A 57,671-nucleotide genomic window follows, 5' to 3' on the forward strand; every position below is an offset into this window, starting at 1 on the left:
GATGGCCCAGGTAGTCAAACCCTGCCCGGCGACGACTTCGGCGGCGGTGCCTTGCACCAGCAGCTGGCCGTAAGCCAGGTACGCCAGTTTGTGGCAGCGCTCGGCTTCGTCCATGTAATGGGTGCTGACCAAGACGCTGATGCCCTCGGCCGCCAGCCTGTGCAGCTCTTCCCAGAAATCGCGGCGCGCGGCCGGATCGACGCCGGCGGTGGGCTCATCCAGCAACAGCAGTTCCGGCTGGTGCAGCATGCTGGCAGCCAGCGCCAGCCTTTGTTTCCAGCCGCCTGACAAGGAGCCGGCCAATTGCTTGGCGCGGCTGGTCAGCCCAAGTTTTTCCAGGCTCTGGTCGACCACTTCCTTGCGGTTCTTCATTTCATAGATGCGGGCGACGAAATCCAGGTTCTCGCGAATGCTGAGATCGTCCCAGTAGGAAAACTTCTGCGTCATGTAACCGACCCGGCGCTTGATCTCGCCGCTTTGCTTGATGATGTCGAAACCCATGCAAGTGCCATGGCCCGAGTCGGGAGTCAGCAAGCCGCACATCATGCGGATCGAGGTGGTCTTGCCGCTGCCGTTCGGTCCCAGGAAACCGAAGATCTCGCCGCGCCGCACCTGCAGCGAGAGATCCTTCACCACGTGCTTGCTGCCGAAGTGCTTGTTGATGCGGTCGACATCGACCACCAGGTCGCCATTGGTTTTATCGGTTTTGTCCGCACTGCTGCCGGTCGCCGCCGTCATGGCAGCCTCACTTCCAGCGGCTGGCCAGGATGCAGCTTGGGGGCGTCGGCCGGGGCCGGGCGCGCTTCTATCATGTAGACCAGCTTGGCGCGCGACTGGTTGCTGTAGATGATGGGCGGGTTATATTCGGATTCGGTCGAGATATAGGAAATGTGCGCCGCAACGTTCGCCTGGCAGCCGTCGCAGCCGAGCGTCACGGCCTGGTTCACCTTGAGCCGCCCCAGCACGGTTTCCGGCACGAAAAAGCGGATCTTCACATTCTCGGGCGGCAGCATGCGCAGCACCGGATTGCCGGCCGCGACCCATTCGCCTTCGCGGTACATGGTGTCGAACACCAGCCCGCCGCGGGTCGCCGTGACGTTTTTTTGCGCCAGTTTCCAGTCGGCCTGCTCCAACACTGCTTGCGCCGCTTCGACCTGGGCCTGCTGCGCCCGGACCTGCGCCTCACGGTTCGGCAAGCGATCTACCGCCAATTGGCTTTGCCATTGCCTGACTTGCGCAGCGGCAGTCTCCGCCGCCGCGCGCGAATCGTCGAGTTGCTGCTTGGCGATGCCGCCGGCCTGGAACTGGGCCTGGTCGCGGCTGAGCTGGAGCGCAGCCTTGGCAGCTGTCGCTTGAGCCTGGGCCAGTTGCGCGCGCGTTACTTCCTGCTCCTGCGGCCGCTTGCCGCTTTTGATATCGACCAGCTGCGCCTCGGCTGCATTCAGCTGGCGCCGGGCCTGGCGCTGGGCGGCGATCTCATCGCCCGACTCCAGCATGAACAGCGGCGCGCCTGACGCCACCTGCTGCCCGCGCAAGACCGACAGGCGATCGAGGCGGCCGGCTTGCGACGAAGCGATATAGACATACTCGCCTTCCACATATCCCTGCCAGTCGTTGTCGTTGCTCGGCGTGCATGCTGTCAGCGCCAGGCAGCTCGAAGCCGCAAGCACAAGAGTCGAAGACCGCAGGAAACGTTTGGCAAGGCTGGGCGACATGGGATTTTCCTCTGCTATTCGTCGGTAAGCGGATCGTGGCTCGGAACAGTCGGCAGCGCCAGCCCGTGCAGCAGCAGCGCCGTGACATGCCGCTTCAGGCCATCCTTGTCGAGCAGCGCTACCTTATTCAAGGGCGGCGGCAAGACCGGCCCGTTCTTCAAGGTGCGCGCCATCGCCAGCGGCAGCATGGTCAGGCCCAGCACCGAGATAAAGATCAGGGCAGGCTCCAGCCCCGGGTTGATGGTTCCGGCTTGCTGGCTGCGGCCGACGTTCCCGGCGAACGCGGCCAGCTTGGCCAGCGGCACCCGCTGCACCATGCGCTCCCGCAGCTCGCCGCCGTCGCTCAGGACTTCGCGCACCCACAAGGCCGGTATCCACGGCATGATTTCAGTCGTCGCGATCATGCGCTCGACGATGCCCATGATCATCTGTTCCGGCGGCTCGTTGCCGGTGACCGGATCCCAGATGCTGTTGACGAACAGGCATAGCCGCTCATCGACCACGGCCTCGATCAGCTGGTCGCGGTTCTTGAAGTAGTAATGCACCATGGCTGGAGTTACCCCAGCCTGGCGCGCAATCGCCGCCACCGTAGTCGCCGCGACTCCCTGCGATGAAAACAGCAAGGTGGCGGTATCGAGCAGTTTTTCGCGCGAATCCTGGTCCGACGCCAAAGGACGGCCACGCGCTGGCGATGTTCTGGTCATGCACCAATATTAATCAATGCATTAATTAATTACAAGGGCAGATACCCAGATCGAGATTCAATAAAAATCGGATAAATTACATTAATAATGTAATTTATCCGTTTGATTTAATACTATATTTTTAAATTTCTCTGGCGATTACCGCGACCGCTCATGAAATCATGCGCGCGGTGCCTCATTGTGCCTCATTGTGCTTCAGCGACTGCGCCAGCTCGCCAGCCTTCAGCGATCCCATCAGCGACAGCAACGTATTGAACGCATTGGTGTCACCGCCGCCGCCCATCTGGATCTGCGGCACCAAAGGCACTTTTGACGTTTCAAACGCTTCAGCCAGGCGCAGCATCACGGTCTGCATCAGCTGCTTGTCGGCGCCCTCTCCTTGCAACGCTTCGGACTTGGCCTTGATCGCCGAGGCTTCCGCCTCACCCACCGATTTGATCGCCGAGGCGCGGCCGGAGCCTTCCATTTCCTGCTTGAATTTTTCCGCGTGCGCCAGCGCCTCGATCTCCTGGCGCTTCTTTTCCGCAGCTTTCACATTGGCCGAACCCTGGTTTTCCTTGATCGAGATATCCACCAGCGATCCGGTCAGCTCCTTCTGCTTGGCGGCGCGCTGTTCTGCCTCGTTGAGCTCGCGCTCCTTGTCGGCGGCAATCTGCTTTTGCGCAAAAGTCTCTACCTGTTCCCGCGCAATCTGGCGGTCGCGCAGCTGCGCCATGATGTTTTCGATCTTGGTATCGCCGGGTTGCGGTTTGGGCGTGCCGATCAGCACTTCCTGGAATTCCAGCGAATAAGCCTGGAAGCGCTCCTTCATATCGGCCGAAGCATTGGTCTGCAGCTCGCTGCGCGACTGGATCAGCTCAATGAAGGTCTTGGTCTGCGAGACATTCTTGAAGTACGAAGACACCATCGGATCCAGCGTTTGCTCCACCAGCTGCGCCACGTTGCCGAAACGCTGCACCACCATCGGCGCCTTGCGGTAATCGATGTGCACCACAACCGACAACGGCAATTGCGGCTCGAAGGCATCCTTGGTGATCAGGGTGATTTCGCGCAGGTTGTTGTCGAAGTTGGAACCGCTCTCGCCAGATTTCCACATCAGGACGAAGTTGGTGGTCGGAACCAGTTCGATCTTGCCTGCGTAGGTATTGAAGGCATACTTGCCTGGCATGAGCGGATCACGCCAGACGCCGCGGCAGCCGCTTTCGACCAGTTCGCCATGGCTATATTCCTTGCCGGACAAATCGGAGCCTTTGCGGCCGGTGTAGGAAACCACCACCCCCACATAACCGACCGGAATGATGGTCTTCTTGATCAACTCGACTGTCGCAAACAGGCGGTTGATGTAATAAGTACCCTCCACCAGCACCCGCTCCTGGCGGCCGCGCAAGCCGCTCGCAGCCAGGAATTTTTCCGGCTCCTGGAACGAGTTGTGGCTGTCGCCTACATCCGGCGCCAGCAATTCGTCTTTCGGCAGCCCTGGACCGTCCTGCACCGTCACGATGGCCAGCTGGTCCGAATCGTGGGTGCCGGCGACTTCCTTGAGCACTACCGGGGTAAAGCCGTTGCGCTCGTCCAGCACGCCGCGCATCTGCTCGTAGTAAGCCTTTTCCTTGGCGTCCAGCGACAGCGAATAGGTCGCCTCTTCCGTCATGACGACAAACAGGGCCGGATTGATGATGTGCGTGCCTTCACGCAGGATCTTGCGTTGCGGTCCCTTCTGGCCGCCGCCTTCAAGGAAGGAGCGGACGTCGCGGAAATCCTGGACCTTGGCGTTATCAGCCAGCGTCTGCCCGGCAGGCAGGTCGATGCCGTCGCGCGCAAAAACATAGCCGATCTTGCCCTGCGTGACAGAAACCATGGGATGGATATGTACCCGGAACTGGAACGGCGCAAAAAAATGAAAACCGCCGCGCCTCAGCTCAGGCTGAAGGCCGGCCTCGCCATGCAAGGCCAGCAAACCGGCTTTGACCGATCCGCTGGAACTCCACAGTTTCTCGACCACGCCGATCCGGTCGTTTGGAATGTATCGGATGATGCCCGATACCGAAAAAAACACCGCAAGCACAATAGCCACTGCAACCAGAATGATAAGCGCCATGGGCAACCAGCCCAGGCTTGAGAATAGATTAGACATACCGTTTCTTTCTTTATTTTTATACGACTGTTTTCCCTGCCGGCGCAATATCCGCCAGCCATCCTGCCACGGGGATCCATGGCAAAATCATTTTCATTACTCTCTGGGATTGGAGAAGTCAGGAATTTCCGCTGTTGCCCGCTACGATTGCAGCTGCCGAATAATTCTGTAACGCCGGGCAGGAAATTTCACTCCCGGATAAATTTTTTATTTTAGCCATACGCCTTCCTTTTTATCGTCAATAAATGTCCAGCGAATCACCCTGAACATCCAGGCAAATGAAGCGAGGACGAATTGATTCTGGACCTTAAAATGGAAGACTGCTACTGATTTCGAGCAACGGCGATTCGAATGTTTCTTCAGTCACGGTGGGGTGAATTACTGGTATTCAGACACGATATCTCTGTTTTTCGAGGCAAATGCCGAGAGAAGCTATTCAATCGAACGGATTTGGGCCGACATGCGTCCAGATGGCACATGATGACGCCTGCAAGACCGCATTTTAGATATGATGGCGAATGCCGATACGGCAATCCTGCAACACAGCCGACGCCGGCCGCGCAAAAACAGCAAACCACCTATCGGAGCGGCAAAACGTGACCAACCTTAAACTCCCTGCCCACGGACAAGCCCGTACCGCGGCCATGCCTTTCATCATGCTGACCGTCCTGATCGACATGATCTCGATTGGCCTGATCATCCCGGTGCTGCCGGTGCTGGTCGGCAAATTCACCGGCTCGCAAGCCGACCAGGCATTCTGGTATGGCGCGGTGGCTTTCGCTTTCGGCATCGCCAATTTTTTCGGTTCGCCTATCCTCGGCGCCCTGTCCGACCAGTACGGCCGGCGGCCGGTGCTGCTGCTGGGATTTTGCGGGCTGGCGCTGAATTTTTTTGCCACCGCGTTTTCGACTGCGCTGTGGATGCTGATCGTGGTGCGACTGGTCGGCGGCGCCATGCAGTCCAACGCGGCGGTATGCAATGCCTACGTGGCCGACATCACCCCGCCGGAGCAACGCGCCAAGCGCTTCGGCATGATAGGTGCGATGTTCGGCGTGGGTTTTATAGTCGGCCCGGTGATGGGCGGTTTGCTGGGCGCGGTCAATTTGCGCTTGCCGTTCATCGTCGCCGGCAGCCTGGCCTTGCTGAACCTGATGTACGGTTATTTCGTGCTGCCGGAATCGCTGCCGCGGGAGCGGCGCCGCAGCTTCGGCTGGCGGGCCGCCAATCCGCTGGCCTCGCTGCAAGCCTTGTCGCGCCTGAAAGCGGTAGGACCGCTAGTTGCCGTGATTGCCTGCAACGGCCTGGCGCAATTCATGTTGTTTACCACCTGGGTGCTGTACACCACCTTCAAGTTCGGCTGGGGGCCGCTGGAGAACGGCCAGTCGCTGGCGGCGGTCGGCATCATGTCGGTGATCGTGCAAGGCGTCTTGCTGGGGCCATTGCTGAAACGCTTCAGCCCGCAGCGGCTGGCGGTGATCGGGCTGGTCTCCTCCACCGCTGCCTATATCTTGTGGGGCGCCGCCAGCCAGTCGTGGATGATGTATGCGGTGATTTTCGCCAATATATTCGGCGCCACGGTGAACGCCTCGATCCAGAGCATCATTTCCGGCGCGGTGGATTCGCACAGCCAGGGCCAGACCCTGGGCGCCGTAAGCTCGCTCAACAGCCTGATGGCGGTGATCGCGCCGGTTATCGGTGCGCCGTTGCTGGGTGCAGTGTCGCACCTGCCCAAGGGAGACTGGCGGATTGGCGCGCCGTTCTACTTTTGCGCAGTGCTGCAGCTGGCCGCGCTGGTGCTGGCTTTCCTGCATTTCCGGCGCCAGCGCCGCCAACGCGCAGAGGCCGAGCCTGCGGGTGCTGCGCTGAAGACCGAGGATGTACTGTAATTTTCAGGCGGCGGCGGGAACCCGCAATGACGAACCATGCTCCGGCGCACGTGCGGAAAGACGGCTGAGCGGGATCTCCACCCAGCGATAGAAAATCGCGCCGGCGGCAAGGCTGGCGGCCCAGGCCAGCACCATGCCGCCCGCCTGCAGCAGCGGCCGCGCCGGCACGAACTTGGCGAACGCCGCATTCACGACCAGGCAGACCGGGAAATGCACCAGGAAGATCGAGTAGGAAATCCGGCCGAATGACCGTATCCAGGCAAAACGCTGGCGTGACAGCAGTACGCCGCGCCGGCTCACCAGCACCAGCGCACAGGCCACCAGCAAGGCGACGGCGATGCGGCTGCGGAAATCGATCGCCAATGCATACAAGGTCGGCAACAAAATCGCCGCCAGCAGCAGCGCCACCACAGCTGGCCGCCGGCCCAGGTCGCGCGCCCACCAGGCAATCACGCCCAGGCCATAGCTGCCGAAGAAATACGGCGCCCAGGCGTCCCAGGCGGCATCGCGGTTGAAATAGAACAGCGAGGCGCTGACGCCGGCCACCACCAGCAACGGCGCCAGCCATGGCATGGCGCGCCGTCTGGCCAGGCCTCCGGTCAGCCATAGCAGCATGGTCAGCAACGCATACAGCTGGAAATCGATGGCGACGTACCAGGCGCCGGCCGAGATCGATTCGTAACCTAATATGGAGTGCAGCAACAAGGCGTGGGCGGCCAGTTGCATGGCCGTCGGCATGGCGGAAATGGAGTAATGTGTCATCCACAGCGCGGCCCAGGCAGAGGCGCCTATCGCCAGCACGGTCGCCACCAGGAACGGCGGCACCAGCTTCATGTAGCGCCGCCACAAGACACGCAGCGGATCGGAAACGGTGGAAACGCCCTGCGGCGACAAGGACTTGGCAGCCAGGAAGCCGCCGACCACCAGGAATACCTGCACCGCGATGCGGGCGTAAGCATCCAGCCAGTCGATCAGAACCGGCGCCACGGGACGCACATGGTCAGCCATCGGCCCGTAGAACGCCAGATGGTGCAAGACAATCAGTTGTGCCGCAATGACCTTGAGCAGGTCGATAAAGCCGAATTGGAAACTGGAACTACGGTCTGGTGCTTTGGATGAGCTTGATAGCAGCGGTGAAACGCTCATTGTTACATCCATGTTAAAAAAGATGCCAATGATAAAGATTCAAACGCGCTTGTCCAGCAGAATAATGTTTTGTAACATTTCCCACATTCAACAAAATAATTTGTCGAAACGATATTATTCGGTGCGCTCTTGCGCCTTGCCCACGGCCAGCTGGTATTTCTTGATCTTGTCGTACAAGGTTTTTTTGGGCAGGCCCAGGCGGTCCGCGGCGATGGCGACGTTGCCGCTGCTGGCATTGAGCATCTCGGTGATCAGCATGCGCTCGTAGGTATCCAGCTGCTGCGGCAGCGGCACGCCGTTGGCGACGGCGCCGCTGTCCTGGGCCGCAAGATCGGCCACCCCTTCCGCCACTCCCAGCACCAGCCGGTCGGCAAAATTGCGCAGCTCGCGCACGTTGCCGGGCCAGTCGCGGGTTTGCCATTGGGCCATCTGCGCCAGCGTCCATTGCGGCAGCGGCCGCTGGTAACGCAGCGCGGCGCCCTGGATGAAGTGCGCCAGCAGCAGCGGAATATCCTCGCGCCGCTCATTGAGGCGCGGCAGGTCGATGCTGACCACGCCTATGCGGTAATACAGGTCTTCGCGAAAACTGCCTTGCGCGCTCATCTGCAGCAGGTTGGCCTTGCTGGCGGCGATGATGCGGCAATCGATGGCGATCGGCTCGTTGCCGCCAAGCCGCTCCAGTTTCCGCTCCTGCAGCACGCGCAGCAGTTTCACCTGCAAGGCCAGCGGCATGCTTTCGATTTCATCGAGGAACACGGTGCCGCCCTTGGCGTATTCCAGCTTGCCGATGCGCCGTTTCTGGGCGCTGGTGAAAGCTCCCGCTTCATGGCCGAAAATTTCGCTTTCGAATACGGCTTCCGGCAGCGCGCCGCAATTGATGGCGACAAACGGTCCTTTGCGGCCGCTGGCGACGTGCAGCTGGCGCGCCACCACTTCCTTGCCGCTGCCGGTCTGGCCGTTGACCAGGATATCGACCATGGTCGGCCCGACGCTGCGGATCATGGTGCGCACCTTTTCGATCGCTGCCGACTGTCCGATCAGGCTGGGCATGTCGGGATGCGCCACCCAGGCCGCCTTGAGGCGCCGGTTCTCCAGGATCAGGCTGCGTTTTTCCTGCGCCCGGTGGGCGGTTTCCATCAGCCTTTCGGCGGCGAACGGCTTTTCGATGAAGTCGTAGGCGCCGGCGCGCATGGCGTCGACCGCCATGCTGACATCGCCGTGGCCGGTCACCACAATCACTGGCAGGTCGGGATCCAGCGTCACGACCTGGGTCAGCAGCTCCAGCCCGGAACGGCCCGGCAATCGCACGTCGGTGACAATCACGCCGGCAAAACCAGGGCTCAGCCAGGCTTGCGCCTGTTCCACGCTATCGCAGGGATGGACGGTAAACCCGCCCAACTCCAGCGTCTGGGCAATCGCTTCCCGCACTGCCTGTTCGTCCTCGATCAATACTGCTTCCAGCGTTGCCACCCCTACCTCCATCAAGACTCTACGGTTTCCAGCAAAGGAATGCGCAATACGAATTCGGCGCCGCCATCGTTATGGTTATTCGCCGTCAGGCGGCCGTTCATCGCCTGTACGATGGAAGATGAAATGGCCAGGCCCAGGCCCAATCCCTTGCCGGACGGCTTGGTGGTGAAGAACGGCTCGAACAGGTGCAAAGCCACCTGGGCCGGAATGCCGGGCCCGGAGTCCCTGATCCGGATCACTGCCTCGCCTCTCTCGCATTCCAGTACCAGGGAGACGGTTTTTTGCTCGGCATTATCCACTGCGTCCAGCGCGTTGCGCAACAGGTTGATCAGCACTTGCTCGGTACGCACCGAGTCGCCGACTACCCAGGCGGCCTGGCGGATCTCGATCTGCAGGCTGGTTCCGTGGGTCTGGAATTCGTTGTGCAGCAACAAGGCTGCTGCTTCTATCGATTTCGACAAGTCGATGGCGGCCACCGCTTCATGGCTCTTCCTGGAAAAACCGTTGAGCTGCCCGACGATCTTGCCCATGCGGCCGCTGGCGTTGCTGATATGGCCGAGGTTTTCCGTGGCCTTGTCGGCCTGCCCGCGCACCAGGAAAGTCATGGCGTTGTCGGCAAACGCCCGGATCGCCGCCAGCGGCTGGTTCAGTTCATGGGCGATGCCGGCCGCCATTTGTCCCAGCATGGCCAGCTTGCCGGCCTGGATCAGCTTGTTCTGGGTGGAACGCAGCAGATGTTCGGTTTCTTGCAGCTTGGCGTATTTCGCTTCCAGCGTGTGGTTAGCCACCATCAGTTCCTGCGTTCGTTGGGCGATGGTCCGGTCCAGGTATTCGGCCGACACCAGCCGTTCTTCCAGGCGGCGCCGGCGCTGATACAGGGCCCACAGGAAAATCCCGGCTATCGCCAGCAGCAGCGCCGCCGCCAGGGTCCACAAGATGGCGATGCGGGTGATGCGCGCCTGCGACGGAAACAGCATCAGCTGCCAGCCCAGCGGACCGATACCGCGCGTGACGTGCTGGCCGAACCCTGAACTCTGCGGCTGCGGCAAAGAACTGACCGGGCTGATCGTCCGGTCGGCATATTGATGGGTACCGGTAAGGTCTTGCTGCACCGCGCCGTTCAGCGGATACAGGCTGTGATACTTCCATTCCGGCCGGTTGCTCAGAAAAACCACGCCGCTGCTGTCGACCAGCGTAATCGGATCTTCGCTGCTGCGCCAGGTATGCTCGAATTCGGTCAGGTCTATCTTGACCGCCATCACGCCCAGCACTGCGTTTTCGCCATGGGCGGCGGCGCTGGCGTAAATAGGCTGGGCGATGAAGTAACCTGGCACGTTGGTGGTGTTGCCTATGCCGTAGAAGCGTCCAGGATTGCCTTTGATCGCCTCCTTGAAGTAAGGACGGAAACCAAAATCCCTGCCGATAAAACTGGTATCCGAATCCCAATTGCTGGAAGCCAGCGTCAGGCCATTCCGGTCCAGCATGAAGATCGCCACCACCTTGGACTGGCGTTGGATCAACTGCAGCGTCTGGTTCAGGCGCTGGATGTTGAGCTTGTCGTCCGGTCGCGCCAGCGCTTGCGACACATCCGTCTGGAAGCCGAGGGCAAACGGCAAGGTCTCGAACTTCTGCAGCACCGATTCCAGATCGAGCGCGATGATTTGCAGCTGCCGTTCGCTGGCCTCGCCGATGTCGCTGCTGGCTTTCCTGGACGCCACGACATAAGTCGTCAGCACTACGCCGACGGCGCAGACAGACGCCAGCACGATTAAAACAAGCGGCTTTCTCGCTCTCAACATCACTAGCAGACTTGTCATGGCAGCCGCCCGAATAAAAAAACCGGCGGCAGGCGGTACTGCTGCCTGCCTGTATTCAACGTGATCCTGCTGGTGCGCCAGCGGGCGCATGCGGTTCAAGCGGAACGTCTTTGAGATAACCTTCCTTGCTCGGATCGCGCATCTTGTAGGCCACGATGAAAGCCAATGCGCACATGCCCGATACGTACCAGTAGAAAGTCGATTCGCTGCCAGCCTTTTTCAGCTCCAGGGCGACCAGCTCGGCCGAACCGCCGAAAATCGCATTGCCCACCGCATAAGACAAGCCGACACCCAATGCGCGTACTTCCGGCGGAAACATTTCGGCCTTGATCAGGCCGCTGATCGAAGTATAAAAACTGACGATCGCCAGCGCCAGGATGACAAAGCCGAACGCCGCATAAGGATTGGTCACATCTTTGAGCGCATGCAGGATCGGCACGGTAGCCACGGTAGCCAGCGCGCCGAACCAGAGCATCGAAGTGCGGCGGCCGATCTTGTCGGACAAGGCGCCGAACAGCGGCTGCATCAGCATGTAGACAAACAGCGCCCCGGTCATCACGGTGCTGGCGGTCTTGGCATGCATGCCGGCGGTATTCACCAGGTATTTCTGCATGTAGGTGGTAAAGGTATAGAAAATCAACGAACCGCCGGCGGTGAAACCAACCACTGTCAGGAATGCCCTCTTGTGTTTCATCAGGCCTGCCAAAGTACCGGCATCCTTGTTTTTACGGGTTTCCGCGGTCGAGGTTTCGCTCAGCGATTTACGCAGGTAAAGAGCCACCAGCGCGGCGGCGGCTCCCAGCACGAAAGGAATGCGCCAGCCCCAGGCGTGCAGTTGCTCGGTGGTCAGGACCTGCTGCAAGATCACCAGCGCCAATACTGCCAGCAGCTGGCCGCCGATCAAGGTCACATACTGGAACGAAGCAAAAAAACCGCGCCGCCCTTCCAGCGCGACTTCGCTCATGTAGGTGGCGCTGGTGCCGTATTCCCCGCCTACCGACAAGCCCTGGAACAGGCGCGCCAGCAACAGCAGCAGCGGCGCCGCGATGCCGATGGTCTCGAAAGTCGGCAGGCAGGCAATCATCAGCGAACCGCCGCACATCATCAGCACCGAGATCATCATCGCGGTGCGCCGGCCATGCTTGTCGGCGATGCGGCCAAACAGCCAGCCGCCGATAGGCCGCATCAGGAAACCCACCGCAAAGATCGCTGCGGTATTGGCTAGCTGCGAGGTGGCATTGCCGCTGGGGAAAAATTTCGGCGCAAAATAGATCGCGCAAAACGAATAGATATAAAAATCAAACCACTCGACCAGGTTGCCGGACGAGGCGCCGACAATGGCGAAGATGCGTTTGCGAGTGTCCGCAGCGGCGGCATGGTCGGACGGATGAAGCGTGGACATGGTTGTCTCCTGGTTTTAATGTTTTTGTGCAATCCAAGTACACATGCAGCTTGCGTGCAAGCTACATCATGCCACCTGGAAGGCACAACAGGCAAAGGGGATTAGCGAATAGAGTTAAGGCGAGCTTGGACCGAAGATGGCGAAACTATTGCAACAAGGCAAGATTATCTCATTAGGCATTTATGTCTCCTGTGATTTGTATTTTTATACAAGGTATCGCAGGCTTCGTGCCAGCTAGAATGAAAAAGCTAAGTGTTTGATTTTCCGGAAAAATTTTTGAAGAAAAACAGATCGCCGGCAATTTTTGTGCGGAAATCCGGAATTCAGGCCCCATGCAGTCCGGATATCCGCCCAGCCAGTTTCGCTCGGGTAAACATGGCAAGCGACGCCAGGCAGCATTATTGCGCTACCATCTGCGCTGCCATAAAAAAGGAAACCGCAACATGAACCAGGAAGACCGCATGGTCGATATCGAAATCAGGCTCGCCCGCCAGGACGACATGCTGGACGAGCTGAACAAGCTGGTATATCGGCAGCAACTGAAAATAGACCAGTTGGAAGCGCTATGCACGGCGCTGGCGCGCCGGATCAAGGATGCTGCCGACAACAGCAATGCGGGCCAGGTTGCCAACGAACGGCCGCCGCACTACTGACTAATGACCTGACCGCGAACCTTACAACGGCTGGGTCCGGCTCTCCAGCCATTGCTTGGCGTCGCCTCTCACGTGCGGCGACAGGCGCGCCCTCACTTCGGCGTGATAAGCATTGAGCCAGTCGATTTCGTCGCTGCGCAGCAAGCTGGCGTCGAGGCAGCGGGTATCGATCGGACACAGGGTCAGCGTCTCGAAACGCAGGTATTCGCCAAATTCGCTGGCCGCCGCCGGCTGGTTCAGCACCAGGTTTTCAATCCGCACGCCCCAGTTGCCGGGCCGGTAAATGCCCGGCTCAATCGATGTGATCATGCCTGGCTCCATCGCGGTATGCGCATCGGGCGCGGCGCTGCCGGAAATGACTTGCGGGCCTTCATGCACATTCAGGAAATAACCGACGCCGTGGCCGGTGCCATGGCCATAGTCGATGCCGGCGGCCCAGATCGGCGCCCGTGCGATCGCATCCAGCAGCGGTGATTTGATGGAGCGCGGAAACTGCGCCGACGACAGCGCAATCACGCCCTTCAGCACCAGCGTGCAGTCGCGCTTTTGCGCCGCCGACGGCTGGCCGATCGGCACCATGCGGGTGATGTCGGTGGTGCCGCCCACATACTGGCCGCCGGAGTCGATCAGCAGCAAACCGTCGCCGCTGATGGTGGCGTGCGATTCGGCGCTGGCCTTGTAGTGCGGCATGGCGCCGTTGGCGTTGAAGCCGGCGATGGTGGCAAAGCTGGGGCTGACAAAACCCGACCGGCGCGCGCGGGCGGCAGTGATGTGGGTATCGACCATCAGTTCGGTGACGGTCTCCGTGCCCAAGGCTTGCTCCAGCCAGGCGAAGAATTCGCACAGCGCGGCGCCGTCCTGCTCCATGGCGACGCGCACATGCGCTACTTCGTCGGCGCTTTTGCGCGATTTGGCAAAGGTTGTCGGATTGATCGTTTCCACTACCTTGACGGCGGACGGCACCGCTTGCCGCAATCCCAGCGTGACGCGGCGCGGATCAAGCAACAGGGTCGGCAGCAGCGTGGCATCGGCGGACAAGGCCCCCAGCGCTTCAGCCGCTTCGGCATAAGGCGCCAGTGCGACGCCATCCTGGCTGAGCAGCTCGCGCAAGGCCGGCGGAACTTTGCCGTCGGCGACGAACAGCGTGGCGCGTTTTGGACCGATCAGGGCGTGCGCCAGGAATACCGGGTTGTAATTGACGTCGGCGCCGCGCAGATTGAACAGATAAGCGATATCGTCCAAGGTAGAAATGAAGTGCCATTGCGCGCCGTGCTGCTGCATGGCCTGGCGCAGCTGTTCCAGCTTGGCCGCGCGCGACAGCGGCGCATGCGATGCCTGGTGCTGGTACACCTCGGCCATCGGCAGGCCCGGCCGCTCGCTCCAGATCTCGCCCAGTATGTCGAGATCGGTGCGCAGGCTGCTGCCGCCTTTGGCCAGGGCCTGTTCCAGCGCACGTGCAGTGGCCAGTCCCAGCACCGCGCCGTCGACTGCCAGCGTTTTACCGGCCGGCAGGTTGGCGGACAGCCAGTCGAGGTGCAGCAGGCTGTTGCCCGACGGTGTTTTCATCAGCACGATTTCGGTGCCCGCCAATTCCGCTTCCGCCTGCGACCAGTAGCGGCTGTCGGCCCACAGGCCGGCGAAGTCGGCGGTGATGATCAGGTTGGCGACCGAGCCGGTGAAACCCGACAGCCATTCCCTTCCCTTCCAGCGCCCCGGCAAGTACTCGGACAAATGCGGATCGGCCGATGGAATCAGGCAGGCGTCGACATTGTGGCGCTGCATGGCGGCGCGCAGCTGCTCGATGCGCGGTGCGGAAGTATTCTGGGAAAAGGTTCGGGAGTTCATAGAGGGCGGGATGAAATAAGCGTTTTAGGTGGATGGATTCACTTGCCGTTAAGCCGCCAAGCATACCACCGGGAGGGGAAAAACGGGGTCTTACGACGGGGTCTTGCGACGGCGCCTTCCATCGGCGCGCAACTGACAATCGAAAAAACGAGTAAGCTCACACGTCACAGTAGCTGTAAAAAATTCTGATCATCATAATTTCTCCCAGAGGAAATCGTCATGACTCGCAAAACCCCTATCGAGCGCTATCGCAATATCGGCATCAGCGCCCATATCGACGCCGGCAAGACCACCACCACCGAGCGCATCCTGTTTTATTCCGGCGTCAGCCACAAGATCGGCGAAGTGCATGACGGCACCGCCACCATGGACTGGATGGAACAGGAGCAGGAGCGCGGCATCACGATCACCTCGGCCGCCACCACCTGTTTCTGGCAGGGCATGGCCGGCAATTACCCGATGCACCGGATCAATATCATCGACACCCCGGGCCACGTCGACTTCACGATCGAAGTCGAACGTTCGATGCGGGTGCTGGATGGCGCCTGCATGGTCTATGACGCCGTCGGCGGCGTGCAGCCGCAATCCGAGACCGTCTGGCGCCAGGCCAACAAGTATGGCGTGCCGCGCCTGGCGTTCGTCAACAAGATGGACCGGGTCGGCGCCGATTTCTTCCGCGTCCACCAGCAAATCCGCGACCGCCTCAAGGGCAATCCGGTGCTGGTGCAGATCCCGGTCGGCGCCGAAGACAATTTCCACGGCGTGGTCGACCTGGTCAAGATGAAGGCGATCATGTGGGACGACGCTACCCAGGGCGTCAAGTTCGAATACATCGATATCCCGCCGGAGCTGCAAGCCAGCGCCGAGGAATGGCGCGGCCGCATGATAGAAGCGGCAGCCGACGCCAGCGACGCCATGATGAAAAAATACCTGGACGGCGCCGACATCAGCGAAGAGGAAATCAAGGACGCACTACGCCAGCGCACCATCGCCGGCGAAATCGTGCCGATGCTGTGTGGCAGCGCCTTCAAGAACCGCGGCGTACAAGCATTGCTGGATGCAGTGATCGATTTCCTGCCGGCGCCGACCGACATCCCGCCGGTCAAAGGCCATGACCAGGATGACCTGGTTGTCGAAAGACGCGCCAGCGACGATGAAAAATTCTCCGCCCTCACCTTCAAGATCATGACCGATCCGTTTGTCGGCCACCTGAGCTATTTCCGGGTCTATTCCGGCGTGCTGATCTCGGGCGACGTGGTGTTCAATCCGAACAAGGGCAAGAAGGAAAGGATAGGCCGCGTGCTGCAGATGCACGCCAACCACCGTACCGAAATCAGCGAAGTGTATGCGGGCGACATCGCCGCCGCGGTCGGCCTCAAGGAAGCCAGCACCGGCGACACCCTGTGCGATCCGGGCAGCATCATCACCCTGGAAAAAATGGTGTTCCCGGACACCGTGATCTCGCAAGCGGTAGAACCGAAGACCAAGGCCGACCAGGAAAAGATGGGCATAGCGCTCAGCCGCCTGGCCGAGGAAGATCCGTCATTCCGGGTCAAGACTGACGAGGAATCGGGCCAGACCATCATTTCCGGCATGGGCGAACTGCACCTGGAAGTGCTGGTGGAACGCATGCGGCGTGAATTCGGCGTCGAAGCTACCGTCGGCAAGCCGCAGGTGGCGTTCCGCGAAACCATACGCAAGGTGTGCGAATCGAGCGAAGGCAAGTTCATCAAGCAGTCTGGCGGCCGCGGCCAGTATGGCCATGTGGTGCTGAAAATCGAACCGCAGGCGCCGGGCAAGGGATTTGAATTCGTCGACGCCATCAAGGGCGGCACGGTGCCGCGCGAATATATTCCGGCGGTCGAGAAAGGCGTACGCGAAACCCTGGCTACCGGCGTGCTGGCCGGCTATCCGGTGGTCGACGTCAAGGTCACGCTGTTCTTCGGCTCTTCGCACGATGTCGATTCCAACGAAAACGCCTACCGCATGGCGGCGTCGATGGCGTTCAAGGATGGCTGCCGCAAAGCCAGCCCGGCCTTGCTGGAACCGATGATGGCGGTGGAAGTCGAGACGCCCGAGGAAAAAATGGGCGACGTGATCGGCGACCTGTCGTCACGGCGCGGCATGATCCAGAGCATGGACGACATCCCGGGCGGCGTCGGCAAGATTGTGCGGGCGGAAGTGCCGCTGGCGGAAATGTTCGGCTACTCCACCACCCTGCGTTCGCTGACCCAGGGGCGCGCCACGTATACGATGGAGTTCAAGCATTATGCCGAAGCGCCGGCCAATGTCACCGATGCAGTAGTGAACGCCAAGCATGTAGGGGCGTCCAGGCATTGATGCCTGGTTTGGCCGGAGCTGTCGCTCCGGCCAAACCATCGTTTGACTACAGCTCGTTTTCGTCGAGGTCGTGTTCCATGCCGTCAATCGGCAGCAAGTGGCCCAGTTTCGCCGCCTTGGTGTCGAGGTAGCGGGTATTGAACGGATTGCGGTTGAGAATGAGGGGAATCCGCTCGACCACGGTAATGCCGATTTTCTGCAGGGCTGCTACCTTGCGCGGGTTGTTGGTCATCAGCCGCAAGGCTGTAATGTCCAAGTGCTCCAGCATGGTTTCGCAAATGGTGTAATCGCGCAGGTCGGCGGCGAATCCGAGTTGCTGGTTAGCTTCCACCGTGTCCGCGCCGCCGTCCTGGATATGGTAGGCGCGCAGCTTGTTGATCAGGCCGATGCCGCGCCCTTCCTGGCGCAAATACAATATGGCGCCGCGCCCTTCCGCGGCGATCTTCTGCAAAGCCCCTTCCAATTGCGCGCCGCAATCGCAGCGCTGGCTGAACAAGGCATCGCCGGTCAGGCATTCGGAATGGACGCGCGCCAGCACCGGCGCGCCGTCGTTGACTTCGCCCAGGGTCAGGGCCAGGTGTTCTTTGCCGGTGGCGTGTTCGATAAAGGCATGCAGCTGGAAGGTTGCCCAAGGCGTCGGCAGCGCGCAGGAAGTCACATACTCCAGTTTTTGGTCGGCTACGGCGGCAGCTAGGCTGCTTTTGTTATTAGTGGTGCTCATCAGATAGATTTGTGGTGAATAAAATGCATGGCATTGTATAAATGACACATGCGTTTCGGTTTTAACATTGCTTAACATGCCATCGCTAGCCATCCATTTTACGAGCATTCCGAAAAACACGTATGACGCGCCGGTGGCCGTAACCGCCAGGGCCGGCGGATAAATTAACTGGATAACAACAAAAATCCAGACGGAACCGTAAAACCGACGGATTTGCTAGACAGCCTAGGAGCCGGGCCATGAGATTTGTTCAAATAACCGATGCAAACGCTTGCCGCGTTGCGGGTTCACCATCTGCGCATACGAGACCCGGCCGGCCAGGAATTGCCGGTAGTTGTCTCGTCCCTCCCGGTTCTGCGACGCCGGGCCGTGGCGTATGCAGTTTGTCAGCGCGGCCTTCAGCTTGTCGAATTCCTGGCGCGGGATATTGGGATGGCGGTTAACCACGATGCCGGTCACCTGCTGCCGGACGCCGCTGCGCATCATCCTGGTCTTCCTGGCGTTGACAGCAAAACCCTCTTCCAATGCAATTGCCGCCACTTGCACATGGAAACGGTCCATCGCCCGTTCCAGCCCGCTCTCTCCGGAAAACACCAGGTCGTCGGCGTAGCGGCTGTAACGGGCATCAAGCGCCGTCGCCAGAGCCTGCAAGCGCATGTCCAGCCGGTAAGCGCATAAATTGGCAAGCGCCGGCGAGCATGGAGAGCCTTGCGGCAGATGGCGTGTGCGCAAGGCCTGGCGTTCTTGCCAAGGAATTTTTTGACCCGGCTGATTCAGCACGTTGCCCGGGGTCCGGTATGTGCACAGGCGGGAAAGCAAACCGGCCACTTTAGGCGGATAACCAAGCTTTATAAATAATGCGTGGACCCTGGCCGCCGGAATGCTTGGAAAAAAATCCTTCAGGTCCATCCGTATCACCACACGCTTGCCGGCATGCAGCGCCGCGTGCGTCACACATGAATGGCCGCGGCGGAAGCCGTGCGCCGCCTGGTGCAGCGGGATCCGGTCGAGCAAGCCGCGCAGTACCTGGGTTTGCATGGTGCGCAGGTGCGGCTTGGGAATTTCGATCAAGCGCAGCCCGCCGCTGCGTTTTGCTATCCAGCGATGGTGGTAATGCTGCAGGGCTGTCGTCGTCGCCTGACTGTTACGCCATTGGTCGGCGAACCAGTCCAGCTCGGACGGCGTTACTTTCAGCCATTGCGCCAGATCGGCAGCGGTGGCAAGCACGGGCAGCGCCAATGCGGACAACCACGCCGGCGGCTCAGCGGCAACAGGCGGGTCGAGACAAAAATGCCGGACCTGCGGCGGCTCGCTGTCCAGCCATGCGTCGGCAAACCCCTCGTGGGCCAGGATCAGCGCAGCCAGCTCGGTGCGGCCATGGCTATGCAGCTGTTCTCCGGTCTGTTTGTGGATGGCCCGGCACAATGAAGGAATCCAGCGCCATTTCTTGCCCAGCGCCCACCTGGCACCTTGCAGCATGGCGTCAAGACTCGCTTCGCGCGCGAGGAAGGTGTCTGCCAGGGCTAAAGCGACGAAAGTTTTTGGATTCATCAGGTTAAGGTAAACGAGGCGGCGGAGAGCCTTCAACCAGTCCCGTCATGCGTGAGCATATCTGCACCGTGGTGCAGCGCCGCTCATGCGTTGCATTGCCAAGCCAAAATATCCCGCGGGGTAGCCCCGCAGAGGCGTTCCATTACACGAGGTAACAGCGCGCCGGCTTGAAGGGTCCGCCGCCCGGCCACACTATGTGAATATAGTAGAAGTGTCAACTGGATTTCCCCGCGCCGGCGGCCCGCCATCCTTGCCTGGGCAAGCTATGATTTCAACTATCTGTCGGTGCCGGCGCAGATTATTGTTAGAATCATACCTACTCAATTTTTTAGCTACTCATGCGCGAAGTCCCCGACCTGATTGCCTGCGAAGGATGCGATGCCCTGTATCGCAAGGTGCAGCTGCACCGTGGGGAGATTGCCCACTGCCCACGCTGCGGCACCGAACTGGAGCGCGACGCCGGCCGCCAGCGCGAGCGCATCCTGCCGCTGACGGTGGCCAGCCTGATCATGTTCGTGATCGCCAACAGCTTTCCCATCGTCGAGATCGAACTGCAAGGCCTGAGCAGCCGCACCACCCTGTTCGGCGCCGTGCTGTCGCTGACCACCGAAGGCATGTCGCTGGTGGCTTTGCTGGTGCTAGCCACTACTATCCTGTTTCCGCTGCTGCAGCTGCTGTTCCTGTTTTACCTGCTGGTGTCCTTGGCCAAGCAGCACCGGCCTCCCGGTTTCAGCTGGCTGGTCAGGGCCATGCAGAGCTTGCGGCCCTGGGGCATGGTGGAAGTGTTCCTGCTAGGTGTGCTGGTGGCGGTAGTGAAATTATCGAACATGGCGACCGTGATCCCGGGCGTGGCTCTGTGGGCGTTCGGCGTGCTGACGGTATTGCTGACCGCGGTGGTTTCTTTCAATCCCCGCCATTTCTGGAAAATGGCTTACGCTGAAGAGACAATCGGCAGCCAGGGAGAGATTGCATGAGCGCCGACGCCGCCACCGCGAATACAGCCGCCGCTGCCGCAGACGAAGACCTGGCGGTGCGCACCGCTGCCGGCCTCGGCATGATGTCCTGCCATCACTGCGGCACCGTCTGGCAAGAGGTGCGCGAACACGAACACTGCCAGCGCTGCGGCACCGCCCTGCACCTGCGCAAGCCGGACAGCATCAGGCGCAGCTGGGCTTTCCTGATCGCTGCCTGCATCATGTACATCCCGGCCAACCTGATGCCGGTGATGATCACCAAGACCTTGCTCGGCGTGCAAGAGGATACGATCATGAGCGGCGTGATCTATTTCTGGGTATCCGGCGCCTGGGAGCTGGCGGCGATCATTTTCATCGCCAGTTTCCTGGTGCCGCTGTTCAAGCTGGCTTCCCTGATCCTGCTGACCTGGACCGCGCAAAAACGCAGCCGCTGGCGTCGCCTGCAGCGCGCCAAGCTGTACCGGCTGGTGGAAATCATCGGCCGCTGGTCGATGCTGGACGTATTCGTGGTGTCGCTGCTGGCCGGCCTGGTGCAGATTGAAGGATTCGCCAAGATCACCGCCGGCTTCGGCGTGCTGGCGTTTGCCTCGGTAGTGGTGCTCACCATGCTGGCCGCGCTCAGTTTCGATCCGCGCCTAAATTGGGACAACAGCGGGGACAGCAGCAATCAAGAGATGGATGAGAATCAAAGAATGAAAGCACAAGATGAGTGATGAAAATACCCCTGACAACGCACTGCCGCCTTTGCCGCAACCGAAGCTGAGCCGCAAGCGCGACTGGCTGCCTTCGCTGATCTGGCTGATCCCGATTGTGGCCGCGGTAGTCGGCTTGACGCTGGTGGTCAAGATCCTGGTCGAACGCGGACCATCGATTACCATCACGTTCCGCACCGCGGAAGGCCTGGAGGCCGGAAAAACCAAGGTCAAGTACAAGGATGTCGATATCGGCCTGGTGCAGACCATCACCTTGAGCAAAGACCGTTCCCACGTGCTGGCCAATATCCAGCTGTCGAAAGAAGCCGAAAGCTTCACAGCCGCCGACACCCGCTTCTGGGTAGTGCGGCCGCGGGTGGCGGCGTCCGGCGTCTCTGGCCTTGGCACCTTGCTGTCGGGCGCTTACATCGGCGCCGACGCCGGCACCTCGAAGGAAAAGAAAGACGAATTCACCGGACTGGAAGTGCAGCCTATCGTCAGGCTCGACGCCTCAGGCAAGCAGTACATGCTGCACGCGACCGACATCGGCTCGTTGGACATCGGTTCGCCGGTTTATTTCCGCCGCATCAAGGTCGGCCAGCTGGCGGCGTTCGACCTCGATGCCGACGGCAAAGGCGTGACCTTGCGCATTTTCATCGATGCGCCCTACGATAAGTTCATCGGCATCAACACCCGCTTCTGGCATGCCAGCGGCTTCGACATGCAGATCAACGCCAGCGGCTTCAAGCTGCGCACGCAATCGCTGGCGACCGTGGTGCTGGGCGGCATAGCGTTCCAGGCGCCGGACGACCAGCTGGGCACGACGGCCAAGGAAAACACAACTTTCAACCTGGCTGCGGACGAGGAAGCAGCCCTGAAAGAGCCGGACGGTCCGTCGGAAACCGTGGTGATGTATTTCAACCAGTCGCTGCGCGGCCTGACGCCGGGTACTACCGTCGATTTCCGCGGCGTGGTGCTGGGTGAGGTCAAATCGATAGGCATCGAATACGATGCCAAACGCCGCGAATTCAACATGCCGGTGGTGGTGCAGGTTTATCCCGAGCGGCTGGGGCGCAGGTATGCCGAAGATGAAAAACATTCGAGCTACACCGCCAAACAGCGCCTGCAATACATGGTCAGTCGCGGCTTGCGGGCGCAGCTGCGCACCGGCAACCTGCTGACCGGCCAGCTCTACATCGCACTCGACTTTTTCCCGAAAGCGGCCCCGGCCACCATCGACACTTCGACTGCGATCATCGAGCTGCCGACGATTCCTAACAGCCTGGATGAAATCCAGTCGCAGATCGCCGAGATCGCCAAGAAACTCAGCAAGGTGCCGTTCGACCAGATCGCCGCCGACCTGCAGAAAACACTGGGCACCTTGAACCGCACCCTGCTCAATGCCGAGCAGCTGACCAAAAGCCTGAACAACGACGTGGCTCCGGAAATCACGGCGGCCATGAAGGATGTGCGCGTGACGCTGGACAACGCCAACCGCACCCTGTCCGACAACGCGCCGCTGCAGCAGGACATCCGTGCGACCCTGCAGGAACTGACGCGCTCGGCGGCGTCGGTGCGGATCCTGACCGACTACCTGGAACGCCATCCGGAAGCACTGATCCGCGGCAAGCAAGAGGAAAACAAATAATGACATCGACCACCCGCATCTGCACCATCGCTATCGTCACTGCGCTGCTGCTGGCCGGCTGCGCTTCCGCTCCGACCCATTTTTACACGCTCGCAACGCCGACAGCGGCTGCGCCGGCCATCCAGAATTCGAAGCTGTATATCGACGTGGCGCCGGTCTCGCTGCCGGAACGCCTGGCGCGGCCGCAGTTGGTGGTGCGCAGCGCCGGCAGCGCTTCCAGCACCCGGGTCGACATCCTGGAACAGGAACGCTGGTCGTCGCCGTTCAACAATGAGTTGCGAGATGCCTTGGCGAGCGGCATCGCCAATCGACTGGGAGCCATCGATGTCAGCCGCAGCGGCCGACCGACGGACCAGCCGGTATATCGGATTGCGGTCGAGTTGCGCGAATTTGACGCCGTGCCCGGCGACAAGGTGCAAGCCACTTACGGCTGGACCATCAGCCGCTCCGACAGCGGCCGCAGCAGCGCTTGCCAACTGAGTGTGGCAGCGGCAGTCAATCCTGGCATTGATGGTTTGGTGCTTGGAGTGCAGCGCACGGTGGCGGATGTGGTCAGCGGCATTGCCGCCAATATCACGGCATTCAAGGCCAATCCCGCGGCGGCCTGCCAAGGCGACAGGCCGCAAGCCTAAATGTCAAAAAAACGTCAGAACCGCTCGTAACCCAGCAGATAACGCCATTCGCCGACCGCCAGGCCGGCCATCGGCAGGCGGCCGATGCGGATACGCTTGCTGGCCACTACCTGCAGCCCAACCTGTTCGCACATATGCACGACCAGTCCGCGCGGCGGCGCCTTGAGCGCAAAGCGCAGGCGCTTTTCATTTTGCCAGCTGACCTTGATCGGCGGCAGCGGCTTGCGGTTGAAGCTCAAGCCATGGTTCAGCAATTTCAGTCCGTCAGGAACGATGTCGCCGGCCACTTCAACGATGTATTCATGCTCGATCTTGGCGGCGTCGTCCACCAGCTTGCGGGTGATCCGCCAGTCCTGGGTAAACACCAGCAAGCCGCTGGCCAATGTCTCCAGCGGTTCGATCAGGTTGAGGTTGGCCAGGTGGCGCTTCAGGAAACGCAGTTCGGCGCGGTCGTCGGCCGCCCGCTTGTCAGGTACGATCAGGTCTGAGGCCAGTTCGCTCAGCGCCGGACCGGCAAACAGGTCGAGGCCGGCCGGCTTGTGGAACAGGATGGTTACCGGGTCCTGCGGTTCCAGCGTGGCGTCCGCCGCCAGTTCCACCTGCTGCTGCGCGCCGATGCGCAGGCCCGGCTCTTCCACTACCTTGCCATCGACCTTGACCCAGCCGCCCTCGATATATTGCTCGGCTTCGCGGCGCGAGCAGGAAACCAGTTCAGCCAGATGTTTTGCAAGGCGGATTGATTCTGTCATGTATGAGGTCCGGAGACATAAAAATGATGGGCTGCCATTGTAACCGCCTGCACCCGGCTTATTTACAATACATTTTTACGATACATTTCAGGCCGCGGCTTGTTGCGCTGTTCGTAAATCGCCTTGGCGTCTTCCCGCGCGCGCTCCAGCGTACGCATGGCGGGATCGTCGTCGTGCAGCGTAAAAAAATCCTCGGCTTGCGCGTTCATCACGTATTTGATCGCCGCCTTCTCTTTCACGTCGAACAACTCCACCAGCAAGGTGGTGACTTCATCCAGGTATTCTTCGTAGGTCATGATTTCACTCCGGTGTTTCTTGCCGTGCTCACCTTCATCCACGGTGTTACAGGAAGAGCCCGGCGAGCGTATTTTGCACCAAATAGCCCGGCAGGACCAAATTATCAGGTTCAATGCGGCTGCGACGGCGGCTTCAATCCGGCGAATTTTCGCCACAAGCGGCCGATCTTCGACTTATTGTGTTTTTTGCCGGAAGCCAGCAGTTTGACGGCCAGGCCGCAGGATTGCGCCAGCTCGGGATGCTGTCCGGCGACCTGCAGCAGCAGCTGGGCAGCCACGCTACGATCATTGGCCGCGCCCAAGCCGTCTTGCAGGTCGCTCAGCGCCGCCACATAAGCATGGCCGCGTTTAGGTGGAAAATACGAGGCAAAAAACTCACTGGCGTAGCGCGCCTTCTTGGCGGCGATCCTTACCATGTGGCGCTTGGCGGCGTCATGCTGCCCGATGCGGCTGCCGCGCTTCAGCAGTTTCTTTTGCAGGCCGGCCAGTTTCTTGACAGCGAATTTTTTCAGGGGTGCAGACAATGCGGTCACCTGCGCCGCATCCAGCTCTTCGCGCCAGCGCCGCCCTTCTATCCAGCTTCCCAGCAATAACAGCAAGCGTGTATAGGCACGCGAGTTGACCGCCGCCGCGACCGCGTGGCGACGCCGGCCGGCTTCGCTGGCAGTCAGCTGCCGCAGGTTTTCCAGCTGCCGCTGATCCGGACAGCGCCTTACTACATCGTCCAGCGTCGCCACCGCCAGCACTTCCCAATCGCGCGCCGGACCCAGCGTAGCGGCCAGCCAGTCAAGCCGTTCCGTTATTTCCGGCGGCGTCGGAATCACTTTCTTGAACAGGCCCAGCGCGGCGCGCAAGCGCCGCAGCCCGACCCGCATCTGATGCAGGTTTTCCGGATCGGCGCCGTGCACCACGCCGTCTTCATTGCCTTGCATCTGCGCCAGGCAGTTGCCGAGCAAGGCCTGGAATCCTTGCTCCAGCGTCAGTCCGGGCGCCAATTCGACCGGCTGCGCCTTGACTACGGCAGGCGCTTGCGGCGCATGCATGGAGTAACCGCGCTCGGCCTTGCTGGCGTTGGCCGCGCGCAGCGGCAGCGTCTGCTGCAAGGCCAAAGCCAGCTCAAACAAGCTCGCCGCAGCGCCGGATTTGAGTTCCAGTTCGATTTCGCTGATGGCAATGCTTTTGTCGCCATGGAGGATTTCGCCTTGGTCCAGGGCCAGCTCGACTTCGTCCCCCGCCTGCGATCTCAGCAGCCAGATCGTGCGTTTGAATTGGGTCGTGAATATCGGCCGCAAGCGGTTGGCAAGGTCCGGCGCCGACAACAACGCGGCCACCGCTGAACCTGGCTCAAGCAGCCCACGCAGCGCTTGCAGGTCAGGCGCCGCGCCGCTGATGTCAGACTCCACTCGGGCCGCTGATGCAAACCGGCCGCCGCCTGGCCGCCGCTCTTGCAAGTCTGGACCCAGCGCGCCCCCACTTTGCGCACCCGTAGCGCAGTGTGGCTTTGCTGCAGGTACAGCTCGGGTGTATCAAAGTAGATGCTAGTCAGCTGCCGCGATTGCGGTTTGCCGGTAGCGTAATGTGATAACAGGGGATGGCGGCGGAAGCTGGCGACATCCCGCGGCTCCAATAGCAGTTTTAATTCGATTTCCATGCTTCAAGCATACTTCCAAACCGCTGTTTTCAGTAAGCTATTGTTTTAATGCCATTGATACGGGACCAGCCGAAACCGCCCGGGCTTCTAGAATTCGCGGCTGCGGGAACGGCAGGCCCGCTTCATCGCCGGAATCATGCTGTAGCCGCTTTGCCGGTAATAACGATAGAAATAGAAGAAGGTTTTCATGTCGGGCACGCAATGATTGGGAGGAATGAGAGTTTCCCACCAAAAACGGAAGGCGCGATGCCGTCGTTGACCAGATGTCGATGAAATAACAATCTTTAACGTTTGTACTCAGTTTGGACTCATATTGTCCTGCTCTAGCCCGATAGTTCGATATGACTGAACCAATCGGCGTACAGCGGCGTAATATCATGTTGTCCAGCTCAAGCGACTGTCATCGATGCCGATTCCGTATTTGAGAAAACTGACTGGCAAGGACCGCAGCCAGCAAGCAAACCGCCACCTGGCGTTTTTCCTGTCTTTTATCGCCGGCGCGATCAATGCCGGCGGCTTCCTGGCGGTCGGGCAATACACTTCCCACATGTCCGGCATCGTTTCGTCGATGGCGGACAATCTTGCGCTAGGTTCGCTGGGACTGATGCTGGCAGGCCTGGCTTGCCTGCTGTCGTTCCTGTTCGGCGCCATGACATCCGCATTGCTGATCAACTGGGGCCGCAGGCAAGACCTGCAGGCGGAGTTCGCGCTGCCTTTGATGCTGGAAGCGGGCCTGCTGCTCGTGTTTGGCCTGCTGGGAGGCAACCTGGAGGGTCATAAATGGCTGTTCGTGCCGATGACCGTGATCCTGTTGTGCGCCATCATGGGCTTGCAGAACGCCATCATCACCAAGATTTCCAAAGCCGAGATCCGCACCACCCACATCACCGGCATGGTCACCGACATCGGCATTGAACTCGGCAAGCTGGTCTACTGGAACCGGCTGGAGCCGGACCGCGGGCGGCCAGACGTGATCGCCGACCGCGGCAAACTGCGGCTGCTGGCGACCCTGGTCATGCTGTTTTTCAGCGGTGGCCTGGCCGGCGCGCTGGGCTTCAAGCATATCGGCTTCATCGCGACTGCGGTGCTTGCCGCCACCCTGATGTGCCTGGCGATCGTGCCTATCGTCGATGACTTCCTGAAATTCCGGCGCAACGCATGAATCGGATGCAAGACCTGCCGGTTAATCGGACTTCGATACCGCACAGCCCTTGCATCCCTCATTGTTCTATGCAGCTTTCAGAGTGGCGACCTCAGCCAGCGCAGAGTCAAGCGCGCCCTGCTTTTGTTCAGGCCCCAGGTTGATGCCCTCGGCACGGACAATGGCAAGGTCGGTAACGCCGATGAAAGTGAAGAAGCTCTTCAGGAACGATTCCTGGTGATCCATGAAAGCCATCGGCGACGCCTCAGAGTAGAACCCGCCGCGCGCCGAAGCGATAATCACCCGCTTGGCGCCGGCCAGGCCTTCGACGCCTGCCGCGCTGTAGTTGAAGGTCTTGCCGGGAGCCGCCAGGCAATCGATCCATGCTTTCAGCTGGCTTGGAATACCAAAGTTGTACATCGGCGCACCCACGACAATAATGTCCGCGGCCAGGAATTCATCCAGGGCGACATTGGTCGTGGCGAACTCGGACTGCGCTGAGGCATCCGGCCGGCGCCGCCCTGCAACGCGGCGGCGATCATGGCGTCGATCTCGCCCGACAGCGCGCCCATTTCATGCAAGCTCGTCAGCTTGGCGAACAGGATGGCTGGCGACTGCTGCGGCACAGGCGCCGCCGCCAGGTCGCGGTAAATGAGCTCCAGGCCAGGAGAAGTTTCTTTCAGGCGAGCTACAACGCCGGCTGACAATTGACGGCTGACGGATTGTGCGCCGGAAATACTGGAATCGATGTGCAAGACTTGCATGGCTAACCTCGTGATGGAATTTTCAAATGTCGGTACTGGAGCGGCATCAGCCACGCACAGATCGACCGTTAGAAACATTTTGTTCGTAGCGCTATGATATGCTGCGTAAAAGATTGCACAAGGAGGCACAATTTTGAGCGATACGAACATTCCTGTTCGCGCTGGGGAGCATCAACACGAGGGATGCCGGGCCGTTGCTGAAACACTTGGCCGCATAGGCGACAAATGGACTGTGATGGTGGTTGGCTCCCTGGCGCAGGGACCGATGCGCTACAACCACATCCTGCGTGCGGTGGAAGGCATATCGCAACGCATGCTGACCTTGACCCTGAAAGGCCTGGAGCAGGACGGCCTGGTTACCCGCACCATGTACCCGACCATACCGCCGCGCGTCGACTATGAACTGACCGAGCTCGGACGCCTGCTGATTGTGCCCTTGCAGTCGCTGTATGACTGGGCAACGCAACACCGGCCGGCGATGCTGGCGGCGCGCGAGGCGTTCGCCGAGAAGGAGCGCGAGGCTGCGTCGCAACGAGCCCGCTTCACCGCGCCAAAATAAATCATGAGATGACTGCTGCCTGTCTCGTCCCTACCAGCCGGCAGCAGTCACGGAATCAACCAAACTTTTTAAGGATTGCCATGTTCGCTTCGCTTACCGCCGAAATTGATGTCGACTACACTCTGCTGGCGCGCCAGGCCGCCAGTCTTCTTGAAGATGAGCGCAACCAGACGGCCAACGCCGCACAGTTTTCCGCATTCATCTACCAGTCGCTGGCCGACCTGAACTGGGCCGGCTTCTATTGGGTCAAGCCAGCCAAAAAGGCGAATGGCGAGGAATTGCTGATCGGACCGTTCCAGGGCAAGGTGGCTTGCGCCAGGATTGCGTTCGGCAAAGGCGTGTGCGGCACCGCAGCCGCGGAACGCCGAGCCATCCTGGTGCCGGACGTGCATGCGTTTGCCGGCCACATCGCCTGCGATGCGGCATCGAACTCGGAAATTGTCATTCCGGTCATTAAAGACGGGCAGCTATACGGCGTACTCGATATCGACAGCCCCACACTGAATCGCTTCCGGCCTGAGGACCTGCAGGGGCTGGAGATGCTGCTTGCATTGTTCGTTGCGGCGACCGATTTCGATTAGGTTCAGACCGTCTTGATGAACAGCGCAACCAGCTTACGCGTCAAGCCGGTGTAGGGTGGATAGAACATCTTGGCCAGCATGATGCGGGTGCGCACCACTGCCCTCTCATGCGAAAACGCCAGGAAACCATAGTGGCCGTGGGCGCTGCCGATGCCGGAATTGTTGACGCCGCCGAACGGCAGGTTGCCGTGCAAAAACTGCACCACGCAATGGTTGATGCAGGCGCCGCCCGAGGTCGTCTGCTGCATCACCTTGGCGATATTCGCCTGTTTGCGGCTCCAGATGTACAGCGCCAAGGGCTTGGGTTCGGCATTGATGCGCGCAATCACCGTATCCACCTGGTCGTAGCCGATCACCGGCAGCAGCGGCCCGAAAATTTCCTCGCTCATGATCTTGGCGTCGTCCGGAATCCCGTCCAGCAGCGTTGGCGCAATATAACGCTGGGCTTCATCGACTGCGCCGCCGGTAATTACTCGCGCGCCACGCGCGGTGGCGTCGTCCAGCAGAGTCTTGACGCGCGCAGTGTGGCGCTGGTTGACGATGCGCGCCAGGCTGGCGCTGCCGGCTTGCTCCGCGCCCTTGCCATAGGCGCTCTCCAGCGCCGCTACGCAGTGCCCGAGGAAAGCTTCCTTGACGCTGGCGTGCACATAGATGTGGTCGGGGCGATGCAGGTCTGGCCGTTGTTGGTGAATTTGGCCCACAGAATATTTTGCGCCGCTGCCTGCAGGTCGGCCGTCTCATCGACGATGGTGGGCGACTTGCCGCCCAGTTCCAGCGTGACGCTGGTCAGGTGTTTGGCTGCCGCCGCCATGACGATCTTGCCGACGGCCGGCGAGCCGGTGAAAAAGATATGGTCGAAAGGCAGCTCCAGCAACGCCTGGGCAACCGGCGCATCGCCCTCGAACAGCGCCACTTCGTCTTCAGCGAATACTTCCCGGATGATCTTGCCTATGACGGCCGAAGCATGCGGCGTCATTTCCGACGGCTTGAGGATCACCGTATTGCCCGCCGCCAGCGCTGACACCAGCGGCCCCAGGCTCAGGTTCACCGGATAATTCCAGGGCGCCACGATCAATACCCGTCCCTTGGGCTCGTACTGGGTATACCCGGAAGTGCCGGCCATCATGCGCGATGGCCAGACTTTCTTCGGTTTCATCCAGCGCCCCAGCTTGCGGATGGCGTCGTTGGCCTCGGCGATCACAGGCAGGATTTCGCTTAACTCCACCTCGACCGCCGGTTTCCCGAAATCGGCAAAGCCGGCGGCAATCACTTCATCCTTGTGCGCCAGCAGCGCGCTCTTCAATTTCCTGATTTTCTGCAGGCGCTCGGCCTTGCCTGACTGACGCAGGCGCAGCGCGGTGCCCCCCTGGGCATCGAATACGCGCCGGATCTCCAGCTGGGTCTGGTCGAATTCGATGCCGGCCGGAGTTGTCATGGTGTTCATTGCTTGCCTTTGACAAAAGCATTTGTATCCGGCAATTAAAGCACATTGCCTATTCCAAAGGACGATCTTTTACTTGAGCGCCGCCTCCACTTTATGGGCGTTTTAGTCGTTAGTTTTTACAAAAAATAATGATATTCAATAAAAATATTTAATTCACCAATAATTGCTTATTAGTCCATTAAATTTCCCAATGCTCTTTTAAAAACATCTTTCATTAGTATTAATTTGTATCTAATTTGATTTGATTATCAAATAACGCACGACAAATACGAATGACAATCAAGGTAACATTTATTGCCTAATAGAAATTTATTTATCATATTTTTCTTCAAAATAGTGCCGATAGGAAAATAAAACAACAAAAAAACCAACGAAAAAGTTAAATATTTCAAGCGCGTTACATCACGCGACAGATTGATACAAAATGAAATAACAGCACCCCAAGCATGGTCATTATCGGGGTGCTGTTCGTCATCCGGACATACGCTGTCCGCGCTGACGGCACTGGAAACCCTTGCTTTACAGATGGCTTATCCGGCCACCTGTAACAAAGCATGAAGCGAAATCGATCATTTCCTTACCAAAGATGGAGACTTTCCCAGATGAAGAAAACAGTTTTGGCATCAACCCTCGCAGCAATCGGCCTCATCCACCTGCCCCTCGCCTTCGGCGCTGACCAACCCGCCGCTCCCGTTCCCGAGAATCTTGAACGCATTACCATAACCGGCTCAAACATTTCACGCGTCAACAAGGAAGGCCCGACCGCAGTGGAAATCATCAAACGCGACGCGATTGAAAAATCCGGCGCCAGCACCGTGGTTGAGCTGCTGAGCAAGATGCCGTCGGTTTCCGTGGAATTGAGCGGCAATGACAATAACTCATTCGCCAAGGGAGCTGCTTCGGTGGCTTTGCGCGGCCTGGGCGCCAAATACACCTTGATATTGTTGAACGGCCGCCGCCTGGCCAATTACGGCTTTGCCAATAACGCAGAAGATACCTTTGTCGACCTCAACAGTTTGCCGCTGGCGGCGATCGAATCGGTCGAAATCCTGCGTGACGGCGCCTCCGCCATTTACGGCTCCGATGCCGTCGCCGGCGTGATCAACTTCAAAACCAAGCGCAACTACCAAGGCATCGAAACCACAGCAAATCTTGGCACGAATGAAAAAGGCGACGGCGGCACGGCCGGCGCCAGCATCACCGCAGGCTGGGGCGACCTGGATAAAGATGGACAAAATCTGCTGCTGACAGTCGACGTACTGCGCCGCAATCCCTTATCCAGCGACAAACACGACGCTACCGCCAATCGCGACTTCAGTCGTTTTGGGGGTGGCGACAGCCGAAGCATAAACCGCTACCTGGGCAGCCTGAACGACCTTACCACTGCCGAACCGGGCATCCCGATACCCGGCTGCCGCGGCACCGTTGGCATCAGCGCAGGCACAGGTGATACACGCTGTTTCACTAATCCCGTGGTGCGTTTGTCGCCAAAAGTGCTGCGCGGCGGTATTTCAGCGATTTTTACCAAACGGCTCAACGGCCGCGACGAATTATTTGGCGAAGCCTCATATAGCCACAGCGAAAGCACCACTGAACGAGGCCTCCCGCAATTTGACAGCGCATTCATTGGCAAGACCGCTGGCTCGACCAATCCGGGCCTTGCCAACTTGCCTGGCCCCAGCGCAGACGGTTCACTGCAAGGCTTTACACCCGGCGACCAGTTGCGCCTGTACCGCGGCATTTACGAAGCTGCCCCACAACAAAGTAAAGTGACCAGCGACAGTGTGCGCCTGGTAGGTGGTTGGCGTGGCGAAATCGGCCGCTGGGACAGCGAGGCAGCCATCAGCCTCAATCAGAACCGCCTCAAAGAAACCGGCTCGAATGCCGTCTTGAAAGATGTATCGTCGGCATCGCTGCAAAGCGGCTTGCTCGGCAATGGCGGCTATGATCCCTTTGCTTATTGGAATCCAGCCAGCGTGGTCAATCCACTGCTGACCACTACCGAGCGGGTGGCAACATCGCGGCTAGGAACCATTGACTGGAAAATGTCGGCGCCAGACTTGTTTTCGTTCAATGGCGCACCGGTCGGGTTTGCCTGGGGCGCGCAAGCCGGGCATGAATCCATCGACGACCAACCGGATCCGCTGGCTGTCGCGGGACAGATCACCAATCTGGGCGCCAACAGCAGCAAAGCCAGCCGCTCTGTCTATTCGCTGTATGGCGAGTTCAATGTCCCGCTGATGAAACAGGTCGAAATGCAACTGGCGTTGCGCGGCGATCACTATAGCGACTTCGGCAATTCAATCAATCCCAAAATTGCATTAGCGTGGAGACCGTCAGATCAGATCTTGCTGCGCGGTTCGGCCACTACCTCGTTCAAGGCGCCGACATTGCCAGAGATTGCATCAACCACGACCGCCTATACCACGGTAGCCGACCGTGCCCGTTGCGGTCCGCTCGGGTATGTCGGGGCCAATTGCAGCTATAGTCCCAGAGTTTACCTACAAGGCAATCCGGATCTGAAGGCTGAAAAAGCCAACAACTATTCGTTTGGCGTTGTATGGCAGCCAATCAGGGACCTGTCGGCATCGCTGGACTGGTATGGAATCAAACAGCGCAACACGATCCAGTCGCTCGATCCGCAATACATCCTGGACAACGAGGACATCATTCCCGGTTATGCAGCGTTGATTGGCCGCGATCCGCGCAATGCGGCGCTGGAAGCGCGTAATCCGGGACTCAACAAGGGGCGGATCAGCAGCATCACTTCTCCCTATATTAACGTGGGCAGAACAGATCTTCAGGGTCTTGACCTGGATGTGAAATATGATATCGCTCTCGGCAGCTGGGGCAAGCTCAAATTCCGTGAGGTCAACAACTATACGCTGAGCTTCAAGCAAAGCACCACGCCGGGAGCCGGTCCGGTGAGCAGGCTGGATTCGCTCAATCATCCAAGGTGGAGCAATTCCTTCCGCACGGCATACGAATATGCCGGCAACGAATTGGCATTCACCGCCAGAACTTACGCCAGCACCCGCAATATCGACGACCCGACCCACTCCCAGGATCCTGCCATCACGAATGCGCGCGTGCCGTCATACACTGTGTGGGATATGAACTTCAACACCAAGCTGATGAGAAATCTGACATTAAACTTCGGCGTCAACAACCTGTTTGACAAGGCCCCGGTATATGCAAATACGGCCTACAAGGATGACTTCGTGCAAAACCAGAACGACCTGGTAGGACGCTACATCTACGCCAACATGCGCTACCAGTTCCAATAAGCAGCGTTAACAAAAACGGGCTTCACGCAATGTGAAGCCCGCCTCAATACTTCAGCCGACAATCCGCATCTACGGCAAACGGATTTCACTCACTTCATGCACATCCGGCAGCGCTTTCAGCTTGACCAGGATGACATCGAATTCGCTAGGCAGCACACGCAGCAACGCCACGGTGACTTCTTCGATATCGGCGTCGTTGGCGTTCTGCTCGACGATGAACTGCTCGATCTGCGCCGTGCCCTTGTCGAGCAGCTGGCCGAACATCTGGAAAGTCATGGCGCCGCGCCGCACCACCAGCCGCACCTCGCGCCGCTGGCGTGCCACGAAGAAGCGTTTTTCCAGAGGCTTGAGGCCGGCCAGGATGATCAGGATGATCAGCGTCGCCGCCGCCGCTGCGATGTAAAGACCGCCGCCTACCGCCAGCCCCACTGCCGCCACTGACCACAGGCTGGCGGCAGTCGTCAGGCCACGGATCACCTCGCCGCGCAGCAGGATCGAGCCGGCGCCGAGGAAACCGATGCCGGACACCACTTGGGCCGCCATCCGCGACGGATCCAGCGCAATCCCCGGCTTGCCCACCACCTCCTGGAAACCGTAGGCCGAGACGATCATCACCAGCGCAGAGCCGACGCACACCAACATGTGCGTGCGCAGGCCGGCGGCCCAGGATAAACGTTCGCGGTCGAAGCCGATGACACTGCCCAGGGCCGCGGCTATCAGCAGCCGGATAATCATTTCAACCTGATCCAATTATTCTTCCTCCTGTAAATAGTGTTGGCGGCGGCCTATGCCAGATCCAGGGTATTGGTCAGGTCGCCCAGCGGCGCCAGGCGGTTATCCCGGAACGCCTGGTCGCGCGCCACCAGAGCATCGAGTTTGCGCAAGCCGTGCAGGCGGGTAATGAAACGCATGATCGAGGTGGTGTCGTACACAGTGTGGTCGACAAACCCTTTTTTTGCATATGGCGAAATGACGGTGGCCGGAATCCGCGAACCCGGTCCCCAGCGGTCGCCCTTGGGCGGCGCCACATGGTCCCACCAGCCGCCATTCTCATCGTGGGTGACGATCACCACCATGTGCTGCCATTGCGGCCCGCGCTGCAAGTGGGCGATGACGTTGGCAATATGGCGGTCGCCCGACTCGACATCGGCATAACCCGCATGCAGGTTCAGGTTGCCCTGCGGTTTATAAAAACTCACTGCCGGCAAACGCCCTGCGTCGATCTCTGCCAGGAATTTGTTGGTGGCCGGATCGTCGCCCAGTCCGGCGTCTTTCAGGTGGGCCTCGCGCAACGCCGTGCCGGGAGCAAAGCTCTTGAAGTAGTTGAACGGCTGGTGATGGTACTGGAAATTCGGCACGGCATCGTCGTTCGCCTTGCCTTCCAGCGCGGCCTGCCAGGCGCCGGCATACCAGGCCCAGCTGATATCCTTTTCCGACAGGCGGTCGCCTATGGTTGCATAGGTTTGCGGCGGCAGCACCATCGGATCGTCGACGTTGGCGTAAGCCGCATCGCCGCCCATGGCCGGTTTCACAAAACTCGGCTGGTATGGCGGCGCCATGGTGTTGACGGCGTAGCCGTCCGGCGTGATGGCGCGGTCGCGCAGGAATTTCGGCGGGCCATCGATGGCCGAGGCCGGATTCTTGTCATCCAGTTTCAGGCGCGTGCCTTTGGGATCGTCACCCTCCACGGTCGCCACGTTGTGGCGCGCCGGGCTGTTGTGGACGTCGGGATAAAAAGGCGTCTGCCCGGAAACCAGGAAGATGTGGTTGAGATAGGAACCGCCGAAGGCTGACATGAAAAAATTGTCGCACAGGGTATATTGCTCGGCCAGCTTCCACAGCCGCAGCTTGCTGGCGGTTTCACCGTAGTGGCCCATGGTCAGGCCGCCGGAATCGGCCCAGGCGACGAACTGGTCGTTCTTGCCGCCGTTGATCTGCATCTGGTTCTGGTAAAACTTGTGCCACAGATCGCGCGTGATCACGCCCTGCGGCAGAGGTTTGCCATGGCGGTCGCTCAGTTTGAACGGTGCGTTCGGCAGGCCACTGATCTGGTCTTCGGCAATCATGTAGCGCTGGCCGCCGACTTCCTGCGCCTGCGGCACCAGGCCGCCCCAGATCTTGGGCAGCTGCGCCAGCGGCGTCTTGCCGTCGCGGTCCAGCTGGGTGTAGCGCGCTTGCATAGTTTGAGATAGCGGCCTCTGCACGCCGGGGAAATTGCCGTACAGGTTATTGAAACTGCGGTTCTCGGCGTAGATCACCACTACATGCTTGATGGCCGATTGCAGCTTCTGGTCCAGCAGTTTTTCCTGGGTTGCAGCGGCGATCTGCTGGTTGCCGTCGCTGGCGCAGTCAGACAGCGCCAGGCTGGCGCCAGCCGCAACCACGGTGCCGAGGAAACGGCGCCGCGTGAAACCGGCGCCCTCGTCTTCTTCTATCAATTCCGGTTTTTCGTTCATGCGCAGTTTCAGTTTCTTGATGTTGGTTTGCAGCCTGCCATGTTAGCAGCAGACGTTCATCTTTTGCTCATGAAACCGTCAATCCGGCCGCGGTGTCCTCAGCGTGACGAACTCTTCGGCAGAAGTAGGATGGATGCCGATGGTGTCGTCGAACACGCGTTTGGTCGCGCCCGCGCGCAAGGCCACGGCAATGCCCTGGATGATTTCGCCGGCGTCCGGCCCCACCATGTGGCAGCCGAGCACCTTGTCGCTATCGGCGTCGACGATCAGCTTCATCATGGTTTTTTCATGATAGTCGCCAAGGCTCAGCTTCATCGGCCGGAATTTTGTCTCGAAGATCTTCAGCTTGTGGCCGGCGGCCTGCGCCTGTTCTTCCGTGAGCCCCACCGTGCCGATATTCGGCAAACTGAATACCGCGGTCGGGATCAGGTGATAGTCGACCGGACGGTATTCCTCGGGGCGGAACAAGCGCCGCGCGACCGCCATGCCTTCCGCCAGCGCCACCGGCGTCAGCTGCACCTTGCCGATAACGTCGCCCAAGGCCAGGATGCTGGGTTCCGAGCTGCGGTATTCCTGGTCGACCTTGACAAAACCCTTGGCGTCCAGCGCCACGTCGACATTCTCCAGGCCCAGGTTGTCCAGCATCGGCCGCCGGCCGGTAGCGTAGAACACGCAGTCGGTATCGAGCACGCGGCCGTCTTTCAAGGTGGCCTGCAAACTGCCGTCGGCACGTTTCGCGATGCTGGCGATATCGGCCTTGAACTGCAGGTCGACGCCCTTCTTCTTGAATTCGTCGTTCAGGTGCTGGCGCACGCCATGGTCGAATCCGCGCAGGAACAGGTCGCCGCGGTACAGCAGGCTGGTCTGCGCGCCCAGGCCATGGAAGATGGAAGCGAATTCGACGGCGATGTAGCCGCCGCCGACCACCAGCACGCGGCGCGGCAATTCCTTGAGGAAGAACGCTTCGTTGGAGGTGGTGGCGAATTCCTTGCCCGGGATATCCGGCACTTGCGGCCAGCTGCCGGTGGCGACCAGGATGTTGGCGGCGCTGATGTGCTGGCCGTTGATCTCCACCGTGTGTTTGTCCAGCAGCCTGGCATGGCCCTCATGCAAGGCGACGCCGCTGTTGAGCAGCAGACCGCGATAGACTTCGTTGAGCCGGTGGATCTCGCGGTTCTTGTTGGCGATCAGCGTGTTCCAGTCGAACTGCGGCTTGCCGGCAGTCCAGCCAAAACTGGAGGCTTGTTCGAAGTCCTCGCTGAAATGGGCGCCATAGACCAGGAATTTTTTCGGCACGCAGCCGACGTTGACGCAGGTGCCGCCCAGGTAACGACTTTCCGCCACCGCTACGCGAGCGCCGAAACCGGCGGCAAAGCGCGCCGCGCGCACACCGCCGGAACCGGCGCCGATGACAAACAGGTCGACATCAAAAGACATTGGCATTCTCCGCGGCCTCGATCAGGCCAAGACACTCGCCGGTAGCGGCGAGCAATGCCAAATATTACGCTATCGACTAGAGCGCCGCTTGCTCGTAAGTGAAACTGGATGGTTTCAGGGCGGTGATCACGATGTGCTTGGCGCCGTGCATTTCAACGTCCTTGTTTTCGTTCAGGAAAATATCGCCTTTGAAATTTTCGGCGGTAATCCACAGCAAGCCGCTCAGACACTTGATCCGTTCGCCTTGTTTCAAGGCTTTCTGGATCGAGATGGTCTGGTCCTCTGCCAGGTAGACAATGTCATGCGTATGCGCACGTGTCAGCAGATGGCTGATGTTTTCTGATTTCATGGTTTTGCCTCGGTATGTTGGCGTCCATTGTTGACAATAAGCGCGTCAAACATTGACTGCCGGAATGATTATTTATTATTATTTATTCCCGTAGACATAACAATCCAGGAAATCAGAACAACACTTGTGCCATCCAAGCACAAATAAATCAGTCCAGCAAACTCTCGTCCCAGGCGTGCACGGTCTGCTGCTGCTCGCCCAGGCCGTCAATGCCGAGCCGCACCACGTCGCCGTGCTTGAGGTACAGCGGCGGCTTTTGCCCCATGCCGACGCCAGGCGGCGTACCGGTCGAAATGATGTCGCCCGGGTACAGGGTGGCGAACTGGCTGATGTAGTGGATCAGGAAAGCGACATTGAAGATCATGGTCCTGGTGCTGCCGTTCTGGAAACGTTTGCCGTTGACCTCCAGCCACATCGACAGGTTTTGCGGATCCGCCACTTCATCGGCGGTGACCAGCCACGGCCCGACCGGTCCGAAAGTATCGCAGCCCTTGCCCTTGTCCCAGGTGCCGCTGCGTTCGATCTGGTATTCGCGTTCGGAGACATCGTTGATCACGCAATAACCGGCGACATGCGACAGCGCCTGGTCCAGCGCGACATAACGCGCCTTGCTGCCGATCACCACGCCCAGCTCGACTTCCCAGTCGGTCTTGACTGAATTTTTCGGCATCACGATAGCATCGTTGGGGCCGCCGAAACAGCTGGTCCACTTATTGAACAGCACCGGCTCCGGCGGCACCGGCAAGCCCGATTCGGCGGCATGGTCGCTGTAGTTCAGGCCCACGCACATGAATTTCCCGAGGCCGGTAAACGGCGTGCCGATGCGGCCGGGAGCGGCGATTTCCGGCAGGCTGGCGGGATCGACCGCACGCAGCTTCGCCAGCCCGGCGGGCGTCAGCTGTTGCGCGGTGATATCGCTGACCACGCCCGACAAATCGCGCAGCTTGCCGCCGCCATCCAGCATGGCCGGTTTTTCCTGGCCTTTGGGACCCACTCGTAACAGCTTCATCTGTTGCTTCCTTTTTTTAAAAACGCCCTGCCTCGAAATACCCATGCGAGCCGGCAAGTTTTAGCTCAAAATACGCAAGCTGGCCCAGACGGGCTTCCTGACAATCCTCTGGAATCGTGTATGCCGAATCTTAATTTATTGCTGGGTTTTGCGCTGGTGGCTTTCGGCATGGTGCTGACGCCTGGACCGAACATGATCTACCTGATCTCGCGCTCGATCTGCCAAGGCCCCAAGGCCGGCTTCGTGTCGCTGGCGGGTGTCGCCACCGGTTTTGTGTTTTACATGCTGTGCGCCGCGTTCGGCATCACCGCCCTGCTGTTTGCCGTGCCGCTGGCCTACGACCTGCTGCGTTTCGGCGGCGCCGCCTACCTGCTGTACCTGGCCTGGCAAGCGGTAAAACCCGGCGGCCGCTCGCCGTTCGCAGTGCGTGACCTGCCCGCCGACAGCAACCGCAAACTGTTCCTGATGGGCCTGTTCACCAACCTGCTCAACCCCAAGGTCGCCTTGCTCTACCTGGCCCTGCTGCCGCAATTCATCGACCCCAACGGCGCCAGCATCCTGGTGCAGTCGCTGGTGCTGGGCGTGATCCAGATCGTGGTCAGCATCACCGTCAACTCGATGGTCACGCTGGCCGCCGGTTCGATCGCCGGCGTGCTGGGCAGCCGGCCCAGCTGGCTGCTGATCCAGCGCTGGCTGATGGGCACGGTGCTGGCCGGCCTGGCGGTGCGGATTGCGCTGCAGGCAAAAAAATAAGCGGGCGGCCCTGCTTATTGACCGATATATTGGCTAATATGCAAGCTGCCCATGAAATTCGGAGCTGTCTGAATGCAGTATTTGCCGCTTGCCCTGGTTTCCACTCTCGTTCTGCTGCTGCATGCCGCCGGCGTCGTCGCCGCGATCCACGCCCTGATGCACACCCGCACGCCGCAAGGCGCGGTGGCCTGGGTGTTCGGGCTGGTGCTGCTGCCCTATTTCACGCTGCTGCCTTACCTGTTCCTCGGCAGTAAACGCTTCACAGGCTACGCCGAACTGCATCATTCACGGCTGGCGCGCCTGCGCCAGCTGGACGATCCGGCCCAGCTGGCGTTAGCTGCGCAATACCCGCCGCATGCCGGCGCCCAGCGCTACCAGGCCATCAGCAAAATGCTCGGCGTGCCGTTCCTGAGCGGCCACCGCCTGCGTTTGCTGGTTGACGGCAAGGCCAGTTTCGATGCGATCTTCGAAGCCATCGCCAGCGCCGAGCACTATGTGCTGGTGCAATTTTTCATCATCCACGACGACGAACTGGGCCGCCGGCTGCAAGCGGCGCTGCTGGAACGCGCCGCCGCCGGCGTTCGCGTCCACGTGCTGTACGACGGCGTCGGCAGCCACGACCTGCCGGCAAGCTACGATGCCATCCTGCGCGCCGGCGGCGTCCAGATCCACCGCTTCGCCACACGGCGCTGGCGCAACCGCTTCCAGCTCAACTTCCGCAACCATCGCAAAGTAGTAGTGGTGGACGGCTGGCGCGGTTTTGTCGGCGGCCTCAACGTCGGCGACGAATACCTCGGCCTCAAGCCGCCGCTGGCGCCGTGGCGCGATACCCACATGGAACTGCAGGGCCCGGCAGTGGCCGACCTGCAGCTGGCCTTCGATGAAAATTGGCACTGGATCACCGGCGAACCGCTGGCTTTGCTGCCGCCGCGCGCCGGCGACGGCCAGGCCACCAGCCTGATCGCCGCCACCGGACCGGCCGACGCGCAAGAAACCTGTTCGCTGTTCTTCGTCCAGGCGATACATGCCGCCCGCCACCGGCTGTGGCTCGCCACGCCCTACCTGGTGCCAGACTCGGCCGTCAACGCCGCGCTGCAGCTGGCGGTGTTCCGCGGCGTCGACGTGCGCATCCTGATCCCGGCCATCGCGGATCACCGCACCGTGTTCCTGGCATCGAGCTTGAATGCACACGAGGCGGTGCGCGCCGGCATCCGCGTGTTCCGCTATCAGCCTGGGTTCACTCATCAGAAGGTGTTGCTGATCGATGACGACACGGCGGCGGTCGGCAGCATGAACCTGGATAACCGCTCGCTGCGGTTGAATTTCGAGATCTCTGCCTTGAATATCGATACGGTGTTTGCCGGCGAGGTCGAGCAGATGCTGAAGACGGATTTTGAGCAGGCGATTGAAATCGATGCAGGCGAATATGCGCGGTTGCATTACCTGTATCGAGTGCTGATCCATGTTGCTCGCTTGTTCAGCCCCGTGTTGTAAAGTAGTCGAGACCCGGGGATAACACTGCTTTTTTTCGCCCCTCATCATTCCGTAACAAATATCTCTGTCGAGAATCGACTGTGAGGTTTCAAATGGGAATCACAACTCTTTCAAGCCGCCAGTTCAGTCAAAATCTCGATAAAGCCAAAAAAGCTGCGGCAGCTGGTCCGGTACTTATCATTGATCGCGGGCAACCGACGCACGTGCTATTGACCATTGATGAATACAAAAGAATCAGCGGCGGCAAAGCGAAGATCGCGGATTTGTTGGCTATGCCAGGAATCGAAGATATTGCACTTCAAACCCCACGGCTGGTTGACTTGGCACAGACCACTGATTTGTCCTGACGCACTTCCAGATAGAAATCCCAGACCTCTATGTTCACGAAGCGATCTCAGAACCCACTAGATAAATTTATATTAAAGACAATATTTATCTGGATAAAAATTCATTAAATTAGCTGTATTTATATACAGTAGTGATATGCTATCGCCGTATTAAGCATTCAAACACATTGACTTCATGCCTTCGCCCATTCGTCGTATCGCACACCTGGATATGGACGCTTTCTACGCGTCGGTAGAGCTGCTGCGCTACCCGGAGCTGCGCGGCCAAGCAGTGGTGATCGGCGGCGGCTCCAGGCACAAGCCCGAGCCTGGGGAAGACGGCAAGCTCCAGTATCACAAGCTGCGCGATTATGTCGGCCGCGGCGTCGTCACCACCTCCACTTACGAAGCGCGCGCCTTCGGCGTGTTTTCCGCGATGGGCATGATGAAGGCCGCCAAGCTGGCGCCGGATGCGATCCTGCTGCCAACCGATTTCGAGTCTTACCGCCATTATTCGCGGCTGTTCAAGGCTGCAGTGGCCGAGATCGCGCCGCTGATAGAAGACCGTGGCATCGACGAAATCGTATGGCGAGAATATAGCCTTTAAGTAATAAAACTCCCGCGTTCTCTTAGAGTAATTACGTACTTTGGCGGAAAATGACAATGCCTTTATGTATTTTTTTATTTGCTGTTTTTGTGCTTTCATATGTTATAGGGGGATGTATTTAATTAGACCCTGCCAATGTCGGAGTGGGGAGGTACCAAATAGCGCTTTAAAATTGCACAAATCCGGGTTAATAAATAGAGCCGTTGAGGCTCTGGATACTTCTCTTTTCCATTCACGTTTCAGTGCTAGGTAGAATTCGGGTGACGGGCGTCGCGCAGCGTAGCCCGCTTCCTCAAGACGTTGTTTTTGTTGTTACTGGTTGATATCTCCCATTACAGTGGTATGACTACGGCCTAGCTGCGCAGCTGGATCGCCTGGTCAAGTATGAGCGGTGATGCGATTCGTCCGTCCCAGCCCGCTGCGAATGTGCCGGGCTTCGCAACTAGTGTTTCAGGGTAAATGGAAATGATTAAAACACTTGAGAAAATGCGACAGGAGTTGCGAGAGCGCGAAGATCAGGAGAGAGACTTTGTCTGCTCCAATTGCATTGAAGATCCCTTTTTACAGCCTTATGCGAGCCATTTGCAATCCCCTCGCATGTGTGTGGGATGCGGGGAGACGGTAAGGCAAGCAATTACGACGAAAAGGCTGGCAGAACTTGTCAGGCCAGTACTCCCGCGTCACTTTGAGATCGATCAAGGCCACTTCCCAGGTTATGAGTTCACCCTGGCTGTAATAGTAGGCAAAGCACGCATTTGCAGCAAGCACATGGTGCAGGAATCAGTGGCGAAGTGGCTTGAAGTTCTTGATGATGAGGAAGATGAATCTGAATCGGAGAAGGACCACTTCTATGCGACGGGCCAAGACTATCAATGGGTAAAAAGCCCGTTTGAAGATGAGGAACATGAGCGATGGTATGTGGTTGGCGATTGGCACCACGCCGCAACGCAGCTTACTCACGGTCGCAGGTTTTTTAACGAGAGGGTTCGTGAGCTCTTTGAGGGCATATTACACGAGGCTCTTGCGGCAAAGGGCATCGATGGCGATGGCCTTCGCCCGATTGTCAAGGATGTGCCGATCGGCTTTGAATTTTTCCGTGCGCGAGTGGCCAACAATCTCGACGAAGAGCAGGCGTTTTCGACAGATCCTACCGGCCAATTAGGGGCACCACCAAAGGAGCGTGCAACGAACGGCAGGATGAATCCCGCTGGAATACCGTTTCTATATATGGCCGACGACCAATGCACTTGCGTTGCGGAAGTGCGGCCATCCATAGGAGACACGGTGGTAGTTGGACGGTTCAAAGCTACCAAGCCATTGCGGATATTTGATCTGACTGCTCTTTCTGGTCGTTTGTCCCATCAGCCGCTAAGCTTTTTTGATCCGTCCTACGAAATTAGAAACCAGCGACGGACTTTGCTGAGATACCTGCACGGCGAAATAAGTCGGCCAGCCAAAACACATGATACTGATTACCTGATGACACAAGCGTTCGCCGAGTACATTCGTTTTGATTGCAGAGAGACGTTCGATGGCTTGGCATTTCGGTCTGGGCAGCGCGCTGATGGAATCAATTATGTGCTGTTCGATACCGCGACTGAGGAAGAGCGGACTTGGGTAAAGTGGAAACCACAGTTTGACGTGAAAATCTCTCCAGCCGACGTTGTCGTCGTTGAGGTGAGCGCCGTGGAATACTCCACGGTCCAGAAAAAGACTTTTGCCCGTCGTGATGACGCTGAATAGCCAGCATACTGCACGGCGAGGGATAAATTGATGCTTATCCATATTGACCTCGGTGCTGGACTAAGTGCGCAACTCCAACTGGATTTATTGATCACAACGAATTGGAACGGGTGACTAAATCAGACTGGCGTATGCAGGGGACTCCCAAAACATGGACGTAACCGTCAAGTTACTTTGATCATTGAATCAACGCCTATATCATAGGCCCGACTTGCGAAAGCACGATGGTGTTCTTTTTCTTGTGCAAGCCCAAGTTCAAATGCCTCGATAAAACGTAATCGATCTAATGTGCCATCATTCAGAGATTGGGCGACCATCATTCCTGTACCACAATAACCTTCCAACGTCCCGATCATCGACTCGCCAGGGCACTCTTTTTCAAAAGCGTCCTTTAGTTTTCCCATTTTGGCCGCACGAGCAATGCTCGCATATGCAGATTTCAAAAAACCCATATCATCCCTCCGATCACGACGTGCTTGTTGTTAAAGGTCAGAATCAGCGTCTATGATTAGTTTTTCTTAAAAACTTCAGCTTGGCGCGGCAAAATATACACGTTTTTCAACATGGTCTGGACGATAACGAAACACTGCTTGCCACCGGCTTGGACACCGAAGCCAATTTACTTCGAATAAACAAAGTGGTCGACAGAAAGGACCTCTTTACAAAAGACTACGTACTAATCTGCCAGCAACCATAAATAAAATATGATTCAATAACCTTCGCGGAGCAAAAATGGGACTGACGAAGACGGCAATTATGGAATCCGAAGCCCAAGGATGGGACGCACCTGATACCTGGGTGTGCACGGAATGCGTTGGAGATGCCTTTCTCAAAAAACTGATCACGGCGAACCAAAGAGAATGCGAATGTAGTTATTGCAACACATCGATTGCTGCACCCACTGAATGTATCATGCAGGCAATTGCAGATACTGTTTTCTATTGGTATGCAGCCCCGCAGGACACTGGTGTGCCGTATGAAGATGGAGAATGGGCCATTCAAACATCGGATACTTTCGAAGTTCTATCGGGACTGGACTTCAGTTGCCAGGCTCAGTTCTTGGACGATGTCATATCTGGATTCCACAATTCCTGCTGGGTAGAAAAGTCTGAAGGCTTTTGGGGTATAACGCGGGAAAATCAGCTTCTATCCCGCGCGTGGAAGTCGTTTGTAGAAGTAGTAAAGCATCGAACCCGTTTTCACTTCCTCACACAGAAAGATGGGGAGGCTTACGATAGGAACTACCTTACCCCCGATGAAGTATTGAGTTCCATCGCTGAATATCTTCGAAGATTTGGGATGCTTAGGGAGGTCCAGGTGGGCACCTCTATTTTCAGATGTCGAGTTAGGGGTAGCCATGACGAGTGGAAGCTAGACGAAGTCCAACTAGGAGCCCCGCCTTCGGAACGCGCCAGTTCAGGTAGGATGAACCCCGCCGGCATTGCATATTTTTATGGTGCGTTTGAACGTGGAACGGCTATAGCTGAAGTCGTGGCCCACCCTCCTACAGAGGTTGCAATGGGGGCATTCGAGATAACTGCCCCATTGATAGTGGCGGATTTAACGAAACGTCCACCAATTCCTTCCATATTTGACGGTACTCAGCGCGATGAGCGTGAGGCCATTCTTTTTCTGTGGGAATTTACCCGTCAGATTTCAAGGCCCATTCAAAAGAACGGAATGGAACACATAGAATATGTTCCATCTCAAGTGGTCTGCGAATACTTGGCGCAGGTCTTCGAGATCGACGATCGGGGACGGCGCCTCGACGGGCTTATCTATCCGAGCTCCATAAAGCCAGGATACAACAACATTGTATTGTTCCCTTCGGAACGGTCGTGGAAGAATATTTTTGATAAGCTAGCATTCGTCGACTCTCGCCTTTTTATTCTTGACGATTGGAACAAGCTGATAAGTGCACTTTGAATGTCGAAACAAGCCGGAACTAGAGCAAATCAAAAATGCCCCAGCGAGGTATTTTTTGTTCGCGAGACGATCGCGATTCGTCAAAGAATATCCCCACGCAACGGGGATAACTGCTCCTCATCCAATTTGGCAAAATCTTCAGGCGATACGCCGTCAGACTGCTGCCGATCTTGTCGCTATCCAGGCCGGCTTTGACTTCGTGCCGATTTAACGGACGAGATCACTTGCAGAAGATTCGGATGTCTGCTGAAAAATTGCCAGGCCGACACCAATTTCCGGCGTATAGTTGCTGTTCTGGCAAACTAGAATGGTTTCGTTTATATGTTACAACTCTATTCAGGTAGTGGATCGGGTGAAATTGATCTTCAGGGGCCAGCATTACCAGATAATCAATGGCAACGCTTAAGGTCATCAATAGTCAAGCTACTCCGACATAAAGGCAGTTTTGAATCCGCCGACAAGTTGGAGTCCGTGCCCTTCACAGTGGAAGCCGCGACGAATTCCTTTGGGGACGATTTTTGCGTTTTGCTCGCCACAGTCGGTTTCGAAGACTATGCGCAACTTGGTGAACAGATTGGTGACCGCAATTCAGAACATACCTATCGGCTGATCGCGAACGCCACCACTGACCTGCTGCCCAGCGGCTATATCCGGTTCATCGCTGTCCGGTTGAATACTGACGATATGCCGAATGCCGTCGAATCACCCGACCTGAGTATTTTGTCGAGCACGGTGGAACGTGCGCTTGAGGATGCTGACAAGTTGATCGCTTCCGGCCAAGGTGCAACAAGCGCGTTGGATCGGGTACATACGGCATTGCATGGATATTTGAATGTCCTTTGCCGTGAGGCCGGCATTGCAGTTGATCCCGGCGAAAAAATGACGTCAGTCTTCAAGAAATTCCGAGAACAGCACCCCAAGCTCTTGTACGACGGACCTCGATCAAATGAGGTTGGGATGGTCTTCAAAGGCGCTGCCACGATCATCGAAGCCGTTAACACACTAAGAAACAATGCCAGCGTTGCACACCCTAATGAGGAAGTCATGCCTCAAGCCGAAGCGATGTTTCTCATCAATTTGATCCGATCCCTGCTGCATTTCATCGAAATGAAAGTGCGTGAATAACTATGGCTAATCTGCCCTGCCTTGCTTCGGCCGAACTTGAGGCAGCTTGCAAAGTGCTTGGTGATACTACAAATGGGCTGTCTGGAAACGAGATCGGGCATCTACTGCTGGAAATTGGTGTGGCCGACACCGCCCCCTCCATGACGAAGTGGAAGCGTCTTTACAATGCACTGGTAGAGAAGCAAAACCAAGTCAAAGCTGGAAACTTTGTGATTCAGTTCATCAACAAGGCCATGACCCCAGTTAGGTATGTATCGGCACCGGAACTGTTTCGCTGGCGGCGGGACGGTCTTAATGTTGCTCTTGCCTTTGCAGGCTATAGGGTGCGCGAGGATGGACTAGTCGCGCATGCTACGCGAGAATCAACTATAGATGGTGCCCGTGCTCGCGCTGGCCGTTTGCGTTCATTACTTGAAAGCCGCGGCATCCACGCCGAGGTATTTAAGTATTGTAAGGCAGAGCTACTTGAAGAAAACTACTTTCATGCAGTACTTGAAGCTGTGAAGGGTGTCGCGGAGCGATTGCGACTCATGTCAGGGCTTGGCTCTGATGGTGCTGAACTCGTGAACGCTGTGTTTTCGGTTAAGTCGCCAATCTTAGCCATTAATTCACTCAAGACTGACACCGAGCTGAGCGAGCAGAAAGGAATCGCTAACATGCTGGTTGGCATTTTCGGTGCGATTCGGAACCCCGTCGCACATGCGCCGAAGACTACCTGGGCAATGCCGGAACAGGATGCAATCGATGTGTTTGGAATCCTGTCTTATGTTCATCGTAAACTAGACGGGGCTACAAAGATATGAAGCGACGAACACTGCTACCGCTATCTGACTACCAACGAATTTATCAGGTCATCTATAGCGTTCTTGAGGCATCGGGGATTGCCGTCACGCACCGTGCCTGCATTTTCTTTGCTTTGGTTGGAGCGAACATTCTACGAACGCACCACGCCCTTTCAGCGACGATCAGTGCTGGCTGTATGGCGCTCATGGTTGACGAGCAGCAAGCGAACGTCGTTGTGTATGGCCGTGACGAAAACGGCATATTTGTGAACAATGAAACGGCGTTTCATGCATGGGTTGAATGCGATGGCTGGCTGATCGATTTCATGGCCCCTATCATGGGTGTCGCATTGCGCCAAGACGGCATTGATTGGCCAGTTCCTCGTCGGATGTTGCAAAAGCATTTGGATGATCGAAAAAACAGTCTCGGCGAGATTCAGCAGGTTGGCGAGTTCTTTGTCAACCACGATCACGCCCTTACTGAGTCGCTCATCGATGGCCAGGGCGTTCAGTTTCTTGATCTTATGAATGCTTGCGTGACTTGGTATCGCAGGCCGCCGAAGCCACTCAGGGAAATTGCATTGGCAGACAGCCATGGCCCGACGAAGAAACTAACGCTGCGTGCACCCTCGATAGACGGCGTTTGGTAATCGCGTCGACTCTTGTCCGTGGGATCAACAATGGCATCGACCCAACATGCAATTATCTGTACTAGTTCAGACTTGACGTGACAGATACTATCGGACCACCGGCAGGTTTCGCCCCAAAGCGGAAGTTCGGCTTTTAAAGATCTGTGAACGATCAGTAGTTGATGTGTATTAGTTCAAACTCAATCTAACAGGAAGTGCCCGGTCAAGTCTAGATCGATCAGGGGTGCGACTGGCCGTATTCGGCCGCATCTTCTTGACACTCTTCATATGCGCCATTCACCACATTTTTGGAGAGCATGTAGTCATTAGCGGACAGACGCAAACATTTCAATGTGCCGCGCATTGAAGCATATGTTGAAACTGATCAGAACTCAGACTCAGTTCAGCGTAGGCCGAATAATGCCATAAGGCAAGCTTTGGGAGATAAACGGAACGCGTGCACTGGTCATACCCCCAATGCTGCTTTGAGTCCTGCTTGTGCTCTTCCACATGTATGCCACAATTCAGGAACGATATTGCAAAGAACTTCAACATGAAAAAGTAAAATAGTAATCTCTTCGGCTGACAAGGGCAGAAACGCAAGTTCAGTAACCCACTCCCCAACAAATTTACACCAGCCTGGTAGCTCTGGATAAGCCGCTGCCGCAGCTATCCACTTGATGGCCGGAGATAATTTCTCGGTTGATGAAATATACAAACCACATCCAAGCAGGGAGAAAGCAAAAATAGCTAGCGCCCCACAGGAATGACTATTTAGACGAGAAGCACTTCGCTTCCTTCCTTCAATAAGAAAAATCCGCGAAGATGACTCTGCAGGAAAAACCCTTCCAAGCAACGTAAAAGTTTCGTCAAAAAAAGGGAAAGTAGTCCAATGAACTGCAGCGCCAGTCAGCGTAAAAAATATCACCAATAGTAGTGCGATGAATGACAGCACCAACAGCCACATTGCGGGATAAAAGAGTAACGTGCAAATACTGACGGTCACCTCAAAATATTGCGGCGGCAGTTTCATCGCTTGAGCAACAAAGAATCTAGCGGGGAAAATTGCGAGCAACAGCACTAATGCGTGCAACAACGCCAAGACAGGCCGACCAATAGGGGAGTCCCAACCGGCGCGCAGATAGGGGCTGCACCACACTGCAAAACCAGCTGCAAAAGATATGCTCGCTAAAAGTGCACAAATCTCAAAAACAAGAACGAATTTCGCATTTATTAGGAAGATGATGAATCCGATAACTGCAAACGTAGTTCCAAGAAAATAACAACGGGAAGTGAACGTTAAATTTTTCCCGTAGTTAATCAGATTAAAGCGCATATGAATTTTTGTAATTTTGTAATTCGGAATAGCAAGTTACTAGAAACGATGTCGGGTAATAGTCAGTATCGGACTAAACATTTGAGTCGACGATGATTCGTCTGGATCACGCCGGACATTTCATCTTTCGTAACTGTATGGAGTAAAGCAACTGCGGTTTATCGCCGACAGTCAATACATGGACAGACGCGGCATCCGTGATGGCAGTGAACTTGTCAGAGCGATCCAGTAGCAGGCCGCTGATTACTGTACCGTCTAGGAGCTTTGCTGTTGTAATCACGGAATTTCCTTTTCTCAAATCACATATTTGCAATGTGATGTTGTCGGCCCCAGCTGAATATGCAGCTTTGATCCAGGGAGAAAGAAGAAGTGACAAACAGAGGATCAAAGACCCACTCATAATGATCGTCGCACTGAACAGTCCGACGGATTTTTCAACGGTAAATTTCTCAAACCAATTGTCAAATTTCATAGACAATCGTGAACGCTTCCCAATAGTTTGATTCTTTCGCGTCAGACTCAGAAAAAAAACATAAACTCCCGCAAGAATGATGATAATTGCTGCCGCTTCCCAATGGGTAAATACCCCCAAAAATCCAACAAATGCCGTCCGTTGCAGTGAGACTGGTGAAAATGGTCCATCTAACCCAAGCCGCCCCCAATATCCCGAGTAATAAGCCTCTCCCGCAATCCATGCCTGTATCCCCAACAAGGTGATAACAAACGCGAGCCATTTGACAAAATCAACCGAAGGCTTTTGTGCGGTTGCCGGCTTTGAAGCGCGATTTTTTCTTAAGGCTGTTTTAGGAATATTTGTCGTGTTTGCCATTCGAATTTTCTGGTAATTTTTTTGAAAGGAAAGCTACGCAAGCAATCTAGCATAAAGTACAACTATCGCAGACCAATTCACATAGACAGCACCGAGATCCCAGAAAATGGTGGGATTACCGTGACGAAAAGTAACGCACCTTGTATCGTATTTAGGCAGGCCCGGCGCAACATCTAACCGACATCGCGATCTTGGTCCGTAATAACCGGCTCAGACATGGCTAGCTGGACGGCAAATAGCATTTGCTTCGCAGCGTGTTTAGGCAAGTGAGGTACATCGGTCAATTCCGCAACAAACGCTCGTCGGGCCTGGACCGCCAGTGCAAACGCCTGCTTTTCGCCGTATTTGGCAATAGAAAATCCCTTGGTGCGGTTTAGCTTCCCCGCTTGCTTGGGCGCGTAGGCGACCCAGGCTTCGCGCCTCTTGCCGTCTACCACCTCACGCCGGAGATAAACGCCGGCCACACCGCTGGTATTCGCTGCCGGGATGCGTGTAACAGCTTGGGCCTTACTAATGGCCGGTAACGCAACAAAAGTCTGATCGCGCCAGATTTTGGCTGCTTCCAATGCAGCCGTCGTGCCACCATAGATGCCATCGGCAAAGGATTTTCTGTAGCTGCGACCTTGACGCACGATGCTGACACGAAAACCGCTGCGTTCAGTCGCACCGATGTAGCGGCTGATATAGGGCTCCCCACTGCTTGTCGCTTTCTGGAGCGCTTGCTCTGCTGCGATCTCTGCCGCCGTTTGTTTCTTTGCTGCCAGTTGCGCAACATGCTGATCTTTGGCGATGCGTTTCGCAGCGCGTTGCTTGCGTCGTTCTTCCGGCGCACGCAACTTGGCTTCAAGCTGCTCAATATCCGCTGCGGAGCTAATCGGCTCTGGCTGCTGCTCTGGTTTGTAGAGTGTATTGCCAAGAGCTGCCAGCCCCTGTTCACGGGCAGCAATAGCGCGTTGCTTGGCGCCAGCTTCACCATAGGTCTGGACTAAAAAACTTTGAATACGGGTTTTACCATTGCCTAAGGGGATACGGGCAGCCCAGGCGTGCGATTCCGGCTCACCGCGACTATTTTTGCGCTTGGCATGTGTTTTATGGAAGACGCCAGAAATACCCGAGCTATTGTTGATGCGTACTATTGCGCAAAATTGCGCCATAGACATAGGCGGGTGCGCGGCAATGATAGTGTCACGCCAGGCTTGAGCCAGTTTCAACGTCGTCTGTTCGCCGCCACAGCGGTTCTCATAGAATCGCTTTGTGTACGATTTACCGTTGCGCCTAATCATCACCACCACGTAATAGCTTTTTACCTGGGAATGAAACATCCGAAAAATACCGATCTGATCAGGTGTATGTCGAACTGCTGAGACCATCGTTACCTTGGGCTATCGCCGCTTCATCAGTTGTAAATTTTTTATACAGTATCCGGCATAATCACCATTGCTGTAGTTTGTCGCACGTTGGCGACGCTGACAAATAGTGCCGCTTGTTCTGTTGTCGCGGCCATCTCGGCAGCTAGCGCAATATGAATGAGATCCGAGGCCGCGCCGAAGGACCCGGCAAGTGCCATCGGTGCGATCCGCTGGGACAACGGATCCAGGTTGGGTAATACCTTTTCCATGGCATGTATTACTTCCTGGCTGCGCGGCATGCGGTGATCCGTATCACTGATTACGATACCTATCTTGTCTGCCGTGGTTTGTGCAGCGGCCATCGCTTCGGTGATGCAGGTAACCAACGTGCCGGAATCAAGTTTTCCTTTGGTGCCGCGATCCTCGGTCCGCTGCCCTCGATGGACTGTGCCAAGCGTACAACCGTCGACGAGTTCCGAAGCCTGAGCATAAGCAGCATCCACAAGCAACAAGCCGGCCGCACCTTCGGCCGGCACGAAACCGTCCGGTGTCCTGTTGGAAAACACCTGGTCCAGTGCCAACGACGTAAGCAATTCGTCAGGGTTCACCAGGCTGTCGGCTGCCAACAGCAACACGTAAGGCATTTTGCTTGGACTCATATGCTGCTGCAAGGCATTCACGACACCATAAGCACTCTCTGTTGCAGCAGGCAACAATTGCAAGTCGTAATCCACATTGCGCCAGAGTGAATGCGTCCAGGCTATCGAGAAACTGAGACGCGTTTCATTGTTTAATGGCAGCGCCTCCGGGACCAGCCAATAGACCTTAGCCGGAGCAGTGGTAGAACGAGCTAAGTCCGCTTGCTGATCGAACAAGGTATTAAGCACGGTCACCAACATCGCTGACACTCGCATAGCGCGAGAGCGAGTCTCTACAGGATAATTGAGTATTTCCAAGGGTAACTCTTCGACAACGGCCGCATGAACTGGGTGTCCATCTTCATTTCGTATGATCTTGTCGGGACGAAAAGCCCTCTCTTGTTTCCGACTACGAGTAACCGTCGCGCTGGCGTCGCCGAAAGGTGTTACTAAACCCCATGCGCCGATGCGCAGCTTCCCAGTCAGCGACGTAGTTGGAGTAGATTTTGAGAGCGGCGACGATTGGACATTCGCAGCATCCGCTACTGCCGGACTTGACGCTACTGAGGAGGTGAAGACATGCAATCCGATCCAACCAATCAAGGTCAGTATCGTCGACGGCAGCAGCGTCATCGTTATGACGCTTTGAGTACCGGTCATACCCAGACTTCCGAGATATTGGTATAAATTATTCAGTGAGAATAACGGAAGCAACAATATCCAAAACGCAGTCAGCAATAAAAAAGTGACGAGCCACGTGATCCCACGTACAACACCATTGGATGAAACAAAGAACGCTGGCAGTTTCAAAATTTTACCCTTGCGAAGCTGTAGGTATACTGGAAATCAAAGCACAACCGCAAGCGCTGTGGTGTCCGTGCAATGCAACCTGGCGACCATCGATAGTAAATGTCGGTGAACCCTCAATGATCGGATTTATGCCGTGTCCGGGCATTGGGCAAGTTACCATATCCCCAACGCGGGCAATGCCCAAACCGTGGATGAGATGGATCGACGATGCGCTGATGACGACGCCCCCATGTGTGGTTTTGTCGCCCAAGCGAATGATAGAAAGCGCCATGTCTTTGGATCAACTACTGACAAGCAACCAGATGACATCACGTCCTTGATACTGCGGTAAGCGCTCGCCCTTTTGGAACGCTTGTTTGCCATTGATGTCGTCCAGGACGACCCAATTGCCAGATTGAGGACACGGCTCACCGGTGGCCGCGCTTGGCTGACTATCTGGGAGAGTTGGTACAACAGCCGGTTTGGCAATTTTGGTTTCAATCGGAAAATATAATGACTCTTCTTCCGGTATTGCTCCATCAAAATAGCGAGTGTCTTCCCAGATGAGACGCCAAGTTACAGAAATTGGTTGTCCTACGACATAAGTACCGTCAGTAACTTCCAATTTCGGCGCGGGCGCCCCCGCCAGCAGGTAATTCATGCAACCATCTTTTACCTGAGGTTCGTATATACCGAAAACCGCCACCTCATCATTTGTTTTAATCAATACTTCTGACGTTGGAATCGGAACATCCGGCAGTTGACCAGGTATAGGTAGCTTGGCAAATGTGTCATGCCAAAATGTGGTCCAGCATTCTGGTGCAGGAGCATCCGCCATCATAGATTGTATATAACCGGCATCACGTGAGGCTATATCGAACACCTTGATTGCGTCTGTCATTTCATCGACATATTTCCCGTCATAGAAATGATCGCCACGTGCTCCGTTATTCACCAATTCGCTGTACCAAGAATTTGCAATGGTTCCCGCATCCCCTAAAATACCTCTGTCGTTATAGAGCCACACATTCCGGTCACCCTGCAATAGCAGCTCTAATCCTTGTTCATATAGTACTTGGGCTTTAAGAATTTCGGAGTAATACGGTTCCCAATAGGTTCCGTCCATTAAACCCTTTGCATGTGGCTCTTCAACTATCTGTTTTTTAAAAATCACTGCAAACGCATCGAAAGCATCGGCGGCTCGTTTCCATGCCGTGTAACTCGTTCTACGCTTGAGATACCAGAACAATTTTTTGCGGTCGTCAGGCGTCATTTTCCCTGCTGACCACTGAGTTTTAAATATATCGAACAGCCCCATCATGTTCCTTTAAGAGTTTTTCTGTTTTCGCTAGCACGCTGCTCTTTGGCGGCACCAGCCGCTGCGCTTTGCTTGACCGACTCTACACTGACTTTTTCTTGTATCTCGGTCACGCCCAATCGTTCTGTTTTTGCTGCTCCAGGTATCACGGTTTCTCCATAGCCGATTTTGCCGTTGATACCTTTCCAGCCACTCTGCTTAACCTCGACTATGATGGATTTGCCATCTGCCATCGCGATGGTAGCTTTACCGCCGCCGCGTTTGTACAATTGATCGGTCAGCTCAAGAATTTGCTTTTCAAAAAAAGCTGTTACAACGGCCTGTTGGCCGCCCCCTTCCAAAAACTGCCCGCCAATTTTTTTACTGAATTGTTCAGAAACCGTACTAGTACACGCAGGAATTTTTACACCGGGTGGAATATGTACCATGGACAACCAGCCATTACGATTCCATTCATCAATAACGGCATATTTTTTTCGCCATTCTGCCGCTGTTTTGGGCGGCGCGCCGCGTCCCCAGAAGGGACCGATGGGGTTCGACTTTCCAACTTCGACACCGTGTGTCGAACCCTTCTCGCCAAATGCCCTAAACAATGTTTCACCTTCAAGCAATTCATTTTTTATTGGCCCCGAGGAAGCTGCAATTTTGGGGTAATAACTCACTCCTCCAACAGTTTCAACCCGATCCTTTAAATCCGGAAATCCTGCTTTATGCTTATAAACTTCATCAATCGAGCGACCAAATTTGGCATCAGCGTTGGCTGCATTCTGCGCGTATGTTCCGCCATGAACGATTTTTTTTGCCGCGCCGCTTTCAATCAACCGCGCTTCTTCCGCATAAGTGACTGTCTTTTGTCCAGTTTGCACAGCCAATGTTTTAGCCTTGTCTATCGGCGGCACTCCACCATTGTGAATGAGCTCCTGAAGATTTTTTAATTTCTCCTGAAATACTTTAAGCCCTTCTGGTAACTTGCTGGCAATTAGCTCTTTTATTTGCTTGAAGCCGTTCGATATTTGCTCCATCCTCGAGATCATACTTTGCGGGAGAATCGCACTAAAGCGCAGGCCATAGCGATGAATGGAAATGATGATCATGTCGCAAAAATCACTGAATTTGGTTATCAGCTCTTTTTCATATTTCATCACATCCATCGTCTTGAGCCACAATTGTTCATTACCATGACCAATTCGATTTAAGAATTCGAGCACTTCATGCGCAATCTTGGCAATCGCTTCGGTATCTCTAGCAACATCAGCACCCACTCTGAGAGCTACTCGTCCAACACCTTTGATCACTCCACCTAGAACCGGAATCAGGGCAAACACAAAAATCACCAAAAGCACCCATTCCATGACGTGTTCACGTTTTTCAGGTTTGGTGGCTAAACCTAGACTAACTGCCACCAAATCACGAATCGCGGTAACGTCGCCGACAACTGGGATCATGCCAATACCGGCATCGGTAATAATTTGCGGCAAGGTTTGCTTTTCATTGAACGCACCTTGAGCCGTACCCCAGAGAAATTTACCAATTTCGACCGCTAGCAGTTCGGCCGCTTTAAGTGAAAGACCGCCCGGTGCGGATGATGAACTCATTTCTTCATTCCTGATGAAGCCGACATGCCCTGTTGGACTACATGACGACGTGCCTGTTTAAAAAGAGAAGCCATCAGACTTCCCCTGAATTTTTGTTGTTGCTATATTTGTCGATCAATGCATCAATACTATTTTGATTAGGCTTCGCGTTGTAATTCGGCGTAGGACGTAGATCTTTGCGCGCATACTTACTTGGCATAGAGCCAAAACGCACTTGCCCAGTCCCGGCTGGAACATCTGTCAAGACAGCACGTCCTGCGCCGTCCAATGTGCCTGTACGTGTGATGCCTCCCGGGAAATCCACCGCAAAAGGGGCGCCAACAAGTGGTTCTTTGTCGTGATAAAGACGTTCGATTGTCAGCTTATTCGGTGTCATCGATGTTGTGGGTAGTTCCGGAGCCGCATAAGGCAATGTCTTCGGACCGGTCAGCGAGAAATCAGACTGATGAATAATCCGCTGACCACTCGTTATGTCGGTGATCCCCGATTCATTGATCTTGATCGCAGAGCCGCCAGCTCCTATAGTGATTTCCTTCTTTGCCCAGATCTCGATATTGTCGGTGGTCGAAATGAGTCGCAACACTTTCTCGGCAATGATGTCCAAAGCATCGCTTTGAGCCTGGATCTCGACCTTTCCCTTGGCAGCAAACAGCTTGATGCCTGCGTTTTGAACAAACAGACTGATTTTCTCGGTAACGCTGGCAACCAGGCTTTTGCCAATCGCCAGATTAGTGTCGGTTCCCGACGAAAGCGTGACGGAGTCGCCGCTATGAAGATGCGTACTCTTCGGAGTCGCGAGACCAATACCGGCAGGCGAAGCGATTAGCAACACGGGCTCTTTGAAACGATTCGCTTGTTGCTGCCCTTCGCCTTCATATTTATCTTGCGTCGCTTCGGTGAATTTTTTCAGCGATTCTTGGCCATTCAAGGCCTCAGCGTTAGCTTTGCTGCTGGTGTCCGACATGGATTTAGTCAGGTTCTGGCCCGCCTCCAGCTGCTGGTGCGCTTCCCTGACATCAAGCTGCGACCCTTGCGCGCCAGGACGGCCAAAGGTACTGATATATAAACCTTGATTAGTAGTGATGGCTCCATAAGCGTCGGAATTCAACGCAAAGCCGGAACCATAGAAAGCCTGGCGGGCATTACCTTGTTGTCCAACCAGATATCCCAGATTCAACTGCGCGTTAGTGTTGCTGCTATAGAGCTGAACACGATTTTGATTGGAGTTGTCGTCCATCACCAACTGAGTAAAGCCAGAACCTTTGTATTCCTTGGATTTATATCCCGACAACTTGCCATCAGTATGCCAGTCTGGTGTCTGTTCCCCGTTGTAAATGCGACCGGTAACAAGTGGACGATCTGGGTCGCCACCGAGGAAG

At 56.9% G+C, this 57,671-nt stretch carries 46 protein-coding genes and 5 pseudogenes (2 of these 51 only partly in view); 20 read left to right on the top strand and 31 right to left on the bottom strand.

Annotated features, from left to right (window positions below; translation table 11 throughout):
• The 4 genes from CFter6_RS13000 to CFter6_RS13015 form a co-directional block, all read right to left on the bottom strand.
• On the bottom strand, nucleotides 1-738 hold the 5' portion of the coding sequence (locus CFter6_RS13000; protein ID WP_061540286.1) for an ABC transporter ATP-binding protein. 264 nt of this gene lie to the left of the window's left edge; the window shows 738 of its 1,002 coding nt (coding positions 1-738); its start codon is at nucleotides 736-738; its stop codon lies off the left edge, out of view.
• Nucleotides 735-1,715, bottom strand: coding sequence for an HlyD family secretion protein (locus tag CFter6_RS13005; protein WP_061540287.1), 981 nt, complete (start codon nucleotides 1,713-1,715; stop codon nucleotides 735-737). The genes CFter6_RS13000 and CFter6_RS13005 overlap by 4 nt, the downstream gene beginning before the upstream one ends.
• A gap of 14 nt (nucleotides 1,716-1,729) precedes the next feature.
• Nucleotides 1,730-2,419, bottom strand: a complete 690-nt coding sequence (locus tag CFter6_RS13010; RefSeq protein ID WP_061540288.1) for a TetR/AcrR family transcriptional regulator — start codon at nucleotides 2,417-2,419, stop codon at nucleotides 1,730-1,732.
• Between the two features lie 175 nt (nucleotides 2,420-2,594).
• Nucleotides 2,595-4,553, bottom strand: coding sequence for an SPFH domain-containing protein (locus tag CFter6_RS13015; protein ID WP_061540289.1), 1,959 nt, complete (start codon nucleotides 4,551-4,553; stop codon nucleotides 2,595-2,597).
• 596 nt (nucleotides 4,554-5,149) lie between these two features.
• Here CFter6_RS13015 and CFter6_RS13020 point away from each other — a divergent pair.
• On the top strand, nucleotides 5,150-6,439 hold the full coding sequence (locus CFter6_RS13020; RefSeq protein ID WP_150118743.1) for a TCR/Tet family MFS transporter: 1,290 nt from the start codon (nucleotides 5,150-5,152) through the stop codon (nucleotides 6,437-6,439).
• A gap of 3 nt (nucleotides 6,440-6,442) precedes the next feature.
• On the opposite strand, the gene CFter6_RS13025 is transcribed toward CFter6_RS13020, so the two are convergent.
• From CFter6_RS13025 to CFter6_RS13040, 4 genes are all read right to left on the bottom strand, one after another.
• Nucleotides 6,443-7,585: an acyltransferase family protein gene (locus CFter6_RS13025; RefSeq protein WP_061540290.1), complete on the bottom strand. Its 1,143-nt coding sequence runs from the start codon at nucleotides 7,583-7,585 to the stop codon at nucleotides 6,443-6,445.
• 114 nt (nucleotides 7,586-7,699) lie between these two features.
• A complete protein-coding gene (locus CFter6_RS13030) occupies nucleotides 7,700-9,067 on the bottom strand; it encodes a sigma-54-dependent transcriptional regulator (protein ID WP_061540291.1) in 1,368 nt (455 codons plus the stop codon).
• Nucleotides 9,067-10,851 (bottom strand): sensor histidine kinase, encoded by a 1,785-nt coding sequence (locus CFter6_RS13035; RefSeq protein WP_061542360.1) that lies wholly within the window; start codon nucleotides 10,849-10,851, stop codon nucleotides 9,067-9,069. The genes CFter6_RS13030 and CFter6_RS13035 overlap by 1 nt, the downstream gene beginning before the upstream one ends.
• A 76-nt stretch (nucleotides 10,852-10,927) precedes the next feature.
• Nucleotides 10,928-12,274, bottom strand: a complete 1,347-nt coding sequence (locus CFter6_RS13040; protein WP_061540292.1) for an MFS family transporter — start codon at nucleotides 12,272-12,274, stop codon at nucleotides 10,928-10,930.
• 443 nt (nucleotides 12,275-12,717) lie between these two features.
• Here CFter6_RS13040 and CFter6_RS13045 point away from each other — a divergent pair, with 443 nt between their 5' ends.
• Complete coding sequence (locus CFter6_RS13045; RefSeq protein ID WP_061542361.1) at nucleotides 12,718-12,927, top strand: SlyX family protein; 210 nt, start codon at nucleotides 12,718-12,720, stop codon at nucleotides 12,925-12,927.
• 21 nt (nucleotides 12,928-12,948) lie between these two features.
• Here the strand turns inward: CFter6_RS13045 and CFter6_RS13050 are convergent, their stop codons facing one another.
• Complete coding sequence (locus CFter6_RS13050) at nucleotides 12,949-14,772, bottom strand: aminopeptidase P family protein (protein WP_061540293.1); 1,824 nt, start codon at nucleotides 14,770-14,772, stop codon at nucleotides 12,949-12,951.
• Nucleotides 14,773-14,991: 219 nt separating this feature from the next.
• Here CFter6_RS13050 and fusA point away from each other — a divergent pair, with 219 nt between their 5' ends.
• Complete coding sequence (fusA, locus tag CFter6_RS13055) at nucleotides 14,992-17,112, top strand: elongation factor G (RefSeq protein WP_061540294.1); 2,121 nt, start codon at nucleotides 14,992-14,994, stop codon at nucleotides 17,110-17,112.
• Between the two features lie 46 nt (nucleotides 17,113-17,158).
• Here fusA and ribA read toward each other — a convergent pair whose 3' ends face one another.
• A complete protein-coding gene (gene ribA / locus CFter6_RS13060; RefSeq protein ID WP_061540295.1) occupies nucleotides 17,159-17,833 on the bottom strand; it encodes a GTP cyclohydrolase II in 675 nt (224 codons plus the stop codon).
• Between the two features lie 225 nt (nucleotides 17,834-18,058).
• A complete protein-coding gene (locus CFter6_RS13065) occupies nucleotides 18,059-19,384 on the bottom strand; it encodes a reverse transcriptase family protein (protein ID WP_061540296.1) in 1,326 nt (441 codons plus the stop codon).
• A gap of 338 nt (nucleotides 19,385-19,722) precedes the next feature.
• On the opposite strand from CFter6_RS13065, the gene CFter6_RS13070 reads away from it, so the two are divergent.
• Genes CFter6_RS13070 through CFter6_RS13085 form a run of 4 tightly spaced genes read left to right on the top strand, consistent with a single transcriptional unit; the run spans nucleotide 19,723 to nucleotide 23,330 of the window.
• On the top strand, nucleotides 19,723-20,358 hold the full coding sequence (locus CFter6_RS13070) for a paraquat-inducible protein A (RefSeq protein WP_061540297.1): 636 nt from the start codon (nucleotides 19,723-19,725) through the stop codon (nucleotides 20,356-20,358).
• Nucleotides 20,355-21,071: a paraquat-inducible protein A gene (locus tag CFter6_RS13075; protein WP_061540298.1), complete on the top strand. Its 717-nt coding sequence runs from the start codon at nucleotides 20,355-20,357 to the stop codon at nucleotides 21,069-21,071. The genes CFter6_RS13070 and CFter6_RS13075 overlap by 4 nt, the downstream gene beginning before the upstream one ends.
• Nucleotides 21,064-22,698 (top strand): PqiB family protein, encoded by a 1,635-nt coding sequence (locus CFter6_RS13080; RefSeq protein ID WP_061540299.1) that lies wholly within the window; start codon nucleotides 21,064-21,066, stop codon nucleotides 22,696-22,698. Before CFter6_RS13075 ends, CFter6_RS13080 begins: the two co-directional genes overlap by 8 nt.
• Nucleotides 22,698-23,330, top strand: a complete 633-nt coding sequence (locus CFter6_RS13085) for a PqiC family protein (RefSeq protein WP_061540300.1) — start codon at nucleotides 22,698-22,700, stop codon at nucleotides 23,328-23,330. The genes CFter6_RS13080 and CFter6_RS13085 overlap by 1 nt, the downstream gene beginning before the upstream one ends.
• Before the next feature lie 14 nt (nucleotides 23,331-23,344).
• Here the strand turns inward: CFter6_RS13085 and CFter6_RS13090 are convergent, their stop codons facing one another.
• The 4 genes and pseudogenes from CFter6_RS13090 to CFter6_RS26960 form a co-directional block, all read right to left on the bottom strand.
• Nucleotides 23,345-24,079, bottom strand: a complete 735-nt coding sequence (locus CFter6_RS13090) for an rRNA pseudouridine synthase (protein ID WP_061540301.1) — start codon at nucleotides 24,077-24,079, stop codon at nucleotides 23,345-23,347.
• A 62-nt stretch (nucleotides 24,080-24,141) separates the two neighbouring features.
• Nucleotides 24,142-24,375, bottom strand: coding sequence for a hypothetical protein (locus tag CFter6_RS13095; RefSeq protein WP_061540302.1), 234 nt, complete (start codon nucleotides 24,373-24,375; stop codon nucleotides 24,142-24,144).
• A 110-nt stretch (nucleotides 24,376-24,485) separates the two neighbouring features.
• A complete protein-coding gene (locus CFter6_RS13100) occupies nucleotides 24,486-25,778 on the bottom strand; it encodes a CYTH and CHAD domain-containing protein (protein WP_061540303.1) in 1,293 nt (430 codons plus the stop codon).
• A 41-nt stretch (nucleotides 25,779-25,819) separates the two neighbouring features.
• Nucleotides 25,820-26,026: pseudogene (locus CFter6_RS26960) on the bottom strand (CYTH domain-containing protein); the annotation flags it as partial.
• Between the two features lie 406 nt (nucleotides 26,027-26,432).
• Between CFter6_RS26960 and CFter6_RS13105 the strand changes: the two are divergent.
• Nucleotides 26,433-27,161, top strand: a pseudogene (locus tag CFter6_RS13105) (YoaK family protein); the annotation flags it as partial.
• 93 nt (nucleotides 27,162-27,254) lie between these two features.
• Here the strand turns inward: CFter6_RS13105 and CFter6_RS26965 are convergent.
• Nucleotides 27,255-27,931 (bottom strand): annotated as a pseudogene (locus CFter6_RS26965) (FMN-dependent NADH-azoreductase).
• A gap of 235 nt (nucleotides 27,932-28,166) precedes the next feature.
• Between CFter6_RS26965 and CFter6_RS13115 the strand changes: the two are divergent.
• Both CFter6_RS13115 and CFter6_RS13120 read left to right on the top strand, forming a co-directional pair.
• Complete coding sequence (locus CFter6_RS13115; RefSeq protein WP_150118748.1) at nucleotides 28,167-28,490, top strand: winged helix-turn-helix transcriptional regulator; 324 nt, start codon at nucleotides 28,167-28,169, stop codon at nucleotides 28,488-28,490.
• An 80-nt stretch (nucleotides 28,491-28,570) separates the two neighbouring features.
• Entirely contained in the window at nucleotides 28,571-29,071 is a 501-nt protein-coding gene (locus CFter6_RS13120; RefSeq protein WP_061540306.1) for a GAF domain-containing protein, read from the top strand.
• A 2-nt stretch (nucleotides 29,072-29,073) separates the two neighbouring features.
• On the opposite strand, the pseudogene CFter6_RS13125 reads toward CFter6_RS13120, so the two are convergent.
• A pseudogene (locus CFter6_RS13125) lies at nucleotides 29,074-30,515 on the bottom strand (aldehyde dehydrogenase family protein).
• A gap of 617 nt (nucleotides 30,516-31,132) precedes the next feature.
• Between CFter6_RS13125 and CFter6_RS13130 the strand changes: the two are divergent.
• On the top strand, nucleotides 31,133-33,802 hold the full coding sequence (locus tag CFter6_RS13130; protein WP_236904259.1) for a TonB-dependent receptor: 2,670 nt from the start codon (nucleotides 31,133-31,135) through the stop codon (nucleotides 33,800-33,802).
• 69 nt (nucleotides 33,803-33,871) lie between these two features.
• On the opposite strand, the gene CFter6_RS13135 is transcribed toward CFter6_RS13130, so the two are convergent.
• From CFter6_RS13135 to CFter6_RS13155, 5 genes are all read right to left on the bottom strand, one after another.
• On the bottom strand, nucleotides 33,872-34,537 hold the full coding sequence (locus tag CFter6_RS13135) for an MgtC/SapB family protein (RefSeq protein WP_041743376.1): 666 nt from the start codon (nucleotides 34,535-34,537) through the stop codon (nucleotides 33,872-33,874).
• Nucleotides 34,538-34,587: 50 nt separating this feature from the next.
• Complete coding sequence (locus CFter6_RS13140) at nucleotides 34,588-36,258, bottom strand: acid phosphatase (protein WP_061540308.1); 1,671 nt, start codon at nucleotides 36,256-36,258, stop codon at nucleotides 34,588-34,590.
• Nucleotides 36,259-36,336: 78 nt separating this feature from the next.
• Nucleotides 36,337-37,695 carry a glutathione-disulfide reductase gene (gene gorA, locus CFter6_RS13145; RefSeq protein ID WP_061540309.1) on the bottom strand — a complete coding sequence of 453 codons (1,359 nt, stop codon included), beginning with the start codon at nucleotides 37,693-37,695 and terminating at the stop codon, nucleotides 36,337-36,339.
• 76 nt (nucleotides 37,696-37,771) lie between these two features.
• Nucleotides 37,772-38,044: a DUF2917 domain-containing protein gene (locus CFter6_RS13150; RefSeq protein WP_061540310.1), complete on the bottom strand. Its 273-nt coding sequence runs from the start codon at nucleotides 38,042-38,044 to the stop codon at nucleotides 37,772-37,774.
• 148 nt (nucleotides 38,045-38,192) lie between these two features.
• Nucleotides 38,193-39,053: a fumarylacetoacetate hydrolase family protein gene (locus tag CFter6_RS13155; RefSeq protein ID WP_061540311.1), complete on the bottom strand. Its 861-nt coding sequence runs from the start codon at nucleotides 39,051-39,053 to the stop codon at nucleotides 38,193-38,195.
• A 120-nt stretch (nucleotides 39,054-39,173) separates the two neighbouring features.
• On the opposite strand from CFter6_RS13155, the gene CFter6_RS13160 reads away from it, so the two are divergent.
• From CFter6_RS13160 to CFter6_RS13180, 5 genes and pseudogenes are all read left to right on the top strand, one after another.
• Nucleotides 39,174-39,806 (top strand): LysE family translocator, encoded by a 633-nt coding sequence (locus CFter6_RS13160; protein WP_061540312.1) that lies wholly within the window; start codon nucleotides 39,174-39,176, stop codon nucleotides 39,804-39,806.
• A gap of 72 nt (nucleotides 39,807-39,878) precedes the next feature.
• Nucleotides 39,879-41,300: a cardiolipin synthase gene (gene cls, locus CFter6_RS13165; RefSeq protein WP_061540313.1), complete on the top strand. Its 1,422-nt coding sequence runs from the start codon at nucleotides 39,879-39,881 to the stop codon at nucleotides 41,298-41,300.
• A 92-nt stretch (nucleotides 41,301-41,392) separates the two neighbouring features.
• Nucleotides 41,393-41,647: a type II toxin-antitoxin system Phd/YefM family antitoxin gene (locus tag CFter6_RS13170; RefSeq protein ID WP_061540314.1), complete on the top strand. Its 255-nt coding sequence runs from the start codon at nucleotides 41,393-41,395 to the stop codon at nucleotides 41,645-41,647.
• A gap of 175 nt (nucleotides 41,648-41,822) precedes the next feature.
• Nucleotides 41,823-42,209: pseudogene (locus CFter6_RS13175) on the top strand (DNA polymerase Y family protein); the annotation flags it as partial.
• Between the two features lie 489 nt (nucleotides 42,210-42,698).
• Nucleotides 42,699-43,976: an RES family NAD+ phosphorylase gene (locus CFter6_RS13180; protein ID WP_167351389.1), complete on the top strand. Its 1,278-nt coding sequence runs from the start codon at nucleotides 42,699-42,701 to the stop codon at nucleotides 43,974-43,976.
• A gap of 164 nt (nucleotides 43,977-44,140) precedes the next feature.
• Here the strand turns inward: CFter6_RS13180 and CFter6_RS13185 are convergent, their stop codons facing one another.
• Complete coding sequence (locus tag CFter6_RS13185; RefSeq protein WP_061540317.1) at nucleotides 44,141-44,428, bottom strand: hypothetical protein; 288 nt, start codon at nucleotides 44,426-44,428, stop codon at nucleotides 44,141-44,143.
• A gap of 280 nt (nucleotides 44,429-44,708) precedes the next feature.
• Between CFter6_RS13185 and CFter6_RS13190 the strand changes: the two genes are divergently transcribed.
• The 4 genes from CFter6_RS13190 to CFter6_RS13205 all read left to right on the top strand — a co-directional run bounded on the left by CFter6_RS13190 (nucleotide 44,709) and on the right by CFter6_RS13205 (nucleotide 48,459).
• Nucleotides 44,709-45,902 carry a HEPN-associated N-terminal domain-containing protein gene (locus CFter6_RS13190; RefSeq protein WP_082814759.1) on the top strand — a complete coding sequence of 398 codons (1,194 nt, stop codon included), beginning with the start codon at nucleotides 44,709-44,711 and terminating at the stop codon, nucleotides 45,900-45,902.
• 321 nt (nucleotides 45,903-46,223) lie between these two features.
• Entirely contained in the window at nucleotides 46,224-47,027 is an 804-nt protein-coding gene (locus tag CFter6_RS13195; protein WP_082814760.1) for an abortive infection family protein, read from the top strand.
• Between the two features lie 2 nt (nucleotides 47,028-47,029).
• Nucleotides 47,030-47,830, top strand: a complete 801-nt coding sequence (locus CFter6_RS13200; protein WP_061540320.1) for a TIGR02391 family protein — start codon at nucleotides 47,030-47,032, stop codon at nucleotides 47,828-47,830.
• Complete coding sequence (locus CFter6_RS13205) at nucleotides 47,827-48,459, top strand: DUF2026 family protein (protein ID WP_061540321.1); 633 nt, start codon at nucleotides 47,827-47,829, stop codon at nucleotides 48,457-48,459. Before CFter6_RS13200 ends, CFter6_RS13205 begins: the two co-directional genes overlap by 4 nt.
• 445 nt (nucleotides 48,460-48,904) lie before the next feature.
• Here the strand turns inward: CFter6_RS13205 and CFter6_RS25650 are convergent, their stop codons facing one another.
• The 8 genes from CFter6_RS25650 to CFter6_RS13240 all read right to left on the bottom strand — a co-directional run.
• Nucleotides 48,905-49,774, bottom strand: a complete 870-nt coding sequence (locus tag CFter6_RS25650) for a hypothetical protein (protein ID WP_150118749.1) — start codon at nucleotides 49,772-49,774, stop codon at nucleotides 48,905-48,907.
• A gap of 106 nt (nucleotides 49,775-49,880) precedes the next feature.
• Nucleotides 49,881-50,603, bottom strand: a complete 723-nt coding sequence (locus tag CFter6_RS25655) for a hypothetical protein (protein WP_150118750.1) — start codon at nucleotides 50,601-50,603, stop codon at nucleotides 49,881-49,883.
• A 173-nt stretch (nucleotides 50,604-50,776) separates the two neighbouring features.
• On the bottom strand, nucleotides 50,777-51,973 hold the full coding sequence (locus tag CFter6_RS13215) for an AP2/ERF family transcription factor (RefSeq protein WP_082814761.1): 1,197 nt from the start codon (nucleotides 51,971-51,973) through the stop codon (nucleotides 50,777-50,779).
• Nucleotides 51,974-52,014: 41 nt separating this feature from the next.
• Complete coding sequence (locus tag CFter6_RS25660) at nucleotides 52,015-53,400, bottom strand: hypothetical protein (RefSeq protein WP_150118751.1); 1,386 nt, start codon at nucleotides 53,398-53,400, stop codon at nucleotides 52,015-52,017.
• Nucleotides 53,401-53,404: 4 nt separating this feature from the next.
• Entirely contained in the window at nucleotides 53,405-53,671 is a 267-nt protein-coding gene (locus tag CFter6_RS25100; protein WP_082814762.1) for a PAAR domain-containing protein, read from the bottom strand.
• 9 nt (nucleotides 53,672-53,680) lie between these two features.
• A complete protein-coding gene (locus CFter6_RS13230; protein WP_082814763.1) occupies nucleotides 53,681-54,700 on the bottom strand; it encodes an Imm71 family immunity protein in 1,020 nt (339 codons plus the stop codon).
• Nucleotides 54,697-56,292 carry a hypothetical protein gene (locus CFter6_RS13235; protein ID WP_061540327.1) on the bottom strand — a complete coding sequence of 532 codons (1,596 nt, stop codon included), beginning with the start codon at nucleotides 56,290-56,292 and terminating at the stop codon, nucleotides 54,697-54,699. The genes CFter6_RS13230 and CFter6_RS13235 overlap by 4 nt, the downstream gene beginning before the upstream one ends.
• 73 nt (nucleotides 56,293-56,365) lie before the next feature.
• Nucleotides 56,366-57,671: the 3' portion of a type VI secretion system Vgr family protein gene (locus CFter6_RS13240; RefSeq protein WP_082814764.1), read on the bottom strand. Its footprint extends 1,457 nt past the window's final position; the window shows 1,306 of its 2,763 coding nt (coding positions 1,458-2,763); its start codon lies off the right edge, out of view; its stop codon occupies nucleotides 56,366-56,368.

Source organism: Collimonas fungivorans (assembly GCF_001584145.1).
Taxonomy (GTDB): Bacteria; Pseudomonadota; Gammaproteobacteria; order Burkholderiales; family Burkholderiaceae_D; genus Collimonas; species Collimonas fungivorans.

Bases quoted from the DNA above. Each gene is read 5' to 3' on its own strand.
- CFter6_RS13005 (WP_061540287.1), bottom strand. From the start codon at position 1,715: ATGTCGCCCAGCCTTGCCAAACGTTTCCTGCGGTCTTCGACTCTTGTG.
- CFter6_RS13010 (WP_061540288.1), bottom strand. From the start codon at position 2,419: ATGACCAGAACATCGCCAGCGCGTGGCCGTCCTTTGGCGTCGGACCAG.
- CFter6_RS13015 (WP_061540289.1), bottom strand. From the start codon at position 4,553: ATGTCTAATCTATTCTCAAGCCTGGGCTGGTTGCCCATGGCGCTTATC.
- CFter6_RS13025 (WP_061540290.1), bottom strand. From the start codon at position 7,585: ATGAGCGTTTCACCGCTGCTATCAAGCTCATCCAAAGCACCAGACCGT.
- CFter6_RS13030 (WP_061540291.1), bottom strand. From the start codon at position 9,067: ATGGAGGTAGGGGTGGCAACGCTGGAAGCAGTATTGATCGAGGACGAA.
- CFter6_RS13040 (WP_061540292.1), bottom strand. From the start codon at position 12,274: ATGTCCACGCTTCATCCGTCCGACCATGCCGCCGCTGCGGACACTCGC.
- CFter6_RS13045 (WP_061542361.1), top strand. From the start codon at position 12,718: ATGAACCAGGAAGACCGCATGGTCGATATCGAAATCAGGCTCGCCCGC.
- CFter6_RS13050 (WP_061540293.1), bottom strand. From the start codon at position 14,772: ATGAACTCCCGAACCTTTTCCCAGAATACTTCCGCACCGCGCATCGAG.
- fusA (WP_061540294.1), top strand. From the start codon at position 14,992: ATGACTCGCAAAACCCCTATCGAGCGCTATCGCAATATCGGCATCAGC.
- ribA (WP_061540295.1), bottom strand. From the start codon at position 17,833: ATGAGCACCACTAATAACAAAAGCAGCCTAGCTGCCGCCGTAGCCGAC.
- CFter6_RS13065 (WP_061540296.1), bottom strand. From the start codon at position 19,384: ATGAATCCAAAAACTTTCGTCGCTTTAGCCCTGGCAGACACCTTCCTC.
- CFter6_RS13070 (WP_061540297.1), top strand. From the start codon at position 19,723: ATGCGCGAAGTCCCCGACCTGATTGCCTGCGAAGGATGCGATGCCCTG.
- CFter6_RS13075 (WP_061540298.1), top strand. From the start codon at position 20,355: ATGAGCGCCGACGCCGCCACCGCGAATACAGCCGCCGCTGCCGCAGAC.
- CFter6_RS13080 (WP_061540299.1), top strand. From the start codon at position 21,064: ATGAGTGATGAAAATACCCCTGACAACGCACTGCCGCCTTTGCCGCAA.
- CFter6_RS13085 (WP_061540300.1), top strand. From the start codon at position 22,698: ATGACATCGACCACCCGCATCTGCACCATCGCTATCGTCACTGCGCTG.
- CFter6_RS13090 (WP_061540301.1), bottom strand. From the start codon at position 24,079: ATGACAGAATCAATCCGCCTTGCAAAACATCTGGCTGAACTGGTTTCC.
- CFter6_RS13095 (WP_061540302.1), bottom strand. From the start codon at position 24,375: ATGACCTACGAAGAATACCTGGATGAAGTCACCACCTTGCTGGTGGAG.
- CFter6_RS13115 (WP_150118748.1), top strand. From the start codon at position 28,167: ATGGTGGTTGGCTCCCTGGCGCAGGGACCGATGCGCTACAACCACATC.
- CFter6_RS13120 (WP_061540306.1), top strand. From the start codon at position 28,571: ATGTTCGCTTCGCTTACCGCCGAAATTGATGTCGACTACACTCTGCTG.
- CFter6_RS13135 (WP_041743376.1), bottom strand. From the start codon at position 34,537: ATGATTATCCGGCTGCTGATAGCCGCGGCCCTGGGCAGTGTCATCGGC.
- CFter6_RS13140 (WP_061540308.1), bottom strand. From the start codon at position 36,258: ATGAACGAAAAACCGGAATTGATAGAAGAAGACGAGGGCGCCGGTTTC.
- gorA (WP_061540309.1), bottom strand. From the start codon at position 37,695: ATGTCTTTTGATGTCGACCTGTTTGTCATCGGCGCCGGTTCCGGCGGT.
- CFter6_RS13150 (WP_061540310.1), bottom strand. From the start codon at position 38,044: ATGAAATCAGAAAACATCAGCCATCTGCTGACACGTGCGCATACGCAT.
- CFter6_RS13155 (WP_061540311.1), bottom strand. From the start codon at position 39,053: ATGAAGCTGTTACGAGTGGGTCCCAAAGGCCAGGAAAAACCGGCCATG.
- CFter6_RS13160 (WP_061540312.1), top strand. From the start codon at position 39,174: ATGCCGAATCTTAATTTATTGCTGGGTTTTGCGCTGGTGGCTTTCGGC.
- cls (WP_061540313.1), top strand. From the start codon at position 39,879: ATGCAGTATTTGCCGCTTGCCCTGGTTTCCACTCTCGTTCTGCTGCTG.
- CFter6_RS13170 (WP_061540314.1), top strand. From the start codon at position 41,393: ATGGGAATCACAACTCTTTCAAGCCGCCAGTTCAGTCAAAATCTCGAT.
- CFter6_RS13180 (WP_167351389.1), top strand. From the start codon at position 42,699: ATGATTAAAACACTTGAGAAAATGCGACAGGAGTTGCGAGAGCGCGAA.
- CFter6_RS13185 (WP_061540317.1), bottom strand. From the start codon at position 44,428: ATGGGTTTTTTGAAATCTGCATATGCGAGCATTGCTCGTGCGGCCAAA.
- CFter6_RS13190 (WP_082814759.1), top strand. From the start codon at position 44,709: ATGGGACTGACGAAGACGGCAATTATGGAATCCGAAGCCCAAGGATGG.
- CFter6_RS13195 (WP_082814760.1), top strand. From the start codon at position 46,224: ATGTTACAACTCTATTCAGGTAGTGGATCGGGTGAAATTGATCTTCAG.
- CFter6_RS13200 (WP_061540320.1), top strand. From the start codon at position 47,030: ATGGCTAATCTGCCCTGCCTTGCTTCGGCCGAACTTGAGGCAGCTTGC.
- CFter6_RS13205 (WP_061540321.1), top strand. From the start codon at position 47,827: ATGAAGCGACGAACACTGCTACCGCTATCTGACTACCAACGAATTTAT.
- CFter6_RS25650 (WP_150118749.1), bottom strand. From the start codon at position 49,774: ATGCGCTTTAATCTGATTAACTACGGGAAAAATTTAACGTTCACTTCC.
- CFter6_RS25655 (WP_150118750.1), bottom strand. From the start codon at position 50,603: ATGGCAAACACGACAAATATTCCTAAAACAGCCTTAAGAAAAAATCGC.
- CFter6_RS13215 (WP_082814761.1), bottom strand. From the start codon at position 51,973: ATGGTCTCAGCAGTTCGACATACACCTGATCAGATCGGTATTTTTCGG.
- CFter6_RS25100 (WP_082814762.1), bottom strand. From the start codon at position 53,671: ATGGCGCTTTCTATCATTCGCTTGGGCGACAAAACCACACATGGGGGC.
- CFter6_RS13230 (WP_082814763.1), bottom strand. From the start codon at position 54,700: ATGATGGGGCTGTTCGATATATTTAAAACTCAGTGGTCAGCAGGGAAA.
- CFter6_RS13235 (WP_061540327.1), bottom strand. From the start codon at position 56,292: ATGAGTTCATCATCCGCACCGGGCGGTCTTTCACTTAAAGCGGCCGAA.